The organism is Streptomyces sp. NPDC031049 (assembly GCF_055571015.1).
The window spans coordinates 166,529-224,199 of sequence record NZ_JBVIGC010000014.1 but is presented as its reverse complement, the minus strand read 5'-3'; the positions used below and the strand labels follow the sequence as shown (position 1 = coordinate 224,199).

Below are 57,671 nucleotides of genomic sequence, written 5' to 3'. Positions count from 1 at the left end.
GGCGGCGGCCCGGCTCCGTGCGTGAGCACCGTGGAGCCGCCCCTTCCTGCGAAGACGGTTGGGTGCCACGGACTCGGGCGAGTCCGGCAGGGCAACCGTGCGGAGCGGCTGGGCAAGCCGCGCAACCGGCCGTGCCCAGGGCCAAGACCCCGGGCACGCAGAGCTGACTCAGTGCTGTGGGCCGTAGATGATCCACAGCTCCGTGTTCAAGGGGCGTCCGGAGGGGGACATGACCTCGCCCTCCAGGACGTACCTTCTGCTGCTGTGCCTCTGCAGGAGTCCGCGTAGGGCGACGGATGCCTTGCGGACTCCGTTCTCCAAGCCGAGGGAGACCAACGCGCCGAGCTGGCCACCGGGACGCAGGAAGCCGTGGGCATGAACAAGGTGAGCGGCGGCAAGGTCGCGCCGGAACGGCGGGTACATGATCACCGCGTCGTACCGGGGCTGCTGGGGCAGGGTCAGGAAGTCGGCGGTGATGACATGGCGGCCGAGACCGGCTTCCTTGATGTCCCGTGCGCGGTAATGTTCCAGCTCGATGCAGTCCACGGCGCATCCGCGGTCAGTGGCTTCGGCGGCGAGGTTGCCGTGTCCGGCTGAAGGCTCAAGGACCGTCCAGCCGGGCTGAAGGTCAAGCTCGTCGCACATCTGCTCCGCGATGGCCGGCGGGCAGGGCGCCTCACCGCGGTAGGGCCGCGGCGCCGTCTTCTTGTTGACGATCATGTTGTCGATCAGCGGCTGGGCCTGTCCGAAGGGAAACAGATCGGCGAAAACGAAGGCCTGTCGCCGGTGGCTGAAGAGTGCGCCTGCGGCGGTGAGGGCCCGGGCGGTTCGCTCTCCCAGCCCGGGGCGGGCTGGATCCACGTCCAGGGGCAGGCGCACGGTGACTCCCTCGCAGGTAGCACGGGCGAGGACTTCACGTACGTCGTGGGCTACTTGCATGCTGCTTCTCCTCGAGGTGGCGTGTGGTTGTCCGGACCGTGCGGAGGGCGGAGGCAAGCGGCGCAACTGCAAACTGCAATGGCTCGCAGGGCGTTGGTGAGGGACGCGCAGGCCCCGGTCTGCCATATGGAAGGGCAGGCCGGGGCTGGAGTGGGGCGGGCGCCGGGGACGCCGGGTCAGCCGATGAAGACCGGTGGTCCGTCGGGGAACATCGCGCGGTACTCCTGACGCGCCTGGTGCTCCTCGGTGATGGCGGCGTCGCTGGGCTCGAGGCCGACTGCTGCCGCGGCCTCGCGGGCCACGGCGAACCGGCCTTGCAGGACGGCCAGCGGGGTGTGAGGAGGCCACGTGGCCGAGGGCCAAGCTCGCGCCCAGTCCTCGCCGTGCTCGTCGAGAGCTGCGGCGTAGGCGCCGAACTCTCGGAAGAGCAGCTCTCCCAGGATGTCGCGCTCGGCCTTTTTGGACATGGTCACTCCCCCGCTCTGTGGGCCGGGCTGGCCAGCGTGGGCGCCTCGATCCTGGGGCTGGCCGGAGTGTGGGGCAGGGAAAGCAGCCGCCGTGCCATGCGGGCGTCGCTGCGCAGTTGCCCGGCTGCCTGACGGCATGCCCCCTGCAAGTAGGCCGCGATCAGGTAAGCGGTCAGTCGCTCGGTGGGCTCTTGGTCCGGGACATGCGGCAGGTACAGGACGTTGGCCGGGGGCACGAGGCCGAGCCGGACGTACGCTTCGATGAGGTCCCAGCCGTTGGTTCTACCCGCGTGCTGCGCCTTGGTCCGGGCCAGCCCGTCTTCCATGCCGTCGTACAGGCCGCTGAGCAGCACCACCGGCAGGTGGGCGATGGCATCCGCCGCGCGGTCCAGGGCACCGTCGTCGGCGGGGTCGAAGAGGTCTTCGGGGAGCCCGAAGTACTCGTTCGCGACGGGGTCCTTGCCTCCGTGGGCGGTGTAGGCGGTACGCCAGTCGGTGACCCTCTCGGTTCCGGCCTGGACCTCGCAGGGGTCCGTGTGCTCGCCTGAGATGCGCACCTGGCCCAGCCAGCCCGGTCGCCGCAGTTTCCGTACGGGCGGGAGTCCTTCCTCGGGGCAGCCCTGCCAGGCCGCGCGGGCGACGGCGCCAGTGTTTCGCATCAGGCGGCCGACGCGGGCCGACGTGCCGGTGGTGGGGTGGCCAGCGGGGGTTTTCGTCATGAGTTCTCAGCTCCTCAAGGCGGCGACCCCGGGCGCGGGTAGCGGACCGGGGTGCCGTGAGCGGGCTACTGGGCCCAGCTCGGACGGCTGTCCGTACCGTGGGTGAGCCCGGGCCAAGGCACGCAACTGCTGCTCTCGCAGTGGCGGGAATGGCTGCGGCCCGATTGCCGGCGAGATGGCGGAATCGGGCCGAGAGTCCCATCGCCGCCTCCGCGTTCCAGAGCGACTGAGGTGCGGGGGTGCCTGGCCGGCTCAGTGTCGGGCGCTCCTCCCCTCGCATGCAGCCCCCGGTGGCGCACCGGTTTCGGATGCACCGCCAGGGAGCGTGGGTGGCAGACCTGCCGGACTGGCCGGGTTCTAGTCGAAGTGGGATTCGCGCCGGACCTCCTCCAGGTGAAGGTCGAAGACGATCTTCTGGGCGGGCTGAGTGTCCGGCTTGAGTGCGAGCAGGCCGCCGCAGGTGCACGCGAGGGCGCTGTGCGGGCCCTCGGGCGGCTCCAGGATGGGGCTGTGGCCCGGGAGGTAGTCCATCTCTCGTAGCGCGGTCGAGGTTGCGGTCAGGGTGCTGGTCATCGGGGTCTCATTTCGTGAGTTGCCGGTAGGCAGGGTGGTTGGGCGGGGCTAGCGGGTGAGAGCGAGGTACTGGTCGGCCGCGGCCGGCCCGAGGTGACGGCGTACGGCGTCGCCGCGGCGCCAGGTGATGGGCCCGTCGAGAGCGTCGAGCATGCGGGCTGCGGCGATGATGGCGTTCAGGGTGAAGTCCTGCTTGAAGCTGTGGCCGATTCGTCGTTCGAGCTCGGCGAAGGTCTTCGGGTGCCGGAGCTCAAGGGCGAAGCAGACGCGGGTGGCGAGGATGAGCCAGTCCGGTCCGGCAAGGACGCAGTAGACGCAGGACAGGCGCTCGAGCCCGGCGTCATAGATGGGGTGGTACTCCAGGCCGTTGCTGGCGATGTCCTGCCAGACCTCAAGCTCGGACAGCCCATGAATGATGTTCCAGGTCAGTACGAGCCGGTTGGCGCTCGTGGTGCGGGTGTCGAGCGCCAGGCGCGCTTTGAGGGCGCGCGAGGCGGATTCGGCCCCGCGGACTCCCATCACGTTGAGCACGATGGCCTGGCGGTCGAGGCCGAGCTCTCTCACCCAGGTGGTGATGACGGGACCGGTGGGGTCCCGCTTCAGCGCGGAGGTGCAGAGCCGGCGCTTGGCGTCGGGCCACATCTGGCGGTTCTCAACCATGCCCAGGAAGCCGCCGTCGGGGGTCACGAGAAGAAACGGGATCCCGTAGCGCTCGGCCTGGCGCCGGGCCAGTTCGGGAACCCCCGGCCACTCGGAGCCGAGATCGCAGTGCATGACGCGCACCTTGTGCAAACAGCCTGCGGTCTTGGCCGCAGCCACCGTGCGGTGCATCGCCACCAGGGAGTCCTTACCGGAGCTCGTCTGAATGACGATGACATCGGCGGCGCGGACCAGGTCGACGGGGTGGTCGGCCAGGCGGTCCAGGAGCACGGTGGTGGCGCGTCGCCGGATGCGTTGAGTCGGGTATCGGTTGAGCGCCCGCCGGTGCGCTTGGACCGTGGCCGCGGCGCGCTGCAGGCGGGCTTCGGTCTTGCCGACCTTCTGCTCGGCCTCCTGGTGCTCCTGGACGGTGGCGAGGAGTGCGGAGTACGCCGGGGAGGCACGGTCGACTCCGCCCATCGCGTGGATGCGGTCGTGCCAGTGGTGGAGCTGCGCCTGTGCGGCGCCGTGCTCGTCGTGTGCTTCCCGGACGGCGTGCTGGGCCGTGCGGTAGGCGTCCACGGCTTTGCCGGCGCGGCGGATCATGTCGATGGTGCGCAGGGCGTTCTTGGTGCTCATGCTGGGCTCCTTGGTGGTGGATGCGAGTGGTCGGTCGACGGCCGGGCCTGTTCGGCTCGGTCACGGGCGTTGCCGCCGGCTACGGATGGTGTGTGGGCAGGTGAGTGCCGGGCCGGTCGAAGAACACGACGGTGGCGTCCGGGTCGCGGTCGGCGCGGGTGGTCGCGAAGTGTGCGCGGACGGCGGCCGCAGCGTCGCCCGGGCCGTTGGCGATGACCTGGTAGGAGGTCAGGGCCGTCTCGTAGAGCGTGTTGTAGAGGGCGTCCGCGACGTGCGGGGCCTTCTGGGGCGAGGGGGTGGGGAGGACGTCGATGACCTTCACTCGCCATCCGTGGTCGGCGGCGAGGACGGTCCAGGAGTCCGGCTCGCGTTCGTATTTCCACCGGACGGCGCGTAGGAGCTCGTTGACGGGGGTGGTGTCGCGGTCGGTGAACTCGGTCCAGGGCCAGTGGAAGGCTCCGGGGCGGTAGTGGCCGTCCTGGTCCGGGAGGACCTCGGTGCGGCCGTGTGGCGTCACGATCACCACGGTGTCGCCCTCGAAGTGGGCCGGTGTGTTCCAGTGGCCCGCACGGTGCGCGTCTTGCGTGTCGGCGCAGATCTTCCGCATCACGGTGCGGGTGAAGCGCGGGGCGCAGTATCCGTCCCAGTGCTCGGGCCGGGTCTGGCAGTGGTAGGGGCCCGCGAGGCCTTCGAGGCTCACCTCGTTGCGGATCCACTGGGTGGTGGAGCCGTCGAACCAGTTCCGGATGGCTCGTGCGCAGCTGGCGCTGTCGTGCGCCATGTCGGCGAGGGTGGGGTTGGTGAGAGAGGACTCGCGGTTGTACAGGTCGTTGTCGGCGTAGCCGTCGAATTCCGGGCCGTACCGCATGGCGAGCCAGCCGCTATGGTGCGCGATGGGATGGTCCACCGAGGCGTCGTCCGTGATGGCGATGTACTGCTGATGTTCGGGCATGGGGCTGTCGGGCCCAATGGAGATGTAGCGGGCGGTGCAGCAGCCGCCGGTGTGCCGGAAGGCGGAGGGGATGGCGTAGGCGTCGAGGGCGGTTTTGAGTGCGACGTCGGCGCTGATGTCCTGTGTGGTGCCGCTCTGCGAGTCGAGTGCCTGCATGGCGGCTTTGCGAGCTTTCAGGAATCGGTGGTCCATCCCCGAGGATGTCGAGAGCATGACACTCCATGGCAGGGGGTGGCTGGATTGTTGGAAGGGCGGCGTGTCCGGCTGCCTTCGGTGCGACCTCGCTGAGGGAGCGGGGGCGACTACGGCGAAGGTAGGGGGCGCGGGGGTTAGCCGTGCAACCGCGACGGAGCGCCGTGTCGGGCCGCACGGAAGAGAGCAGCGGGCGGTGCTGCCTGCGCACTGAAATCGTCCGTGCGGCGCTTTGGGGCGGTGTGAGTGAACTGATCACTTCAGTGACCGTGGCGTCCCTTCCCCTTGGTGTCAGCGTTTGACGCGGTTGCGGATGGCGAGGACGGCCAGACCGAGCAGGACGGGTTCGACCAGCCGGGAGGTCATCTCGGTGGAGGTGCCCGTGGTGGTGAGGCCTTGGCCGGAGGAGCGGAAGATCACCGAGTTGATCACGACCCGCAGACTCCTCTCCAGCCGTTCCGCGGTGACGCGATCGGTCAGTGGACTGGTGGGGTTGGCTGGGTCGGGGGTATCGGTGGTGAGGATGATCTCCTGTCCGACGGCTGCCTGGCGGCCGAAGGTGGTCGGCTTCTGGACATCAGAGGGCAGGCCCCACAGCACCATTACCGCGATCGTGGCGGCCATGGCCGCCACCAGCCAGGTCAGAGCGCGGGTGGCACGCAGTCCGTACCCGGACAGGGCCCAGTAGGAGGTCAGCAGCGCTCGTTCCCCCCAGGGCCGGCCGGCGGTGCGCTACTGAAAGACGCACGGAAAGTACCGTGCGCTACTGAGAGCTTCACGGCGGGCCTTCCATGCAGCAGGGAGCAGGACGGTGAGCGTGGGGTCATGCGGCCGCCCGTGGGGTGTCGGGGCGGTGGAGTTCCGTGGTGAGGGTGCGCGCGAAGTCTGCCGCGGCCTCCTCTTGCCGCCGGGTCCCTTGTGCTGCGTCGATGGCGCGGATGAGCGCGGATCCCACGATCGTGACGTCGGCGATGCGGCTGACCGCCTGGGCCTGCGCGGGGGTGGAAACGCCGATGCCGACGCCGATCGGGAGGCGGGTGGCGGTCCGCAGGCGCTGTACGAACGCCGGCAATGCGTGGTGCAGGGGGCCGGTAGAACCAGTGACTCCCGCAACGGCGGGCGCGTAGAGCATGCCGCCGGCGGCGCTGCTGATGCGAGCGAGGCGGGCGTCGCTGGTTGATGGGGCGACGACGAATACGGTGTGCAGTCCGCGACGTTGGGCCGCGGTGAGCCAGCCGTCGGCCTCTTCGATCGGCAGGTCAGGAAGGATCACCCCGGCGGCTCCGGCCTGTGCCAGGTCATGGGCGGCGCGGTCGAGGCCGTACTTGAACAGGGTCGGGTAGTACGCCATGACGAGCACGCTCGCGGGTGAGGCGGTCAGGGAGTGGATGCTTTCCAGGAGGTGCTGGACGCGGAACCCTGCCGCGAGCGACTGGGCAGCGGCCTTTTGGATCACCGGGCCGTCGAGGCTGGGTTCGCTGTAGGGCCAGCCGAGCTCGATGACATCGGTGACTTCGGCGAGGCGGTGCAAGATCCGCAGGTTCTGGGCCTGGGTGGGGTAGCCGGCGGGCAGATAGGTGGCCAAGGCGGCGCGGTTGTCGGCACGGGCGTGAGCGAGCACCTGGTCGAAGCGGGCGGGCGCGTCGGGCACGCGTCCGGCCGGTGGCTGGCGTGTTCCGCGCCATATCGCGTTCATGGGGGGAGGCAAGCAGAGTGCGCGGGCCCGAGACGGCGATCAGGGGTGGGCGTTCCACCGCTCGGCTCCGGGTTTGGGGGTGCTGTTCCGCGCGGCGGAACAGCACCCCCAAACCCGGAAGGGCACGGTCAGTGGGGCATGCAGGGCTGCATCGCGTGGACGGCTCGGGTGATCAGGTCGAGCTGATCGGGCAGCGGGGCACGGACACCCCAGTCGCCCAGGTCGGCGAGTGCCTCGCCGACCAGCGGGATCAGGGTGGTGGTGTCCGCGTCCGCGGGAGACTGCTGGACGGCACTGACGTGAAGGGCGAGCATCAGCGGCCCGGCCACGTCGTCGACGCGCTTGGTGAGGGCGCGCAGGTGCTGGATCGCCTGCTGCCTGAGCGGGTGGGGCTGGTTGGTCATCGGGGTGGCCAGGGGGCTTCCCGCGGCGTGCAGCAGAAGCTGGCGACCGGTGTTCCAGCCGTGGTGCACGGCTCCGGGGCGCTGCAGGTCGGGGTGGCTACTGGCCGGCAAGACCGTGTGGGACGTCGGGATCTGGTCGATGCGGGTGATGGCAGACATGCTTCCTCGCTATCGGTGCCGCCGGTCGGTCCGGCAGGCGCGCCAGGGGACGCTACGAAGCGCCCGCCCTAGCCGGTCAACCGCCACGTCCGGCGGGGCGCGACATTCAGGTCCACGGCGTCGGGCACGGTGGGGGTGATGTCGATGCGCCGCTTCAGTGAGAGGAGGCCTGCTGCGGCGAGGGTGCCCAGGGCGAGACTCGTTGCCCACATGAGCTCCAGTCCGCCGGCATCTAGGGCGGCGGAGCTGATGAGGGGGGCGATCAGAGCGGAGATGCCCAACGTGGTCGCCCAGATGCCGGTGTAGCGGCCGCGGGCATCGGCGGGTGCGAGGCGTTCGACCACCGTCATGATGCTGCTGAAGAACAGCACCTCGCCCAGGGTCCAGACGGCGGCGGCGAAGCCGTAGCCGATGAGGGACTGCCGAGCGCCGAGGTTTCCGCCCATGCCCAGGCCGAGGGTGATCGCGCCGGTGGCGCACACCACCAGGGGGGCACGGCGGTCGATCCAGGGTTGCAGAAGTGGCTGGAAGGCGACGACGCCGATCGCGTTGATGAGGCTGATGATCCCGTAGGCCGAGGGTTTCAGCCCGTCGTGGTCCATGGCCACGGGCAGTCCGAACAAGACCTGCTGGTACGAGCAGAGATACAGGAGCGTGAGGCCGGTCAGGACGAGGAACCGCCCGTCGCGGAGCAGGGCCTGGTAGCCCGTGGCCGGGGAGTCGAGGCGTTTGCGGGGTGTTGTCGGGCGTGGGCCTGTTCCGATCCTGCGGATCAGCACGGTGACCGCGAAGGCCAGGTTGGAGGAGGCGGCGACGTAGAAGAGCGCGGTCATGTGCCGGTCGGAGATGGCCGTTCCGACAGAGCCGGCCACGCCGGCGCCGATGTTGGAGGCCCAGTAGAGGCGGGCGTACGCCCGTCCTCGGGCGGCCTCGGGCACCAGGTCGGCGACGAGCGCCAGGACGGCCGGGCGGGGTGCGTCGAAGAGGAGGCCGACGGCGAACGCGGCGGCGGTCAGTGCGGGGAGCGTGTGCAGGGCGGGGAGAAGGAGGTAGATCGTGGTTACGGCGGACAGGGTCACCAGGAGGGTCCGGCGTCGGCCGATGCGGTCGGCGAGCCATCCCGCGATGGCGGGGCCGATGGCCCAGCCCGCCCCGAAGGCGGCACTGACCTGGGCTGCGTCCGATGCGCTGAAGTGCTGCTGGCGCACCAGGTACAGGGAGAGGAACGGCACGACGACGCAGCCGCTGCGGCAGATGGTGAAGCCGGCCACCAGCGTCCAGTAGGCGGCGGGCTGGTAGAGCGGAGCAGGTCGGGGCTGGGGGGAGGGGCGGTTGTCACGGGCCACCGCTGCTCCTTGGCCTTGAGGGAATTGTGGACGGGTGACAGGCGCAGGTGTGCGCTTCGTCTGCCGTGCGGCGTGGCTGGGCGGGCTCGATCTGAGGATGCGGTGGTCGGGAAGGGATCGGGGCGGGCGGCTGCGCGTGGCCTCACCTGGTGGGAGATGATCTTCATGCCGGTTCCGTGGCACGGGCGGTGCCGGGGTACACAGCCGGGTCGCACCGTGATCCGGCTGTACGAGGCGCGGGGGTCGGTCACGTCAGCGGTCCGGTGGCTGTGTCCCGCGGGGCGGGACGCGGGGTCAGATCGCAAGCCCAGGAGGTGGGACGTTCGCCTCTGGAGAGCCTGTCCGGTGCGCGGCGCGGTGAGGGTGGTGCGGAACTCGGCCGACCCGCGATAGAGATCGGATCCCGCTGATGGACCTGCTGGAGAAGTGCCGTGCCTATACCCGGGCTGATGAGGCACGCGATGTTGGGCTCTATCCGTTCTACCCGGCCTTTCAGGGGCCGTCCGAGGGCGGTCAGGCGGTGCTGGACGGCGCCGAGGTCTGCATGCTCGGCAGCACCAACTACCGTGCGCTGAATGTGAATGCGCAGGTGATCGGTGCCGCGCAGGACGCGATCGCCCTGTACGGGACGTCCGCGACCGGATCCCGGCTGCTGAACGGGAACCTGGATCTGCATGAGAATCTCGAGGCGGACCTCGCCGACTTCTTCGGCTATGAGGCGGCCCTCATCTTCAGCACGGGCTACATGACCAACTTGGGTGTCGTGTCCGCCCTGGCCGGGCGCGGCGACCAGGTGCTCCTGGATGAGAAGGCCCATGCCTCGCTGATCGATGGTGCCCGGTTGGCGGCAGCCTCCGGCGCGGTGGTGCGCCGGTTCGCGCACAACGACCCCGATGATCTGGCCCGTCAGTTGGCGGCCGTGCCGACGGCCTCTTCTTTGGTGGCTACGGAAGGGGTGTTCGCGATGGAAGGCGGCCCCGCCCCGGTGGCCGACCTCGTTTCGGTGTGCGAGGAGTTCGGGGCCACCTTGCTGGTCGACGACGCCGACGGAGTGGGAGTGTTCGGGCGGAGCCGCGGGGTGGTCGAACAGTCCGGCATGCGGGGCCGGGTGCCGTTGATGACCCTGACGTTCGGCAAGGCGTTGGCGTCGCAGGGCGGCGCGGTGCTGGCCGACGCCAAGACGATCGACTTCCTGCGGCACACCTCGCGGCCGCAGATCTTCTCGGCCGGGCTGAGTCCGGCCGACACCGCGGCTGCGCACGCGGCGCTGCGAGAGGTCCGCCGGCGCGCGGACGCGGAGCCGGACGCGCTCGCGGCGGCCGAGTACCTGCGCCGGGCCCTGGACGCGCTCGGCTACGACGTGGCCGGCAGCGCCAGCCCGGTCATCCCGGTGAGGTTCCCCGACCAGCTCTCGATGCTGTCGGCGCAGCGCCTCCTGGTCGAGCACGGGGTGTACACCAACGCCGTGCTGCCGCCCGCCGGCGAGGGCCACCAGCTGAGGATCGCCTGTACGGACGCGCACACCCTCGACGTGCTGGAATCGGCGATCGGCGTCTTCGCCTCGCTGCGCGAGGACCTCCTCCCCCGCTACCGCCGGGCGGCCTGACCGTGCCGGCCGCCGTGGTCACCGGGGCCAGCCGCGGCGGCTACGACCTGGTGCTCGCCGCCCGGGACGGCGCGGCCCTCGTAAAGGACTCCGCCCGGTCGCGGCCCCGACGGGAACCACGACTGGCGGTTCGCCCAACTCTGCCGAGGTCCGCGACCGCGAGATCTCACCCAGAAAGGTAGGAGAGCATGGCACTTCCCGCCCTCACCAATGACGAGCGCGACGCCGCGCGTCAGAAGGCCATCCTCGCCCGGCAGGCACGCAGCGCCGTGCGGGCGAGCCTCAAGGCCGGGACCTTGACGCTCGCCCAGGTACTCGACCGGGCGGACAGCGTGGTCGGCCGCATGCCGGTGCGGCAGCTTTTGACCGCACTGCCCGGCATCGGCCTGGTCCGCGCCACCCGGTCGATGAACGCGCTGGGCATCCCCGAGGGGCGCCGTGTCCAGGGCCTGGGGCCCGCCCAGCGGGCCAAGCTCCTGGAGGAGTTCCCCAGCCCCGCATAGCGCGCCTGCCCGGCGACCGGCACCGCTGCCCCGGTCTCGGTCAGCTGTCTGCGGGGAGCTTGCCGACGGCGGTCTTGATGTGGCGGTCCACCAGGGCGGGGGCGCCCACCAGCGTTACCGCGACATTGCCCTTGCGGACTGCCATGGTCTTGAACACCTGCGCTCCGGAGGGCAGTTTCATCGTCGAGGTGTAGGCGAACTGTTCGTCGCCCAGCTCCGGGGTGACGGACTTGGAAACCTTCACCTCGATGGGGGTGGTGCCCGACGTCATCGTGTAGGTCGGGCATGACGTGTAGGCGCCGAACAGCTCCCGCAACTTGCTGGAGAGCACCGAGGGGCGGTCGCTGTGCACTTCCTCGCCCAGCGTGGCGTCCCGGTCGTAGGTGAAGCTTGCCTCCGCCTTTGCGGCGAACATGTTCTCCTCGCCGTCCTGGCCCAGCTTCTCCAGGGCAGGGCAGCCCTGGACCGAGATGTCGTCGAACTTCTCGCTCCCGGGCTCCTCCTGGACCTGGGCGTATCCGGACCCGAGGTCTGCCTCGGTGAGCAGCAGGGGCCGCAGGGCGCCTGCTGCGAGCGGCTTCGCGTCACCGTCGCTTCCTCCGCCGCTGCTGCACCCCGCGATCAGTACGCCGCACACCGCGGTGCCCAGCGCCCACCGTCGCCTCCCGGACGTTGAGATGCGCATCACTTGGCTCAACTCCCTCCCCGATTGCCGGGACATGACATTACTGCCTCATGCCGATCACCTCCCCCCGGCCCACACGTGTCGCGGTCGCGCTGCGCCGGGCAAGCTGGTACTGGTTCCGGGGAAGGCGTCCTGCGGCCCGGAGCGCCCCGCGCTTGGTGAACAGCATCTGGGCGGCGGCCCGCAGCATAGTGTCGGCGGCCGCCAATGAGCGGTGTCGGCGAGCTGGCCGGCTGCACGCCGGTGGTCTGTACGCCCGTCGCGGCGCTCGTCAGCGCGGCCATTGCCCCCATCCAGTGCGCGGCCACGATCGCCGGATCCGGGCTGAACGTCCTCAGCACGGCTTGCAGATCTTCGGCCAGCACGCGCATGACCGTCGGGGCGTGACCCGGGAAGAGGCTCCGTGTCCGCGCTGGTGGAAGGTGGGGACGCGGATCCGGTCGTCGGTGGAAAGGTGCCGAAGCAACGTCGTTCCACACGGCGGCGGAGGCTTACCAGTCGTGCGCCACTACCACCGTCACCTCGGGTGGGGCGCTCGGCTTTCGCCGGTAGACGGCCAGGCGCGCACCGTCCGGTCTCGTCAGGTGGAGGTGCTCTGCCTGCTCGTTCAGGTCCATCGGGCTACTCGACGGGAACCGTGAGGTCGACGGTGGAGCTGTGAATGGCCGGCCGGGCCGCGCCGAGTGTCTTCATGATCTTGAGCATGCGCACGTTGTCCGAGCCGGTCATGACGGTCATCAAGGAGCAGCCAAAGGTGCGGGCCTGCGCGCGGGCGTACTGCGCCAGCATGGTGCCCAGGCCCCGGTTCTGCCAGGGATCCTCGATCATGATGCCGAGTTCGGCGGTGTCGGGCTCGGTCGTGCGGACCAGGCTGGTGGTCGCGATGACCTGCTGCGGTTCATCCTCCGGGTGGGTGACCCAGGTGAGGCTGCGGTCGGGGCGGGTCAGATGGTGGAACTCGGCGAGGCGCAGTGAGCGCCGGGCGGCCTGGTAGCGGGCGAAGCGCGTCGCGAGCGAGCAGCGGTCGTGCAACGCGTTCACCGCGTCGAAGTCGTCCAGAGTCGCGGGGCGGGTGATGGTTCGGGTCCCGGTGTGCGGCAAGACGGGCAGATGAGGTGCGGTGGTCATCGGGGCAGAGGTGGGCACAGAAGTCCTCGGCTTGCAGACGGGGAAGCGGGGGCTTCAGACACGGTGCTGGACTGCCGCAACCGCCGGTAGCCCCCGCAGGGGCTACTGACCGGGGTCCGGCACCGCCAGTTGCGGCCTCGTGCCCCGTGGCGGGAATCTCGGCCCATCGCAAGGGAGCCAGTCTTGCGTTGCCGCCCAGGGCGGGAGGCTGTCGTCGATGACGAAGTTGAAGCGAAGGACTGGGAAGGGCGACCGGGCGCTGTGCAACCACACGGAGCCGTTCGGGAAGGGAGCCCACAACCCGCTCGCCCACGCGAAGCTTCGCGTTCGGCTGCTCGGGGATGCTGCGCGGGACGGCGGAGCGGCCTGCGGCTCCCAGTTGCTCAAGGGCATCGGCCAGGGCACGGGGGTCGTGCCGGTTATAGTGCGGCCCAGGAGATGCCTGGCATGCTCTACCCGGATGTCCGCCAGTGCCTCGTTCACGGCGCTGTGCATGGTGAGCCCCCTTCTGGGATGTACGCGAGCAGCCGCCATCCTCTCGCTCAGGGTGTCTCGTGGTGCAGCGGGGGTCCTCCACCGTTAGCAGCCGGGCGGGGTCCTCCGGGGACCTGGCCGTGCATGGGTGCCGTCTGCGCCGGTGGGGCTGGGCGTTGCGCCGGTGACGGGTCCCTGCGCGTGAGCAGGGATGCGGGGAGTTCGCCGGTGAAGAACGCGGGAGAGCACATGCTCGGGACTCCTTGTCGGTGGGCTATGCGGAGAGGCGTGCTGACCATATTTCGGCAGCGGCACTGCGCAATCGGGCGGTGCACTGCGGATAATCCGTGCCGGAGACAAGGATGTGTCCGCTGCGCTGCAGAGGGCCCACTGGGTGCTCGGCCGGATACGGTCGGAAGGTTGCGTAGGGGGTGATGTGGGGGTACATCCCCGCGCGCGGCGGCAGCAGGGCGGCGCTTTCGGAGCCCTGGAGGAAACGTACGGCGGTCGCCCCCAGGCGGCTCTCGTCGGCGTGCAGGACCCGGCCGCGGGCGTGGTGGCCTGCCTGGGAGACGAGGTCAATCCCCGTCACCTGCTGGATCAGCATGCCGAGCAGAGGGTCGGTGAGATGGGTTGCGACACTGATGACGCGTGGCCCGGTAGAGGTGATCCGCATGCGGATCTGGGCCGGTCCCGAGCAGTGTCCCAGAGCGGCCAGCGCTCGGCTTGCAGTGTCCTCAACGGCCGGCGCGCAGACGTCATCGGCGTCGACGACCACTTCCACCGGGACCAGTGCAGGTTCGGCCTGCGGGTCGAAGGTTGCGTGGGAGATCGCGACGACCCTGGGGCCGGTCGGGAAGTCGGCGGTGTACGCGGTTGCCTCGATGCCGGCGAGCAGAGGCTCGATGACCGTGCCGGTGCCGTGCCAGGCGGCGGCGGTGGCCGCCGAAAAGGCTTCGGCCAGTTCGGACAGACCTCTCACCTGGCGTGCTGCGTACCGCACGCGTGGCGCGGCGGGCTTGCAGACCAGGGGGAATCCCACCTGGTGGGCTGCTTCCAGGGCCTGGTCGTAGGTGTCCGCGTGGAGGGCTCCGCTGTTGTCTACGCCTGCAGCGGTGAGCAGTTGCGCCGTGCGATGGCGCAGGGTGGTCGCTTCGATTGTCGCGGCGGACGCTGCAGGCAGGGCGAGCTCGCGGCGGAGCAGGTCGACAGTACGGGCCTGCGCGGGGTGGAAGGTGAGCGCGCCGGCAAGGGACCGGGTGCTAGCGAACCTCTGTACCGCGGTGAGCACTTCGGACGGATTCAGGAGGTTGGCGGTCCGTGCCTCGGCAAGGAGAGGCTGCTGCCAGGTCGGCTGCTCCGCATCGACGAGAAGCAGCGGCCCCACCGCGCCAAGGCGTTGCATGGCGTACTCCCACTCCGCCTGCGGCCCGCTGCCCAGGACGAGGAGGTGCCCGACGGGGCCGTCGTCCTGGTAGGGCGCATGGGTGTTCACGAGCAGTGCTCCAGAAGGTAGGAAGTGGTGCGCTCGCTGGCGGTGCCAGAGGGTGTTGTCACTCTCGCCGGACGCTCGGGCTGGGGCAACGGCTCCTCGCGCCGGTTCCCTGGCTACGGTCGACATGCGGCTCGTCGTGTCGCGCAGCGGGACGTGAACCGAATTTCTGATTGCTACTGGCGGGACGCGGTCCATCCCGTGGGAGATGGCGGTATTTACGCAGGTCACTCCAGGTATCAGCGGGACACTGGCCCATGGGGTGGCACTCGGCACCACTAGGCGGTACTCCCCCGTCCCCTGCGCAGCGCGCGGTCACGCGTCTCTGCGAAAGCGGCCGTGACCTGCTGCTTTGAAGCCACAGTGTGGGCAACTCCCGAGGCGGGACGCGTGTTTGAGGACCTCGTGGAAGACCCTCTTCCAGGAAGAGGTGGTTCCTCCACAAGACCGGATCTGCACGGTAGAGATGTGGTTGACGGGCCCCGTGAGGCGGGATCAAGCCCGCTCGTGCCGACCAGGAGGGACTGCCAGTGATCGACACCGAGCTTGTCGAGGCCGCCGGCACGGTGGATGACGGCATGACCGCCCACGCCCGGGTCTATCTCGTACTCCAGACCTTGAACAGCATGGGCCCCGGACTGCACCCGCTGCGGCGCATCATCGACGAGTCCGGAGTCACCAAGTCGACGGTCCATCGCATCCTGCGCGCCGGCGTTGAGGCCAAGCACCTGATCTACCGCGCACCGGGCCGTTACGGCATCGCCACCGACGTGGCCAACCACCGCCCGGATGCGAGCGTTCACCTGAATCTGCCGCATGACAGCGCCCTCGACCGTGAGACCACCGTGCTGCAGCGGCAGACCGCCCAGGTCGCGATGGCGTTCAGCGCCGTCCTGATCGACGACACTCCCGGGCGGCTGATGCTCGACCACACCTACGGGCGCCGCAGGGACTTCCAGGCGGCGTTCAACCACGCCGATGTCGACACCAAGGTGGCCTTGCGGTACGCGCCGCTCACCGCAGACGCGGCCGGGCTGGCGATCCTCTCGCACCTCGACGGCGCTCCGCAGAGCCACCTGATGCGGGAGATACGCTCCGAGGGGTACGTGCTGACCCAGTCGCCGCTGCCGGACTGGAAGATGCTCGGTGTGCCGTTGTGGCGCGGCTCGACCGTGTACGGCTCGCTCGTCGTCATGGGGTTGCGCCCGCAGATGGAACGCAACCGGCGCGAATACGCCGCGGCCGCGCTGGCCTGCGCCGCACGGCTGAGCGCACGCTGCGAGCTGGGCAGCGGTGCCATGCGTCTGGCGAGCTGACGCTCATGGACTGCGCCCGCGACCGCACCGGCCCACACCGGAGCTGTGGCGGTCGTCACCGATCACCAGGCGCGGCCGTGCAGCCTCAGCCAGTCAGCAGGGCTTGCCGCCGTCGCAGAAAAGCGCGCTCAGTCATCGTCCGCGGCGTTCCCGACCCACGCAAGCGGCGTCCCTTCCCCGCGCACCAATGCGGATCCTCTGACTCGTGCCCCGCGTCCAGGACACAGGCGCGCCCCACCGGCCAGGTGTGCCGGTACAGCCCCGCTGAAGAACGTGGTCGCCGTCCCGGAGCGCCTGCTGGTGTAATCCTGCAGGGCCCCATACCGAGGGCACAGCTGCAGCCCGAGCCGGATCTCCTCGCCCAGACGACGGACTTCCGGGTCGGCCAGCAGAACCAGAACGGTGGTCTGCGCCACCCTGTCCGTCAGGCCGCGATCGGCACCTGCGGGCCATGGCTCGAGTAGTACTCCTCCATGATGCTCGCCGCCTCAGTCCGGATCCTGCGGAGACACTCCCGTAGGTGACCATCCTCGCCTACCCGGTTGTGTCCGGCGGCCCGGTCCTCCGCGTCCGTTGCCGAAGACCCTGGACGGCTCCGAGCATGCAGCCTCCAGGCCCGCTGCGTGCTCCGAGCAAAGGCGGGAGTGGTACCCCGTACGCGGCCCGCTGGAGGGCTGTCTTCACCGAAAACGAGTTGGCCCAGGAGGCCGCTCGCTGCGCGTACGCGGTCTTTGACCAGCTCGAAGAGCCCAGCCTCGATATCCCGACGTCGCGCCGCTGCTCGGGTTCCCGATACCGGTTCAGATGTGTGAGCCCGCCGACTATGTCAGCGTGCCCGGCCTGCTTGTTAGGCAGGCTGCCTGGCCGCTTCCGGCGTCAACCGCTCGCCGAGGTCGATGAGCACAAGGGTGAGGCGCGTGAACCCGAGACGCTGGAGTGATCGGGGGGTCTCTTCGACCAGCCGACATCCTTGGCGGCCGACACCCGGCTCAGGGTGGCGCAGTTCGCGGACCGCGCCCTCGTGGTGAACCAGGTCGGCGCCGGTGCCCAAGACCCAGTTCGGCATGTCGGTGAGGTAGGCGTCGCGGAGCGCTGCATGGCGGTACACATCGCGGCGGATGGCCTGGAGCCCGTTGTCCTCGCTGTGCCGCTCGAGGCTGGACGACAACTGGGCGAGCATGGCGAGTTGCCACTTGATGTGGTCTATGAGGATGGCCGGGGCGTCCGGGTGGAAGAGTCCGAACCTCAGGAAGTTGCGCGTGGGCATCGCGGTGGGGTGCGCCCGCACTCTGCTGAACAGGTCCCGGAAGGCCTTGTTCGCCATCTTCACGTCCCACGCCTGGTCGATGACGAACGAGGGCAGTGAGAGCGCGTCCATCACGACGGTGTAGTCGCCCAAGAAGGCGGCGACGGCGGGGTCTTCCGACTCGGGGCGGTGGAGCGCGGCGCGTAGGTCGGGCTGCGGTGCGCGACCGACCGCGTAGAGGAACAGCAGGGTGGTTTGGTACTCCGTCATCTCGAGGGCTTCCGCCAAAGCATAGAGCTTCTCGTCCTTCCACTCCTTGACCCGGCCCCGCTCCCAGTCGCCATAGGCCCGACCGCTGATGCCCAGGCGGTGGGCGATGTCCTCCTGGCTCCGCTTGAGGTGCTCGCGGCGCCCTTTGAGGAAGTCGTGCAGCCTTCTGGCCTGAATCTCTGAGGCCAGGTTCCCTGCGGTCTCCTCCCGGCCGGCGCGAGGTTGAACGTCGGCTTTCATAACAATTCCCCCTTGTCGATGCGGCTCTGTCCCTGTCCGCGGTTGGGGCCCCCGGGGATGCAGGCGTGAACGGAGCCCGTTCCTTGTGCAGTCGAGGGCTGTTCGGTACCTAGTCCGTCTCGGCACGAGGTGGTCGGCGTGCTGACGATGTCCGGAGCCCGGGTTCCCGTACCGATCATGAGCATTGTCGGCTGGGACGGCCCCGTGCTCGAGAAGACTCGGGTGGTGGTCGGCTCATGCACCATTTGCAAGGGACGTGAGCGTACGGGGCCTGGCCGCTCATCACCGCGAAGCCGCATGCTCACGCCTAGCACTGGTTTCGTCCGGTCGTTACGGTGTGTGTTCATAGGCGGGTCCCGGTTGCGGGCGCGTCGGGTCGCGCGGTAGGGCGGATTACGTCCAGTTGCCGTAGAGGGCGGCGATAGTGAAACCGGGGCCAAAGGCTGCGAGTGCGCCGGGAGCGCCGGGGGCTGGTTGGTTGTCGTGGGTGCGTCGCAGTACGTCGAGCACGGCAGCGCCGCCTAGGTTCCCGTTCTCGGCGAGAGAGGCGTGGGAGTGGCGGCCATCCTTATCGGCGTTGAGGCCGACACCGGTGACGACCTCGTCAATAATGCGAGGCCCGCCGGGGTGAATCGCTGCCCATTCGAGCGGGCGCTCGTCGAGCCAATCGACTAGATGTGGCAGGGCGTCGGAGGCGGCGCCAGCGGCTGCCTTGGTGGACGCGAAGTGCAGTCCTTCCTCGTCGATGACGCCCCAGTATCGGTCGAGGCTGTTCGGCATCACCAGCTCGAACGGATCAAGAGCGACGAAGCCCGGCGGGAGGCCCTCGGTGGTCGACTTTGTCACGCCGGTAACAACGCACGCGGCCGCAGAGTCTCCGAAGAGGGCGCGATACATCATCGACTGCGGCGTGCTCTCCGACTGATGGTAGATCGTAGAAAGGGTTTCCGCGGCAACGACGAGCACGCGGGAACCGGGCCGGGCGGTCGTGTAATCGAGGGCGCGGATGAGGGCTTGGGCGCCGCCGGAGCAGGCGAGGGTGGCGAGGGGCATGCGGGACACGTCGGGGCGCAGGCCAAGGCGCTCGACGAGGTGCACGTCCAAGTTCGGTACGGAGAAGCTCGTGGTGTGGCTGGTCGCGATGGCGTCAATGTCAGCCGCATTGAGGCCGACGGTGGCCATGGCTTCACGTGCAGCGTGTTCGCCGAGGTCGAGTGCGTCGTTGAATGCCACTTCGGTCCGCCGGCCGACGCCGCTCGGCGCGGTCACTTCCTCCAGCGGCCGGGTCCACCAGCGCTGTTGGACCCCGGTGTTGTCTATGAGACGCCGCCAGATCGCGGCCCGGGGGTGGTCTCGGGCCGGGTCGTCCGGATGGCGATAGACGGTTCGGATGTGCTCATGCAGGGCGGCGGTGGTGATGCGATGACGAGCGAGCCTCACGACGGGTCTGCCTATGTGCGCAGGCACCGAGCCTCCATGCTTGGTTGCGGATCGATGGTGGGGTCTACCTGCAGACTTCAACGTTGGGCGCCGCCGACGCCGGAACGGACGGGTGAAATCTGCCCTGGCCGCTTTTGAGTGTGGATGCTGAGTCATCTCGGGTACTCGGCGTGACGGAAACGGGCTGGCCGAGCTGCCGGGGTGGACGCAATTGCGGCCCAAGCCGCGGCATCATTCACCAGTGACCGGGTTCGCGAGAAGGCTGTCGGCTACGTGGGCGAAGCACTCGCCCGGCGAGTAGGCGGCCTTCCCCCGGGTGACGATCACCAGCGCCCACTCTGCGTGCCGGCGGGACAGGCGCGGGCCTACAAGACGGGCCGGTTCGTCCGCCGGCGGCCTCGGCGAGAGTGTCGAGGGCTTGCTGGACCTCCGTGCAGCCACCAGGACTCCCCGCGCTGCGAGGCGGAGCCTTGGGGAGGTGCTCGGGGGATCAGCGAAGCGCCCACCCTCCGCCGCTCATGGGTGCCTCGTCCGATGCCGAGCAGTACGTCGACCTTGGCCGGGGAGAAGCCTCCGCCAGCGGCGTGGCCTCCTTGGAGGGCTCGACGGAACAGGCCGTAGTCGGCAGGGACCAGCTCGGCTCGGCGTCGTTCCAGCAACGTTCTGAGTGCCTTCTTCCATGAGTAATTCACTGCCACTCTCCTCCGGTTGGACCTGTGGGTGGGGTTCATGATGGCCCATTTCTCGACGTCATTTGCCTGCGAGATTTGCAGGGAAATGGTCGGTACTCGTCCCGCGCCGGTTCGGCTTGCCACAGGGCCAGGCGATGCCACTGGCTCTTGTGCCGTCGGTGAGCAGGTGGCGGCCACCCAGGTAGGCAGGGTCGGCTCCGCCCTCCACGCGCGACCGACCAACCCGCCTGGGTCCATCGACCGAACTGCTGTGAGATGCAACAGTTGTGGCTACGGTGAGATCCCGCGCACCTGATGCGGCTCGTGCTGCGGACAGGTAGCCGGAGCGTCACCGGGTGTCGTGTGAGGCCCGGCCCATCTGACGGCCCTCCCGTCCCGTCTACGGGCGTGCGGGATGCCGAAGGGGGTGGCCAATGGCCGGCAGACGTCTCTCTCTGGTTTCCGCACTGTTTGGACTTGCACTGGAAGGAGCAAAGCGTCATGGATGTTCATCCCACACCGGTGCCACCGCCGGGGTGCCCCGCTCATGACTCTGGCGGCAGGGTGCCGCTGTACGGTCCAGATTTCGCAGCCGATCCGCAGGCGTACTACGACTACCTTCGCCATTTCGGTCCTACGGCACCCGTGGAACTCGCACCGGGTGTCGCGGCCACCCTCGTCACGGACTACACGGCGGCCCTGGAGCTGCTGCGCGATCCGGCATTCCGCAAGGACGCCCGTCAGTGGCGGGACCTTCACAATGGCAAGGTCCCCGAGGGCAGCCCGGTCGTGCCGCTGCTTGCGTACCGGCCGAACTGCATGTTCGCCGACGGTGCCGAGCACCAGCGGCTACGACTGGCGGTGACCGAGAGCATGATGCGCATCGACTTCCGCCGACTGGCCCAGTGCACCGAGCAGGTCTCCGCGTATCTCATAGCGCAGTTCAGCGCCCGTGGCTCCGCCGATCTGATGGCCGACTACGCCAGGCAGCTCCCGCTGTTCGTCTTCAACGAACTGTTCGGCTGTCCTGCGGAGATCGGTGACCGGGTGCTGTTCGGCATCGCCGGAATGTTCGACGGAGTCAATGCCGCCGAGTCGGCGCAACTGCTGCACGGCGCGGTCGGTGAGCTCGTGGCCCTCAAGCGAGAGCGACCTGGCGACGACGTCACTTCATGGCTGATGGAGCACGAGGCCGCCCTGACCGACGAGGAGATGGTCCATCAGCTCTCACTACTTCTGGGGGCGGGGGCTGAGCCTTTGCGAAACTTGATCGGCAACACTTTGCACCGCATCCTCACCCACGATCGGGGCGCCTACCAGGATGTTCACAATGCCGTCAACGACACGTTGTGGAAGAACCCGCCGATTGCGAACTTTGCCGCGCACTATCCGGCGGACGACCGTATGTATGCCGGCCAGCGGGTGACGGCGGGCCAGCTGATGATGGTTAGCTTCGCTGCCGCGAATATGGGCATGGTGCAGTCAGAGGGCAACCATGCGGCCAACCGGGCCTCGCTGGCGTGGAGCGCTGGCCCACACGCGTGCCCTTCGCAGAGGCCGGCGACCGGCATCACCGTCACCGCCATCGACAACCTGCTCGGCCAGCTCCCAGACATCGAACTCGCCGTGCCGGCGAGCCTGCTGACCTGGCGCCCCGGTCCATTCCACCGCGCTCTGAACGCGCTCCCCGTCCGCTTCAGCGCAGTCCAGGCCAAGGGCCGGCCTACAGCGCCTGTCCCTCCACAGCACGCGATGGCCCACGTTGAGCACAGCGCAGAGAACCGCAGGGCGGGCGGCGCTGGGAAGTGGTCCCAGTTCCTGGCCTGGCTGAGGAAGTGACCGCACACCCCGTGCCCTCTGCACGGCGGCCCGCACAACGTAATCTGCCATCCAGGCACGACCGTTGCCCTGAATCCCACCCCGGTCCCCCGGGACCGTGCTTCCAGGAGTAAGTAAGCCGTCATGGACGCCAACACCCCCGACGCGGTGCCCCCGCCCGGATGCCCCGCCCACCCCGACGGACGGATACCGCTGTACGGGCCCGACTTCGCGGCCGACCCGCACGCCTACTACGACTTTGCGAGGGCATACGGCCCCACCGCACCCGTTGAACTCGCCCCAGGTGTCGACGCCTCCCTCGTCACTGACTACGCGACAGCACTGCGCCTACTCCAGGACAACGGCACCTTCCGAAAGGACGCACGCCGCTGGCGAGACTTCAACGAAGGTCTGATCCCGCTGGACAGTCCCGTCGTTCCTTTGCTCGCCTACCGTCCCAACGCCATGTTCAGCGACGGCGCTGAGCACCTGCGGCTCCGCCAGGCGATCACCGACACCATGGCCCGCATCGATACCGGCCGGCTGGCCCGAAGCACCGACCAGGTCTCGGACTACCTGATCTCCCAGTTCGGCTCCCGCGGCTCCGCCGACCTGATGGCCGACTACGCCAGACAGCTCCCGCTGTTCGTCTTCAACGAGCTGTTCGGCTGCCCCGCCGACATCGGCGACCGCATCCTGTTCGGCATCTCCGGCATGTTCGACGGTGTCAACGCGGAACGGGCCGCCGAGGTGCTCTTCGGAGCGGTTGGTGAGCTCGTGGGCCTTAAGCGCAGCCGGCCCGGCGACGACGTCACCTCGTGGCTGATGCAGCACGAGACCAAGTTGAGCGATGAGGAGATGGTGTATCAGCTCTCACTTCTCCTAGGCGCGGGCGCCGATCCGCTGCGTAACCTGATCGGCAACACCCTGCACCGCATCCTCCTCCACGACGAGTACGCCCGCCAGGGAGGACTGATCGACGAAGCGATGGAGGACACACTGTGGGAGAACCCTCCGGTGCCCAATCTGGCACCACACTATCCCGCCTCTGACGTGGAGTTCGCCGGGCAGAAGTTCCAGGCAGGGGACCTCATCATGGTGAGTTTCGCCGCTGCGAACAATAGCCCGAGCCTGGCCGCCGCCCGGCAGTCCGGCAGTAACCGGTCCCACCTGGCCTGGAGCGCAGGCCCGCACGCCTGTCCCTCGAAGGACCCCGCCCGTCAGATCACCATGGCCGCCGTCGAGAACCTCCTCAACCGGATCCCCGACCTTCAAGCCGCCGTGCCCGAAGACAGCCTGACGTGGCGCCCCGGTCCCTTCACTCGCGGCCTCACCGCGCTCCCGGTCCGCTTCACCCCACTCGCAGCCCCCGAACGGGTACCTGCCCAGGGCCAGACTCCCGCAGGCGAACGCGCCCATCAGTCCGGCACCGCGCGTAAGGCGACGAGCACCGGCCGGTGGAGCCAGTTCCTCAACTGGCTCACGAGGTGACGCGCGCGCCGAATCTCCGCCAGTCGCTGCCCACGTAGCGGACCGAACCCGCCGGCGCGGCCGCGGGAAGGGGCAGCGCACTGTGCAGCCCCTAGGACAACCCACCCTCGCTACCCTCTGGAAGCTGCCCGACCTCAACAGGCGGGCAGTTTCCTGCATCTTTCGGAGGCGCACCATGATCCGCCAGGAAACTGCCTGGGTTCTCTTCGCTGCTGGCCTGATCTTCCTCGTATCGCTGATCCTCGGGGTGTGGAAATGGCAACAGTCGATATCGTCCACAGATGGAACAGCACACCGCTACGTCAACGTGGCCCATAGTGCCGGACTGATGTACAGCTTCGCGGCAGCGGCCATCGTGGCGCCGCTCGTCCAGTTCTCCGGCTGGCCATCCGCAGTGAACGCCACCGCCGCCGCAGCGATCATCGCAATGTTCATCCTGACGATCTCGAACTATGTGCGGCTTGCAATCGAGGGCCGAACCGACAACCAGATGCGCGACCGGAGACCCAGCCTGCGCGGTGTACGCGAGGCCCTGATCATCGGTGAGATCGGCGGCACCGCAGTCCTGCTGGCTGGCTTCGCCGTAGCCGAGCTGTAGGCAAGCAGAGCGATACCCACGAAGCCAGCCGCGGTGAGACACAAAAGCACACGCATCAGGACAGTCGCATCACCGGCTGAGCCCAGGGATCACGCCCGACCAGTCCCCGCTCGCGCTACAGAGGGCGAAGGGCCGACCGCGGCGGGGTGCACAGTGGGCCCCTGCCGCATTCAGGTGACCGCAGCGTCAGGCCGTGCCTGTTTCCCTTTCCAGACGGGTCGCGAGGGCGAGGTAGCGCGCGCGCCGGGGTACCGGGACCATGCCCCGGACTCGGATATACCACATCTCGGCGAGGCGACGGGATTGACGGCCGGCTGGTTCGAGGGCACTGCCCACGACGCAGTTCCCGACGACCGAGGAGACGAGGGCGTCGGCGACGGAGCCGACGTCGATGTCGGGGTGCACATCGGACTGCCGCAATGCGTTCAGCAGCCGGGCCGCGGCGACCTCCCGCCACTCGGTGAAGGGATGCGGCAACGGAGGTCGGACCAGTGCTCCCGCTGCGGCCAGCCGCATCCCGGCCCGTAGCACAGGCCCCTCCTCGTAGACCCGGGTCATGCCGAACATGAGGCGCATCAACTCCTCCAGCGAGGAGTAGCCACGCCCGTCCAGGGCCTTCGCCAGCCGACGGAAGGTGCAGGACTGCATCTCCAGGATGGCGTGCGCGAGGTCTTCCTTCGCCGCGAAGTGGAAGTACAGGGACCCCTTGGATACCCCAGCGTGGGCGACGATCTCGCTCAGGCTGGTCGACTCGTAGCCGCGGCGGTCGAACAGGTCGGCCGCCGCACCGACGATGGTCGCGCGGGTCCGCTCGGCGCGTAGTTGCCTCGCCATCGGCTGGACTCCCCCGGACTGAAACTCAACAGACCGTGTGCCTGCTCTTCCCGCTTCGCAACGATAACTCACGGACTGGTTTGGGCCGTCGGGGGCCACGGCCCACTGGCGGCTCACGGAGTGGTCGAGAGTTCCGGTGTGGGCCAAGCTCCACTGTGGAGTACTCAACGAACTCTGGCAGGCCGGCGGGGAGGAGCCCGGCTCGACAGGTCGCACGCAGCCGGGCTGCCACCGGGCTCGGAGCACGACCAGGGCCCGACCACACGCTCACGTGGCGGGCGGCCGCGTACGCGGGGTGCTCGCCACGGGGGCCCGTAAGAGCAGCTGGCAGCTGGCTGAATGGGCCGGTTACCCGGTGCCGTCACAAGTGGCTCGTATGGGCGGCGGGCTTACTGGCCGCTCTGCACCTGGCGTGAAGATCATCGTCATGGTGATGAACCGACTGGAGCTCAGCGGTGATGAGGTCGCCAGACTCACCCAGCCGATGCCGTGCTCGGGGTGGTTAAAGGGGCGGCATGTACCGTCTGGGTGAACGAATACGGGCCCGAAGTCCCGGTAGTACGGTCCAGTGACAGGATCTGCGAGGACACGCTGGACGATGTCCGCGATTCGTTCGTCATCCGGATAGGCGGCGCGCGCTGCCCACAGCTGGGGGACGATGAAGGGGGCCCAAGCACTGTCCCAGTCGGGAAGCAGACGCCGCGCTGCGGGGTCGAGCAGCATGTACTCCATCGTGTTCGCGGGGTGCGCCTGCTCGGGAAAGAGCCGCGGGAAGTGGGAGTTGAAAGCGACGACGTCCCAGCGGTGATTCGTGATGTAGACGGCGTGCGGAACGCTGTCGATGACCTGCTGCCACGTGCCGTCGAGCTCTTCGTTCTGCTCCGGATTGATGGGGTGTGGGGGGTCATGGCGCCATGTCATGCGCCACAGCCACACCCACTCGTGTGAGTTGAGTTTGAACAGCTCGCCAACGCCCCGCAGGACGTGTTCGGGGGCGTTATTGTAACGGCCGTTCTCAAGCCGCTCGTAGGTTCCGCGGCCGAAGCCGAGGATGTCGTCGACCTGGGTCTGGGAGAGGCCCCCGCCGGCGGGGCGGCGCCCCTGGGGCGCAAGGCGAGTGAAGCCGTAGTCAGCAGGATTCAGCATGGCTCGGCGGCGTTGCAACACCGTTCGGAGTGCCCCCTTCAATGCATTCTGCTTCATTTTGTCCTCCTCTCCCGTTCATGACATGAACGCGGTCCATCATGTCTCACCACCGGCGTCATGGAAAACGGCAGGCCAATACGTGGCGGGATATGCCAGTTGGCGTTGCCTGCCCAGTGATGCTCGTAAGGCCCTGAGGTGCAAGAGCCCTCCGTGTGCAGCCTAAACGGAATGCGATTCACCGCTGGGCACCAGGCCGCAAATACAAGGGGGACCACCGGTTTTGTGCGGCACCTGACGAGCTCGTGCACGGGAGGCGGTGAAATCTCGAGTTTCTGGTCGTCGAACGTGGTCGTGTCCTGGGGAACGCGTCTCCCGGCAGCGATCCTCAGTGATCGGAGGACCACGGACATGTCGGCAGGAAGGGTCGCTGAACTCGTCGCAGGGCTGAGCCGATTACGGCAGTATGACACCAGGCGAAGCCTGGGTCCCGGCCGCGGGGAGCGTGCCGTGGGCGCAGGTGCGAAACGCTGGCTGGTGTTCGTCGCCCGGCTCCTGGCCACGCTCGTGCACCTCCGGCATGCCACCAGACACGACATGCTCGCCTGCTGGTTCGGTATCGCCCCCTACGCCATCACCCGGGCGTTCGGAGAGATACGGCCCTTGCTCGCCGAGCGAAGTGCGCCGTCAGGCCGGGCAGGCCGCGGGGCGGCTGCGGATCCTGAAATCATCGACCACCTCGGTGCCGACGGGAAGACCCGGATCATCGACGGCACCGGGATTCGGGTCTGCCGATCGGCCGCCGGGGACGGGCTGTCGCTCGGCGGCTACGGGGCCTACGCCGGCGATGTCTGGTTCCAGGCCAACCAACGGCCATCACGGCATGGAATCAGCCTTCGCACGAGGCGTCACCGTCTGGGGCAGTGCGTCGCTATACTGGTCGTAGGGTGCGGCGCTGCCTGCGCCGCGCCGCACCCTGACACGGCCGGGCGTCTTCCAACTGGTCTCCCAGACTGGCCGATGGGAGCACGAGGGCTTCACCCCGGACGACGTCGCCCCTCAGCGGGTGTGTCTTCCCCATGCGGCAGCCAGTTGGCGATCTCCGCCAGCAGGGCCTGCACCTTTCCACCCCGTCGCCATCGCGAAGATCAGCGGCCTGGACGACTCAACCGTGGGCCGTATCTTGCAGAGCGGTATCTACACCGGACACTTCGTGCATTCGATACGCGGGCGATACGACCTCGGCTCGGCGGCCGCCGACCTCGGCTTCGCCGCACTGAGCAACAACGACTCGCTCTGCGGCAACGAGGCCAAGGAGACCCCGCACCCCCTGCGCCATGCCGCCAACGGGTGCCTTGTCTTCTTGTACCTCAGGGCGCCCTTTGGGATCGCGGGCCGCCAGTGCCTGGGCATGGCGGTCGGCGACTCCGACCTCGAAGAGCTCGGCATGACGCACCGCGACGTCCTCTCCGTCGCCCGCTCGCTGCGTACCGGAACCACCGGCCGCACGATCCTGGCCTACCTCAGCCGCGGACATACAGCAGCGTGTCGCCGCCGAAGCCATTCCCAACGAAGCCGGCCCCGAGGCCTTTTGCGACCCGAAGCAGTTCCTCGCCTCCCTCGCGGAGATCCCTGACGTTGGCCATGGACTGGGCTTCCAGGACTGCATGAACGAGCGGAACTCCTGCGCCGCTCCGATCATCCACCATGACACGATCACGGGAGCCGTTCTCCTGCTGAAGCCCTGCACCGGCATGCCCGAGGCGCCGGGGATCGGTGATCGACGCGACCGTCCGGGCCGGCAGCGCGCTCGGCGGGTGGACCACCGAACCCTGATCCCCGGCCGCTGCGGCACCTGCGGTGGCGGGCAAAGGCGGCGGGCACGGTTCCAGGGGGCTGGGCCGTGCCCGGTACCCACCGGATCCCCCTGCTCCGGCCGTTCAGCCGCCTCCAGACCATGGGTAGTCCCCGGGACAGCTGCCGGGTTGACCGACTCTCGCCTCGAGGGCCGCGGCGGTGCGCAAAGATGGGGGCCGTTGCCCGCGCCTCCCAGGACGTACCCGCCCCGTCATGACCCACGGCTTCCCCACCGCGCCCTTCGTCGCCGCCGAGGACGCGCTGATCGCACACCTGCGCCAGCATGCCGAGCTCGCGGGCGGCGCATACGCTGCCACCCGCGGGTGGCACTACCCGACTGCGTTCCACCTGCTGCTTGATCTGGGGCGACGCTTCGCGCTCGCGCCCCGACCGGCCGACCTGGCCACGATGCCCGCACGGCTCTGCTACAGCAATGCCGCCCGGTACGCCCTGGAGCATCAGGACCAGGGCGTGGTCTATGTCGAGGGGTTCGCCCAGACCCACGTCGGACTCCCTTACTACCTGCCGCACGCGTGGGTTGCCCGGCCGGACGGAACCGCGCTCGATCCTACCTGGGACGACGGGCCCGGCCGGGCGTACGTCGGTGTCGCGGTGGCCGACCCCCGGCTGTGGCCCGTTGACGGAGGGGGGTTGCTCCAGGACCACGAGCGGATGCTCCCCCTGCTCCGAGCGGGGCTGCCTCCTGCGGCGTTGGCCGACCTGGGCCGCCCCCTGGAATGCGAAAGCCGCTGACCCCGTCGGACGTCCCGTCACAAGTTTGCCCTCCAGTCCTGCAGCGTCCCCGACCGCCCCTGACGGTGGGCCAGTTAGAACCGGGCGTCAGCGGGTCGGGGCGCCGCGATCCGGGCACCGCAGCCTCACGGCGGTGACGTCCGCCTGGCCGGCGCTCAGAGCGCTTACCGCGGCGGTGGCGGGAACGGGCTCTGCTGCGGGTGCCCGGAGGGATGTGCGTAGCCGTGCTGCGGGGGCTGGGCCGGGAAAGCGTGGCGGGCCGGGCCGGCGGGGGCCGCGGCGGGCGGGGGCGTTCTGCGGGTGGTGAAGCCCTCGGCGACGAGGGCGCACAGCTGCAGGTAGGCGTCGCGAGTCTTGGGCCGCATCAGGTCCAGGTCCACCTCGGCGCCAACCGCCAGGTGCTCGTCGAAGGGAACCGAGACGACCCCGCGGCACCGGGATGAGAAGTGCGCGACGATGTCCTCCGCCTTGATCATCCGGCCCTTCTCGCGTACGCCGGAGACCACCGTGAGCCCCCTGCTGACCAGGTTGGCGTAGCCGTGGGCGTTGAGCCAGTCCAGAGTGGTGCTGGCACTGGAGGCGCCGTCGACCGACGGGGTGGCGACGACGATCAGTTGGTCGGCGAGGTCCAGGACGCCGCGCATGGCGCTGTGAAGCAGGCCGGTACCGGAGTCGGTGAGGATGATCGGGTACTGGCGGCCCAGTACGTCGACGGCGCGGCGGTAGTCGGCGTCGTTGAAGGTGGTGGAGATGGCCGGGTCGACGTCGTTGGCGAGGATCTCGAGGCCGGAGGGGGCCTGCGAGGTGAAGGCGCGGATGTCCATGTAGGTGTGCAGGGTGGGGATCGCCTGCACCAGGCCGCGGATGGTCGCGCCGGTCTCGCGCCGCACTCGGCGCCCGAGGGTGCCGGCGTCCGGGTTGGCGTCGATGGCCAGCACCTTGTCCTGGCGCTCGCTGGCGAGCGTCGCCCCGAGGGCTGTGGTCACGGTGGTCTTGCCGACGCCGCCCTTGAGGCTGATCACGGCGATCCGGTAGCAGGAGTGGACCGGTGTGCGGATGAGCTCGAGTTTGCGCTGCAGCTCTGTGTCCTCGCGCGCGCCGCCGATGCGGAAGCGGGCCGGGCGGGTTCCGGGGCGGGTGCTGCGCGGCTTGGGCGGGGCACCGCGCAGGAGCCGTTCGGAGGACAGCTCGGTCGCGGCGCTGCGCCCCAGGGGAGCGTGCGCCGTCCCGGGGGGTGCCGACGACGGCGGCGCGTGGGGGGCCAGGGGGGCCGCTTGTGCGGTGCCCGGCGTCGCGGCCGGCACGGCGGCGTGCTGGGGCGGCCAGGCCGCCCCAGCTGAAGCGGGGCCGCCGGTGGGGATCGCCGTTCCTTCGGGGTTGGCAGGGGCGGGATAAGCAACAGCAGCAGGGCATCCGTGTCCGGCCTGCGCAGGAAGCGGCCCGGGTTGGAACGGGGCCGCGGGAGGCGGGCCCGGAATGGCCGGGGGCGGTGAGGGTGCGGCCTGCACCGGTGCCGGCTGCTGGACGGGCCAGGGTGCGGGCGCCGTCGGCACGGATTCCTGCGGGTGTGGAGCGGGTGGGTGGGGCGCGGACGGCGCAGGGGTGGGGGCGGGGTCGTGGGCGGCGGCCTGGCCGTACCAGGCCGGGCTCGTGTAGGCGGCGACGAAAGGCCCGTGATCGGGAGCAGCGTCGTCGCCGGTGATCAGCTGGCTCTGTGCGCTCGGGACCCAGCCCGCGTCTTTCCCTGCTGGCTGGCTGTGCATGCTTGCTGGCCTCCTGATCTGAGCAACCACCGGATGGACGGCACTGTTCGCGTCGTCGAGCCTGGATCTGATGCGGGACCAGGAGGTGAGCGGCATCGCGGAGCCGGCGCTCCCGTCGGCCCTCTCGGCCGCGGCTGCTCGCTCACGTCCGCCTGCTGCGACGTCTCCCCTTCTGGGCGGTTGGTTCGGTGCGGTCATGGCCAGCCTGCCCGAGGAATGACGGGTTGTCCGCGTGCCAGCGCGCTTCTTCCCTTCGGGGGGAACACCAGTTAAGAGCAGCTCCCGCGTGCTGCCACTGAAGAGACCAGGCGACCGTCGCGTCCGACGTGCGTGCGTAAGTGGCTGGGGCGGTGCCTCACGGCCGGCACGCCGAGGTCCAGCACAGGGAGGTACGCGATGGAGTGGATGCGGCGGCGCCGCAGGCTGGACTGCACCCGGGCATCCCCCGGATCGAGCTGCTGTGCGCGCCCTCGGTTTTGGCGTCGCTGCTCACGCGGTGCGCGCATCGCTACGGCACCGCGCACTTCGCCGACAGAATGCAACAACCGGCCGTCGCCGGGCTCGTGCGCGTGGAACTGTCCGGTTTGGAGCTCGCGGAGTTGATGGATGTGGCGGCTCGCCCGGGCCGCTGGTGGAGCCGGGAAGATCCTCCCGGCCGGGCGCTCTGCCGCACCGCCTATCGGGCTGCCGCCCCCAGCGTCAACCAGCTGGGTCCGAGCCATGCCGACACCGCGATCCCGGCGATCGCTCTTACCGCAGGCGCCCGCCGACTAGAACCCACCTAACCGGATTCTTCCGCTGTCTATGCTCATATTGCATCGTCCAGCGGGACTTGGTGGATTGCAGACCGCCAGCATGCGGGCGCGAGTGCCTGGAGAGCTGCATAGGCCTACACCAGTGAGAGGCCGTTTTGCCCCGTATGACTGGTTCTGTCGACGGGCATATCTCCAGATCACGCGGCGGAACGACGACTATATATCGACATTCTGTTCCGCCGGGGAACGTGAATGTTTCCACACACCTGACACAGAGCAGCGGGAGCGAATGCCCCGAAACCCACCCCTTCCCTCGCAAGATCCAGTTCCCCTTTCACGATCCGTCACAGGAAGAGGGTCTTCCGGAAGAGGGTGTTCCTGGCCATCCCCCTGTGCGCCCAGGTAGAGGTCTTGCAGGCGGACCAACAGCACCAGCTGCCACTACTGAAAGGCAGATTTGGCGCACCGGGGAGGAATTGTGGACATCGGCTCACGTAGTTCGCATCAGCGTAGGGAGCGCGATCGCACGAACGCGGTACTCCATGCCCTGCTCCAGCTCGGCCCCGGACCGCACAAGTCGAGCGAGATCGCTGCCCGGACGACCATGGACGAGGAGGAAGTGCGGCGGCGGCTGCTCCAACTCTTCAAAGCGAAAGTCTGCTTCCGGCCGCGCTTCGGCTACTGGGAGCTGCGCCCCACTCCCGCCGCCGCAACCGGCTCTCCGGGTCTCGTACACCCCAGCACCTCTCCCTTGCTCGACGCCGCCCTCCTCCTTCAGGATCTGCACAGCCGCACCGAGCAGGCCGTACTCCTGCACACCTACTCCCCCATCACCGGCGAACGCCTGTGCGTCGGCGCCGCCGGAGCTCACGACGTGCGCCTGCGCCGCGAACTGGCCTCCGCTCCCCGGGCCGTGGACCGACTGCGCCGGGCGCCCCTCGACTCCGACGCCCCGGGCTTGGTCATGCTCGCCAACCTTGCCGGCCATGACGTCCCCCTGCGCGAGGACCTGCGGCAGATTCGGTCCACACAGGTCGCACTCACCAAGGCGCCCCTGCCCGGCTGGTTCCTCGTCTCCGTACCGGTCCGCCGCCTGCCCGGCGCCCCGGCCATCCCCGGTGCCGAGCCCTGCGTGGTCGCCGCCGTCAGCATCCTGGCCCCCAGTCACGCGCACGGCGATCCGCTGGTCGCCTACTGGCGGCTGATGCGCAACGCCGTCCAAGCGGCCATCGGGTCCAGCGTCGTCATCTCTCAACCGCGATTCGCAGCCGCCCAGGCCGCGTGACCCCGCCCCGGGCCACAGGCTCCCCACAAGCGGCACATCGGCCCCTTCGACGCCCGCACAGCGGCCCGCACTGCCGGGCGCGCACGCACGTGGGCCTCGAAGCAGGCGCCAACCAGACAAGGAGGACGACATGCCAGTCAGGAACGGCAGACCCCCGAATGGGGGGCATCCGATGACCTAGCTCTTTGCGGCCTCGGTGCTGGCTGTCCAACACCCGGGCCCGGCCTCGCGCCTGATGCGGTGTGCCACCACCTCTTCAGCCGCCAGCCCATCGTCATCGCCCGACCTGCCAGTCGAGCGAGTCCCGGCTTCTCCGTTCCGGAGAAGCCGGGCGAAATCACTCCCACTCCGGAGCTCGCGCCCCTGCCAGGGCGCCTCGACGTTCCACAACGACACCGGGAACGGATCGCATTCATGATGCAGCAGACGGCTGCCGCTTGTCACCCACCCCTGCCGGAATCATCCGGTTATGACCTCTGCTCGTGCCTGCTTCTCCTCCCTCCGCAGAACGGTTTGCGGGGCGCTGCCGCAGCACCTCCTCCACGTGCGAGGGCCAGCTCCATCGCCGCCTCAAGGACCTCTGCAGGAGCGCTGTAGTCATGAACAGCGCGATAGACCTGCTCTCCGCAGCCACCACGCTCCCGGTACCTGCAGCCCGCCGCTCCCCCACTCTGAGCATGGCCGCGCTCACGCCCCAGCGCGCCCACCTGACGCACCGGCAGACCAAGCCCTCCACGACCACCCGCACTCGCGCGCAGCCGCCGCGGACCGGGCTCCTCGCCCCGCTCCCACCTCTCTCCGTACGGATGCACAAACTCCTCGTCCTCGGCGACCAAGAGGCCGCGTACGCGACGGGCAACCTCCAGCGCGGAGGTAAGAACACCGCCGCGTCCGACCACGCCTGGGCCATCACCCGCGCCATCGCCGCCGACGCCGTCCGCGCGGGATGGAACCGCGCCTCATTCGTCCAAGTCATGCTCGACGGCCCCTACAAGGCCGGCCAGCACGCCCGCACCCTCCAGCACCGCCGCGGCTACGACAAGGCCGCCGCATGGCTTCAGCGGGCCTGGGACGGCGCCCAGCAGTACGTCCACTCCACCGACCCACTCACCACCCGCCAGGACTTCCACGCCGCCCTGGCCGCCTTCCGCTCCCGCATCGAATGCACCCCATGGAAGGGCATCGCCGGCAAGACCGACCTGCGCAACCTCATCGCCCGCATGGACATCTGCTCCCAGGCAGGCAGCTGGGACCACACCGTCTCCGAACGCGACCTCGCCGAGAGAATGGGCTGCAGCCGGACCACCGCCCACAACTCCAATCAACGCCTCCTCGCCACCAAGATGCTGCGCCAGCTCGATAAGGGCTCCCCCACCGAAGGCGCCCGCTGGATGCTCATCTCCCGCCTGCCCTCCACGACGTCTCACCACTGGTCCACCCCCAAAGGGCCGAAGGCTGGGGGGGCCATGAGTGGCCCAGCCGCGAGACAGGCGGACACCAACGCCAACCTCGACTCGAGGGCAGCAAGCCGGCTGATGACCCTTGACGCCTTCGCCCACCACGGACTCGGCGGCAGCGGACTCGCCATCCTCGCCTCCCTCGCCGAGCAAGACGGACAAAGCCTCACCGAGCTCCAGGCCAGCGCCTCCCTATCCCGCCCGACCGCCTACCGACAGCTCGGCAAGCTCAAGAACCTCGGCCTCGTCCGCCACGAAGGGGAGCTCTACCACCTCTCCCCCTCAGCCCTGGAAGGCACCGGAGAGCCGACGCAGCACTGCACCGACCCCGTGACCAGCTGGACCGAGACCGCCGAGCGCCTGGGCACCGCCGGCACAGCAGAACGACGCCGCCGACACCACGAGGCCCAACGAGCCCACTGGCGCCTCGAACAAATACGCATCGCCGAGCGCCGCCGCGCCGCACAGCAGCCCCCCCTCCCCCACCCTGCCGTGGCTCTGCCTCAGTACGTGCGTGCCGACGGCTGCGCCATCGACCCCACCACCGGGGAGGTCGTTGCAGGGCTATACGTCGCCACGGACGGACATTGGATTTGGGCGTAGACGCAGCGGTGGACTCGCCGAGGGCAGCCGGACGCAGCACCTTCCCCGAGGAGCGGTGCCAGCGTTACCTCACGCGCGAGACTGGCCCCACCTTGAATCGAGTACCGCGATCTTCCCTCGTCGCGTGGCGCCGCGCTCCTTCGGGTCGGAAGCTAGGCCTTGAACGCCCTCGCCGAACTGTCTCGCCTTCCGCATCCTATGCCTCGCCATCGCCGGGCACGCCTGGCACGGTGCAGTCGTCGCCGAAAGCCGGGGCCTGGTCCCCTCGGGGAGAGGACCAGGCCCCGGCTGGCGAATGCCTTCGCCTTGGAGCCGGTGGCTCGGAGCTGGTCACACGAGGTGGGCACCTCCTTTGTGGCTGCCGACCAAACCCACGGCGGCTACGAGGGTGCCACATCCATCCGATCGTGGATGTTCACGTCGGCTACTGGATATTCGTTGCCACGCTGCGCGCGAGGAATTCTTCGAAGGCGTCCTGCTCCTGGGTCATGCCGTCAAGGAGGTCCGAGACCGCCACACTCACAATCTCGAAGGGCTGGACCTTCACGGACGGCATAGTCCGCAGCAGAGTCATCAGCCGTGTCAGGAGCGCGTCCCCAGACTCGGTTAGAGGGCAGATGGTGCGGCTGTGCCGCAGCTGGGACGCGTACTCGTCATCGGCGATGTAGTTCCGATAGGCGATGGCCCGGTCCGCCAAGGCGAAGACGACATCCTTCTCGTCCTCGATGCGCTCGGCGTCAGCCTCCGCGGGGTTGAGCGCGGAGAGTGCCCCCTGCAGCGCAGTGTCGACATAGTGTCCCGCGATAAGCCGGGGCGTCGGCATGCGCGGCGTGACTCGAGCCATGACCGCGGTGTCGATGGCGATCTGAGTGGCGGTTCGCTCAAACGTAAGGCCGTACAGCTGAATGTTCCGCGGCTTCGAATCGGTCTTCTTCACCACCGCGTACGTGTTCAGAAGCGAGGCATAACGCGGGGCCTTCTCGAACAGTTCCCGCATGCTCTGTTCGCGATTCTCTTGCCGTTGGTCAGCCGTGAAGGGCTTCGAGGTGTTGCGGCGCGGTCGTCGCGCCGGCAGACCGGTGGACGACCCCCAACTGGCAACGGCATGCGTCGACTCTCGACGCGCCACGGCGACCGACGTCGGGGGCGGCGCGACGGGCGGAGCTGCTTCCGGAGCTGACTGGCTCGGGCTGGGCTCGGGAACCGGAGGCAGGGTGGTTGGGCCAGCATCCTCGGGCGCGCTTGTCTTCGGTGGCTCGCTGCGACCATCAGCCTCCGTCGGAGTTGCGAGAAGGGTGTTGGCAGGGATCTCAGTGCGGGCCGGGGGGGCAGTTGGCGCCTCGAGTTCCTGCTCAGCGGGAGTTCGAGGCCCGGCTTCCTCGACGGGCTGATGAGGCACCAGCGGAGGCTCTGACTCGACCGGGCTCTCGACACCCGGGGAGGACGCTGCAGGTCCCGCCCCGAAGATGTCTGCGGGCAGACCCTCTGCCTGCTCTTCGTCGTCGGCGGCGTCGCCGAAGCCGCCGAAGTCGAGGTCGGGCATCTTCAGATTGGATGCTCCCTTGCCTTGCGCCGCGGAGCCTCCTCGCGACCTTCCCGACCCCGAGCCCTTCTTGGCCGGATTCTTGCTGGGCCCGCTGCTCATGCGGTGGCCTCCTTCAGCTGCTGATTACGGGCACGGACCCTGGTGATTACGGCACGAGCCATGGCTGCGTGGTCGTTTGCGAGCTCGATGGCCCGCTTAGCGTCAATGAGGCGTCCGTTCTCATCCCTGGGCCGCTCGGCGACCTCTCCTGTGAGCGGGTCAATCCACTGACCGGCGGCCGCCATGGCGAACTCGTGGGCGAGCATGCCAGAGTTGCGAGCCTCTTTAGCTAGTACACGGCCTTCGCGAACATAGTCCTCGAGGATGACATCGGGTGAGACGTTGTGCCGCTGAAGAGCCATGCGGAGCTTCTGCCAGACGATGGTCAGGTCGCTGGTGGGCTTCCCCTGGACCTTCCTGAAGCCCAGGAAGCACATGGCCGCCACGCCGAGTTCAGGGTTGGTCTTACGGGTACTCTTGGCCAGCACAGCGAGGTTCGCAAGACCACTGACGGACGCGTTGTCTGAGTCCATCAAGGGGGCGGTGAGGTGCGTCGCTGCGGCTAGGCCGAGTTGCTGCAGACTGCGATCGCCGGGCGAGAAGTCGATGACGATCCAGCGGTACAGATGGCTGATCTGAGCCAACAGGAGAGCAAGCAAGAGGTGCGCAGCCCGCCCGTGCGTGGCAACAAGTGCCCCAAGTGCATCGGTGATCCTCGCATTGTTGGCGCCGGCAGGCACAACATGCAGGAACTGGCGGTCAGTCTTAATGACGTGGAGGGGAGCGTCATTGGTGACAGCACTTGCCAGTCCCGCACCCTTGTCGTTGAACTTAGACCGAGCCAGACCGAAGTCGTGAGAGAGACCATCCCCTTGAAGGTCAAGCTCAAGATGCAGGACTGGCAGAGCCTTCTTCCCCTGCTTCGCAAGCTTCTCCTGCTCTGCAGCGAGCATGCCTGCCATGTTTGCGGAGAGAGTCGTCTTCCCCTGCCCTCCCTTTCCGATGGTGACACCGATGACGTTCCGGAGGTAGGGGCGAATCTGGCGCACCACCTCGGCCAGCATTTCATCGTGCTCATCTTCGTAATGGGCCGGGAAGCGGCGCACTACCTCCAGACGACTCTTCAAGTCCGTGAAGCTCACGAGCTCCAGTAGGTCATCAAGCGTCTTCTGTACGGGTGCGTCCAAGGACTCGTCCAAGGCTCCTCCACTGATCTCTGATGCGTCAGGGTGCACACGTCGGTGCTCGTGAAGAAAGCGTCCTAATCGTGCATGTACCCCTTCGGTTGCATCGCGCACGGTACACGCAGACCGTCGTGCGTGTCACGCACCGTCAGACGGTCGGTGTCGCAGCTCCCTCGGCGTGGGACCTCCACGCTGGACTTCCCGGACCACTCGGCCCGCCTCCTCGCCGACCTCCCCCTTCGCCAGTGGGTCGGTGCATAGGTTTCGTGTTGGGTGAATGTGTAAGTGAATAAAGATTGTGATTCTGTGAAACCGCAGGTCAGAGTGGGTGTCACCTCGAACACGACCTGCCGGAGCTGGGCTGGCGCACTGGTATCAACCCCCACGACGGGCCACCGTGGGCCTGGAACCGCACCCGCTGATCGCGCATCTGGCCCGTCACAAAGGCACAATCTTTATTCACTTACACATACACCGGCTCTCGAACATGCTGCTCTGCATAACCGACTGCCGCACATTCCCGTTCCCGGGGTGGCCGTCCTCGATCGTCTGCGCGCTGGAACCCGGCCGCAACTCGTGGACCGCGCCGCTGGACGCGTTGCGTCTGGCGCCGGGGGACGACACCGCCACCGTCACCGCCCGGCAGTTGCGCAACCTTGTCGAGCGGCTGGTCACCGCAGGTCAGTGGCAGACCGGAGACCCGGACATCCTCGTCATCGCGGACGTCGGATACGACGCGCCCCGCCTCGCCTTCCTGCTGAAGAATCTGCCGGTGCAAGTGGTGGCCCGGATGCGCTCGGACCGCGTCCTGCGTCGGCCGGCCCCACCGCGGCAGCCTCGTACCAGGGGCCGGCCGCCCCGGCACGGTGGCGAGTTCGTCTTCGGGCAGCCCAACACCTGGGGCACTCCGGACACCGAAACTCTCACCGGCACACGCCTCTACGGCACCGCCCGAGCACGCTCGTGGGACCGGCTCCACCCCAAACTGACCCACCGCTCTTCCTGGGCCGCAGCCGACGGCACTCTCCCGATCGTCGAGGGGACCGTGATCCGCCTGGACATCGACCACCTGCCCAGTGGAGCCACTCCGAAGCCGGTCTGGCTGTGGTGGTCGGGCTTCGACGCAGACGCATCGGACGTCGACCGCCTCCGGCAGGCGTACCTGCGGCGTTTCGACATCGAGCACACCTTCCGTCTGTTCAAGCAGACCCTCGGCTGGACCCGCCCGAAGATCCGAACCCCCGAAGCGGTGGACCGCTGGACCTGGCTGATCCTCGCCGCCTACACCCAGTTGTGACTGGCCCGGCCACTGGCGGCCGACCGGCGCCGTCCGTGGGAAAAGCCCGTCACCTCAGACAGGCTGACCCCGGCACGAGTCCGCCGCGACTTTCGGCACATCCGCCCCAAGGCCGTCTGCCCGGCCCGGGCACCAAAACCCGCTCATCCCGGACCCGGACGACCACCGGGCCGGAAGAACACCTTGTATTTCTCGAGGTCGAAGCCGGGTGGGCGCCCGCCCGCGCTGCCACGGCGGCGCCGATGTCCGGCCTAGTCCCGCTTCTCCGGGATGGTGTGCGGGACCTGCCGTCGGCGCAGGTACTCGCGGATCTCACGTGAGGAGTACGCCCGGTCGGCAAGGACGTAGACGGGCCGGGTGCGTGGGCGGCCGCTGCCAGGGCGGGGCACGCGGATGCGGTTCATCACCTCGGCGAACAGCGGCGCGTCGCCTCGTTGACCGGCAGTGACGTTCGTCAAGGAGTACTGGACAGTTCCTGCCGAGCTCAAGCGCAAGCGTTCCAAGCGCTGATAGCGAGGCCGTGCAGGCGCACGAGGGGGGAACCCGCCGAGGGCTGGTCCCCCCTCTCGTCGCATCGACAGTGGTAGGTGGACCACGGTGCATGTGTCTATGGGTCGCATCCGGGCCCGGGTGTACTCGTCCCGGCAGGCCAAACGCCGCTTGGGGGGAGCGCTGTACATCGCGGGCAGCTCCGGCCTGTCGGGGGCACTGGGAGCTGCTCCCGCCTTGACCGGATGACTCCGCTGGCAAACGGCTCCGGTTTCGGGGTACAGTGTTCACGAATCTTAGACGCAGCGAGGCCCCACCTTCGGGTGGGGCCTCGCTGTTTCTTGACCTGCTACCGGCGTCCCCGGCGGCGCGCTGCGCTTAGGTCAGCCACACCTGGTGCTGTCGGGACCTTGCCGTGCTTCCGCTCCAGCGTACGGAGCCGGACCTCCTCCTCGTGCCTTGCGAGGGCTCTGTCGTACCGCTCCTGGTAGTCCTCGACGTCGAGCCAGTCTTCTTCGGCCATGCCGTCGATGGCTGCCTTGTGCTCCGCAGGCGTACGGAAGCCGCTGAGCATAGGGTTGAGCTGGTAGAGGCCCTTGGTCTTCCGGAAGACCATGCGGGCGAGCCCCAGGTGAAGCAGTCCGCGGCCGGCCTGCGAGCGATGTACCTTCAGCGCTTCGGCGATCTCCACCTCGGTGGTCTGACATAGACCGCCGGGCCTCTGCTCGCCTAGCAGGTGGTGTAGTACCCGGTAGGCGATGCCCGGCATGCTCGGGGTGTACGCGAAGACGTTGAAGGAGCCCCAGGTGAGTTCCGCCGGGGCCTCATCAACCATGGGTGCCTCTGCCATCAACACTGCCCTCCGGGGGACTCAGATTCGGACTGCTTGGCCGCTCCTCGACGACGAGGAAGCTCCGGATCGGGCCGAGCCAGCTGCTTGAAGGCTTCAGGAACATCCGGGTCGTCCAGAAGATCCGCCAGAATACTCAGCTGGTCGACCCTCACACGGACCTTCTCCGTCCGGGCCCCACTTCGTTGTCGCACCGGTCGCTCAAACGTCTGGGTGCCGCCTCGCAGCGTGGCCGCGGGTTGGAGTTGATAGTGCCCTCGCTTAGGCATGTGAACCAAACCGAGTGCGGTGAGCTTGGAGATGGACCGTGAGACTTGGCTCTGATCACGTCTTTTACGTAGGTCTTCCCACATCTGCTCAGAAATGCCCTGAGCGATCTCTTTCTGGGTGACGCATGCAAGACCGCCCGGCTCCTGGCTCCCGATCAAGAACAGGAGGACGCAGAGGCTGACGTTGTCGTCGTAGAAGTAGGCGGAAGCCCAGCGCATGAAGGCGAGCGAATCCATCGCGAACCCGCCGCCGATGAAGCCATCGCTTGTGACGGGCGGCTCGACGTGAGCCCGATGGCCATCGGGAAGCTCAACGACGTTCGGACGAGGCGCAAGACTCCCCGGCTGCCGATAGGGACTGGCTCGGCCACCCGGCTTCTTGCGGGGGACTGGAGATGGCCCGAGGGACCCGTTAACGTCCGGGCCTCGGGCGGAACTTGCCGACATGGCGAAGCGCACTCCTCAAGATCGAATCTTAGACAGAGAGCACCCTACTGATTGCGCACATACTGCGCAACGACGCGCCGTATGTGCGCGTTGGCGTGTCGAGTATGAGCTGCAGAGCATGGAACGCATGGCCGGAGGCTGACCTGCTGCACCCTCACAGTGTGTGCCTGCTGGAACTTTCCATTCCGCGCCCGTGGACCTCGGAAGGCCAGGGCCGCGCCCCATGTCCGGCGGGCAAACGTGCGTACGAGCCGACCCGAGCCTCGCGTGACCCGCCGGCCTCCTCTGGAATCACCTGCCCATGGTTCAGTCGTTAGCGCTGCCACGACAGCAGCTGTGGCGAGCTCGCGCATCGAAGCGCGCAACATTGCGCGTACACCGCGCAATCGTCATGGGTGGACAAGGTGCTCGCTTCATACTGAGACGCCAGTAGTATGAGTTGGACGTCATGATCGTTTTGCTTGCTGGGCGCTCTGACCTGCAGCAACGGGCATCCGTCTAACCTCTAGAGCGTGCGCGCGCGTGATATCTCACCTTCCACCACAATGCAAGCACCACAGCGGACCGTTCATCGCTTCGCTTGTCGCACCACGCCCACAAGTTCCGAACCACTAACCAGCCTCGCCTTTGCAGCCAATCTCTACCCCGTCCTGAACCAGTACCACCCCGTCATCAACCCCCTGAGGGCAGCAGTTGCAGGCGTCCTGGGGTGGGTTCAGTGACCCAGTCCGGCCGTTGGGCCCGTTCCTGTCCCGCTTGCCCAGGGAGGGCGCCCAGCGCCCGAGCGGTGCGTCGGCGACGTTAGGAGCCGGCGCAGGGCATGCGGGGTGGGCTGGTCCAGGCCGCCAAGGGCCTGGCGCTGGGGGTCTGGGGGGCGAGTAGGCCCCCAGGAGGGGGTGCAGGGGGCAACGCCCCCTGCCGGGGTCGGGGGCAGCGCCCCCCGCCATGCGGGTCCAGGGGCCGCTCGCCCCTGGCGGGGTCCAGGGGCAGCGCCCCTGGGATCTGTACGGTCCGCAGGTAGCCCGCCAAGAGACGTGCTGATATCGAACTTTCTGCTGCTGTCGGTCAACCACCTCCAGTCCGCAGTGCGGAACACAGCAACAGCTCCCTCCTTCATCGGTCCCGCTCGACGGGATAGCCCAGCTCAGACCCGTTTTGGGCCTCTCTCACCACCAAGCATCGGTTGCTGGCAGCGTAGGAGGAGCCTCTCTTAGCCCTTGATCGTTCTGCGCTGCCCACCGGACGTGGGGAGTGTGGACGTGAATCAGTACGGGCGGCGCGCGCAGCAGCACTGGCAGGAGTTCCGGCCCGGGCACATCGCGGAGATCGATGATCCCGAGGCGTTCTTCACTGAGCTAGGCGCCGATGTCCAGGACGAGGTGCGGATTCGCTGGACCGCTGAGCGCCTGAACGCGCCCCGCGTGACGGGGGAGTCCTTCCTCGAACGGGCTGGCCGTCTGCAGCAGATCCGCCACGATGCCGAGCGCGAGGTGCTGTGCGAGCTCGTGCTCCTGCCCGCCGAGGACGACGTCGACCTGGCGGATGACCCACACCTCAGCAGCTCCGAGGTGGCCGAGGAGCAGTGGCGTGAGCAACACCTTCACGACCTGCTGGCCGGCCGGAAGCAGCCGGGGGACTTCAGCGCCGCGGAGCGTGAACGGCTTCGTGCGGGTGCTGTTCCTCGCCTGCTGGAGCTGACCGGGCTCTCGGATGAAGCCCTGGTCCGTCAGGGGTTGCTCTAGATGGCCGCCCAGGAGGAGTTCCGCCCCGAGGACCAGAACGATCTGGCTCCGGCATCGCCGATGCCACGGCTGGAGGCGAACCTGGCCGCGCTGCGGGTCCTGCGCCAGCTCCAGAGCGAAGAACGGAAAGCGACCGACGAAGAGCGTCGAGTGCTGGCGCGGTGGTCGTCGTGGGGCGCGCTGCCGAATGTGTTCGACCCGTCACGAGAGCGGACCAAGGCCCGTCGTGAGAAGTACGAGGCGGCGCAGGCTGAGCTGCGGGAGCTGCTGAGCGAGGCGGAGTACTCGGCGGCGCGGCGGACGACGCTGAACGCGCACTACACCGACGCAGCGTACGTGCGGATCATCTGGCGGGCGTTGCGGGCGCTCGGGTTCAAGGGCGGCCGGGTGCTGGAGCCGGGCTCCGGGATCGGCACGTTCATCGGGATGGCCCCCGAGGGGGCCGAGATGACCGGCGTCGAGCTCGACCCGGTTACCGCGGCGATCAGCCAGGCCCTGTATCCGCAGGCGCGGATCCTCAACGAGGGCTTTGAGAAGTCGCGGGTCAGGCCCGGCGAGTACGACGCGGCGATTGGCAACGTGCCGTTCCACTCCGCCCGGCTCAACGACCCCCGGCACAATCCCGGCAACTTCCCCATGCACGACCACTTCATCATCAAGGCCCTTGAAGGGGTGCGGGTCGGGGGAGTGGCCGCGTTCATCACCTCCACCGGCACCCTCGACAAGTCGTCCAAGGCCGCCCGAGCGGAGATGGGCGAACTCGCGGACCTGGTGTGCGCGATCCGGCTGCCCAACGGCGCGCACGCCGCGGCCGCCGGCACCGACGTAGCGACCGACCTGCTGGTCTTCCGCCGCAAGGCGCCCTCCCACAAGAAGCAGGGCGCGGCCTTCACGAAGACCGAAGAGGTCAAGGCCGCCGACGACAAGCGGATGGACGTCAACGAGTACTTCCAGGCCCATCCGCGCAACGTGCTGGGCACCCTGGTGCCCGGGCGGGCTCGGGGCGGCAAGCACCGCCCCGAGGTCCTCGCCGGTAGCAGCGACACCGCCGCGCGCCTGGACAGGGAACTGCAGCGGGAGATCGCGGCCGCCGTCGAGGCCGGTCTGGGGATGACCGAGAACCCGGCCCGGCGCGAGGAGGAGGTCCAGGGCCCCGACGCGCGGGAGCTGTTCGACGAGAACGCCGAACGGTTCGACGGGCGGATCATCGTGCTGCCCGACGGCAGCTTCTGGTCGGCGCGGCTGGAGGACAGCGAACCGCACCCCTGCCCCAAGACCCAGCGGGACGAGCTGCGGGCCCTGCTGCTGATACGTGACGCGGTCTCCGATCTCCTGGACGCCGAGACCTCGCCGGATGCCGATGACGCCTGGCTGACCTTCCTGCGCTCGACCCTGAACGCGCACTACGAGGCGTACGTCGAGAAGTACGGGCCGGTCAGCCGGTTCGACCGGGTGGAGCGCACTCGCAAGCTCACTTGGGACGACGTCCCCGAGGAGCTCTCCGAACAGCTGATGGACGCGGCCCTGGAGGTGACGGGCCGGCTCGGCTCGAAGCAGCAGGCCGCCATCGACAACCTCGGCGACGGAGTGATGACCGACGCCGACCTGGAGGTCCTGCTCGGCTGGAACGCCGCCAAGGCCCCGGCCGCGCTGCGCGAACTGCTGGCCGAAGTGCAGGCGGTGCGCGACGAGCTGCGCGACGCCGGAAAGCTCAAGGTCTGGGCGCGGGTCCCGCCGCCGCAGGGCGGCTTCGCCGACGACCCGCACGCCCCGCTGGTGTACGCGCTTGAGGAGTTCGACGAGGAAACCGGCACCGCCCGCAAGTCCGAGATCTTCACGCAGCGCGTCGCAGCCCCTCGCGCACTGCCCGAGCGGGCGGAGACGCCCGAAGAGGCCGCCGCTATCAGCCTCGACCTGCACGGCCAGATACGCCTCGACGTCGTAGCCCGGCTGCTCGAGCTGGACGGTGAGCAGGCCGCGCGGGATGCGCTGTTCGGGGTGGTGTTTGAGGAGCCCCACACCGGGCGCCTGGTGCCGGCCGCCGAGTACCTGTCGGGCAACGTCCGGCTCAAGCTCTCCCAGGCCCAGGACGCAGCCGCCGTCGATCAGCGGTTCGTCGCGAACGTCGCGGCGCTCACCGAAGTACAGCCCGAGGACGTTCCGCCGGGGGAGATCCGCGTCAAGCTCGGCGCCCCCTGGGTGGACGCCTCCTACGTCCAGGAGTTCCTGCGCGGCCTGCTGCGCGACGAGTCGATCAAGGTGGAGCGCGCCGCCGGCTCCACCTGGACGGTCGACTGCCACAGCGAGAACGACGTCATGATGACCGCGGTCTGGGGCACCCAGGAGATGAACGCGGTCCAGATCGTGCGGGCCCTGCTCAACCAGCGGCCCATCCGGGTCGATGCCTCCTGGCCCGAAGAGGCCACCGCCGCGGAGAAAGCAGCAGCCCGGGCCGAGGCGATGACCGCGACGACGGTCGCCAACAAGTACGCGGAGAAGATCAACGAGGAGTTCCGCACCTGGCTGTGGAAAGACGAGGAGCGCGCCGAGCACCTCGCCAACCTGTACAACACCCGCTTCAACTCCTTCGTCCTGCGCAACTACGACGACGCCCCGAAGCTGTCCTTCCCGGGCCTGTCCACCGAGTTCACCCCCCGCCCCCATCAGCAGGCCGCCGTCTCCCGGATCCTCAACGAACCCTCGGCGCTGCTCGCCCACGAGGTCGGCGCCGGCAAGACGCTCGAGATGTCCATGGGCGCCATGGAACTGCGCCGCCTCGGCCTCGCGCGCAAGCCCGCGATCGTCGTCCCCAACCACATGGCCGAGCAGTGGACGAGGGAGTTCCTGCAGGCCTACCCCGGTGCGAAGGTGCTGACCGCCTCCACCAAGGACCTATCCACCCGCCGCAAGCGCAAGCGGTTCGCAGCCAAGGCCGCCACCGGCGACTGGGACGCGATCATCATGACGTACGGCGTCATGAAGGCGATCCCGCTCTCCGCGGCCGAGCACGAGAACTACATCGCCAACCAGCTCGCCGACTTCGAACGCGACCTCAAGCGCCGCCGCGACCGGCTCATCGCCGAGGGCAAGGACCCCGAAGCCGACGACACCGTCAAGGCGGTCGAGACCAAGAAGCTCGTCCGCGAACAGGCCCTGCGCGCCCGGATGCGCTCCATCCGCGAAGGCGGCCTGTCGTGGGAGCAGCTCGGCATCGACTACCTGTTCGTCGACGAGATCCACAACTTCAAGAACCTGTACAACCCGTCCAACAACGCCGGGCTGTCGATCGCCGGGTCGATCCGTGCGACCGACCTTCACATGAAGCTCGAGTACATGCGGGCCAAGTACGGCGCCCGCGTGATCACCGGAGCGTCCGCGACCCCGGTGGTCAACTCCATTGCCGAGGCGTACGTGTGGATGAAGCTGCTGCGCCCCGACATCCTCGAAGCCGAAGGCCTGGAGAACTTCGACGACTGGGTCGCCAACCACGCCGAGATCGACACCAAGATCGAGATCGCCCCCGAGGGCGGCCTGCAGACCAAGTCCCGGTTCGCGCGCTTCACCAACATGCCCGAACTGCTGACGGCCTGGTGGGTGCCCACCGACGTCAAGACCGCCGAAGACCTCGGGCTACCGGTCCCCGACGAGTACAAGGGCGGCCCGCAGATCATCAGCTGCCCGCCCACCAGCGTGAACGCCGAGATCGCCGAGGAGGCCCGCAGCCGGGCACGCGCGATCCGCTCACGCTCGGTGGACCCCAGCGAAGACAACATGCTCAAACTGGCCAGCTGGATGAGGCAGGCAGCCCTCGACCCGCGGCTGATCGGCTACGCCCTCGAAGACGGCGAGCAGACGAAGATCTCGATCGCCGCTGAGAAGATCGCCGAGCTGTACTTCAAGCACAAGGACGACGTCTACCAGGGCCCCAAGGACGCGGCACCCGACGAACTCCCCGGCTCGCTGCAGCTGGTCTTCGCCGACCTGGGCACCCCCTCCAAGGACGCCCTCAAGCAGGGCAAATGGACCGTCTACGACGGGCTGTTCATGGAGCTCGCCGCCCGCGGCGTGCCCACCGACGGCATCCGCTTCATGCAGGAAGCCAAGAGCGACCGGGAGAAGGCCGCCCTCTTCCGCGACGCCCGCAACGGCAAGATCTCCGTCCTCATCGGCAGCACCGAGACCATGGGAACCGGGACAAATGTGCAGCGGCGTGCGATCGCCGTGCACCACCTGGACTGCCCCTGGCGCCCCGTCGACCTGCACCAGCGCACCGGCCGCGTCGTACGGCAGAAGAACCTCAACTACGACCTCCAGCGCGAGGTCCACGTCTACAACTACGTCACCGAGAACAGCTTCGACGCCTATGTGTGGCAGCTCGTCCTGGGTAAGGCCAAGTTCATCCAGCAGCTGATGAGCGGCAAGCTCACCGACCGCACCATCGAAGACATCGCGATGGACCTCAACGAGTACATGGTCGAGGCCGTCGCCATGGGCGCCGGCGACCCGCGCCTGCAGGAAGTCGGAACCCTCCAGAACGAGATCCTCGGCATGGAGGCCGAGAAGCACGCCCACAACGCCGCCCAGTACGGCCTGCGGCACACCATCGACACCGAGACCCTGCGTGCCGAGCAGCTTGAGGCCAGCATCTCCTGGCTCACCACCGTCCTCGGCGACGCCACCACGCCCGGCACCCGCCGCTCCACCCGCGACACCGACTTCTCCATGACCGTTGTGGAGCGCACCGGCACCAGGCGTACCTACACCAAGCGCAAGGAAGCGGCAGCCGCTCTGCAATTCCGGCTCGTCGACACCTTCGACGAGCTGCGCGGCCAGCGCAACCACCCGCCACTGGAGGTCGCCGAGCTCGGCGGCGTGCCCATCTTCGCCCGCATGGACTTCCTCGACCTCAAACTCGACTTCGGCGCGGGCAAGGACATCACCGTAGTCCGCAAGAAGCTCACCGACGATCCAGCCTCCGTCTCCGGCACCATCCAGTCCCTCGAACACCGCCTGGCCCACCTCGAAGACGACCTCGCCCTCGCCCAGGAACAGCACGCTCACGCCCTCGCCGAGGTCGCCAACGCCCAGTCCTACCTCGGCACCGTCTACCACGACGACGACAACCTCGTTCAGGCCAAGGCGAAGCTGGCCGCCCTGATGGCCGAGCTGGAAACCGAGGCCCCCGTCCAGAGCAACGGCCCCGCCGGAGGCGTGCCCAGCTACGCGGGCGGCGCCCAGGACGGGGCTGCCATGGCCCGCGCCGGCGGGGGAGGCGGAGGGGGTGGACACTCCCGCAGCCGCTCCGGCGCAGGCAGCGGCGGCACCGGTGCCTCCGCCGACGGCCCCACGGCAGCCGACGAGGAACAGGAGGACTTCCCGCACTACACCGACCGCCTCGCCACATGGATCGCTGAGCGGCTGATGGCCGAAGCCCTGCGCGCAGTCGTCGAATCCCACCCCGACGCGGCCAGCAGCCCCGGTGCCCGCAAACTCACCAAGGCCCTCGCCCAGCTGCACGAGGAGAGCCGGAGCCTGCGCGAGAAGCGCCTGGCCGGCGAGGTGCTGGCGCCGGCCGCAGCGATCGTGCCGCCCGAGCTGTGGCGCACCGCCATTGAGGACGCCACCAAGGCACTCGGCAGGAACAACCCCATGGCCACCGACCTCAAGCGGCTCGGCCGCCTGGCCGCCCTGCATGAACAGCGCTGGACCGCCACCCTGGACAGCCCTGCCGCGCTGGCCCAGTGGGAGGACTCCGACGAACCCCGCCCGGACCAGTCCGGCGCAGAGGACGGCCGTGAGTACGTCCGCCTCGACGACCTGGGCCTGTCCGCCAAGTACACCGTGGGCACCGAAACCCTCGCCGCCCACGGCCTGCTGCGCCTCCTCATGCAGGACAGCCCCGTCCTGCACGCCGTCACCAGCCAAGGGCGCCAGCTCATCGCCCGCCGCCGCGACAGCTCCCGCCTCGAAGCCGTCTCCAACGACGCCCGCCTCACCGGCCTGGCCCGGCGCGCCGCACCCTCCGCCCCCGAAGCCCCCAAAGCCGCAGAGACTCCCGCGGCCCGGAACCCGGCCGAAGACCCCAAGCAGACACCCACGACCAGCACTTCACCCGCGACCGTCACGCCGGCGGCCGACGAGCCTGCACCCGCCCCGGCCGGCACCGGCATGCCCACCGCGGCAGCTCCGCAGCCGCCCGCCGCAGTACCGCCGCCGGCAACGGTGCCCGTCTTCGCCACTCAGCGGGAATGGAACCAGGCCTTCGCCGAGGTGGAAGCCGCCGAGATCGCGCTCAGCCGCGCCGCCGAACAAACCTGGGACCGCGACAGCATCCCCCGGGCCTTCACCCAGCTACGCCACGACCTGTTCGAGGCGGTCGCCGCCCACGAGGTCCGCGACGGCCACGACACCGAAGCCGCCCTCACCAACTCGCTGAAGCAGGCCGAGCAGCTCCTGCGCTCCCTCAAGGGCCGTGACCACGCCACCATGCAGACGCCCTTGAGCGACTTCACCCGCCTCGCCCGCACCTTCCTCGACCGGCACCGCGCCACCCTGGCCCAGCACGCGGGAGAAAACGACCTGGCCCGCACCATCGAGGACCAAGCACGCACCCGGTTCGAACAGTTCATGGCCACCCGGAGCCAGGACAACCAGCCCCTCGGCCAGGCCATCCGCGACGGCGACGACGACACCGTCCGCGCCCCGGCCCCGGCCGACCCCACCGCCAACGGCACCCCCGCACCCCAGGCCCCGGCATCCACCCCCGCCCCTGCCCCTGCGGGGGAGCTCGCAGGCGAGTCCGTGCAGGACACGACCACGAGCGACGACTTTTCCCCCCAGGACCGCTGGATCCTCGGCGAAGACCGCCCCGCCCCGTACGCCACGGACAACGAACACGACTCCGCCGCCACCGCACGCGAGGCCCTGCACGCGCTGTACGGCCAATGGCGGGAAGACTTCGCACAGGAGCTGCCCGCCGAGCCGGCCGAAGAGCTCGGCCTGGCCATCGCGGAGTTCGCCGAGTCCTGGGAACACGCTCAGCAAACTCCCGCCGAGGACTGGGGCCTGCAGCTCCAGGCCTACACCCGGGCCCAGCTGGCTGCCGATGCGCTGGCCGCGCACCCGGACTTCGCACCCACCGACCGCCGCGCCACCGGTCGGCTGCGCCACCTCGCGCGCACCGCGGCCCTCCACGTCGACCGCCTCGCCCACACCCCGCCGCCCGAGCCCGACGAGACCTGGCTGCGCGAGACCGCCCGGCGTTTCGAGGCTCCCTATGCGAGCGCGGCCGAGGTCCAGCAAGCCCTCGACACTCTCGCCGAGGCCGCCGCCCAGAGCACCACACCTAATGGACTCGAGCGCACCGAGGCGCAGGTCGCCCTCGGGAAGGCACGGGTGGCCGCCGCACAAATCCCGGGCGGCGCCGCCGCGCACCTGCAGGCCATGTACGGCCTCGCCCGGGCCACCGGGCTGGTGGACCTGAGCAATGCGAGAGGCAAACTCCCCGCCCACCTGGGGCGTCTCGCCCGGACGGTGCTCACCGATCCGGACCTGGCCGACACCCTCCTCGCCCCCAGCCCGCGCCCCCTTGAGGTCGCCTCCCGCGACCTCGACCCGGCAGTGCCGTACGCGCACACCGACGGCCGCCTCGACCGCGAGGGGCTGGAGCGCTCACACGGCGCGATCGTCAGCTCCGCCCGCCGGGTCCACGCCCAGAGCCGGCCGAAGAAGTCGGCCACCGAACGGCGCCTGTCGCGGTTCCTTGAGGAGATCGACCAGCGCCCGCTGAACACCCCCGAAGGCCGGATCGACCCGGCATGGCCGCACCTGCTGGACGCGGCGGCACAGCTGGTCCGCCAGGTGACCCGCGAACACGAGGACGAGGGCTACCGCGCCCACATGGAGCGCGACTTCACCGACTTCGCCAGCGCGGCCGCCCGCCACGCCAAGTCCGTGCACGCCACCCTCATCGAGACCGACGGGCACCTCGACGCCGAACTCGAAACCCTCACCCAGCAGGCGCTGGCCGACCCCGAGCTGCTCGCCGCGATGGGGACCCCCGCCCACCCTCTCACCAGCAACGCACCCGTGGCGTACGCGCCAGCGCTCCTGGACTGGCTGAGTGAGCGCGCGGATCAGATGAGCCCACTGCTGCGCCACACCCTGCACGCCGACTTCACCCCGCGCGGCTTCACCGGCGCCTTCGCACGTCTGGCACACACGCTCGGCCAGCACGCCACCGGTACCCAGCCCGCCCGCACGGGCGGACGTCTGCCGATTCCTCCCCAGTGGCAGGAGCACGCCGAGCTGGTCGACCGGCTTCTGGATGCCGCCGCCACCGACCCGCACACCTTCGGGCTCGTGGTCAGCAACGAACCCGTCAACGACCTCGTCGTCGACCTCATCCGCGAATGGATACAAGATCAGGTCTACCAGCAGCTCGGCGACCTTGGGTCAGCGCAGGACGCGTCCCTGATCGACGCGTTCTTCGGTAACGACGGCGCGATAGACCTGCTGGCCGCGCATGTGACCGCGCAGACCGCGCAGACTGCACGGCTCGTCCTCCTGCCCGACCCCGACACCCTGTACGCCGTCCAGCGCGGCCGCGAAGTGTTCGTGTGCCGCGGCGAGGAGCTGCACCAGCGCCTCGGCTCCGACTCCGGCCTGCGGATCTCCTGGCAGGGAGAAGTCCCGTGGACCCTGTGGTCGCGCGGCGGCGGCCGCGCGGGCACCCTCCAGCCACTGCCCGCGCAGGACGACGCCGCCCGCTTCGTCTCCCTCGCTAAGGGCATGACCGCCCACGACGCCCGGGCGTTCCTCGCCAACCAGCCCCGTGACTGGCCCGGCCTGGACGACCTCGACAACGACACCTTCGACGCGCTGATCACCTATGCGGCCACCGCCCCGCAGCCTGCGGCCGTGCAGGCGCCGGGCACAGGCATACTCGTGCGTGCCGACCAGGCGGGGGAGTGGGCCCTGGAAGTCCTCCACCCCACCCCTTTCCAGGCGGGCCCGGACGCCGTCGAGGCCGCCGACCGTCTCCTGTCCGACCTCGGGCAGTGGCTGTCCGAGCACCGTGCGTTGCTCGATGACGTCACGCCGTGGCACACCCAGGCCACCGAGGACGCCCTGGCCGAGGCCGCCGCGAGCTTGCCCGAACCGGGTGGCAACGGCGGACCCGCAGAGCACTGGCGGGCCGTGTCCGAGGCCCACCAACACCTGCTGCTCCTGCGCGGCGAACTGACCGACAACGGCGGGGCCCGCCCGCTGCACCAGGCCCTCACCCAGCTCACCACCCTGCTGCGGCACAGCGACAACTACCTGGCCCGCGCCGCCGCCCGCGGCATGCCCGACGTCAGCCGGGCATCCCTGCGCAAGGCCGCCGGGAAGACCACTTACACCAGCCCCTTGGAAGCGGTCGCCGCCCTGGCCGGCCTGCAGGCCGCCTGGCGCGAGTGGGCCGAGGAGGTCGGCCCGCTCGACCAGCTTCCCTCGGCGGAGCGGCACTCCGTCATCGCGCTGTCCGCCCTGCTGAACCCGCCGAGGCCCGGCGCCACCCCGAACGGCTGGGTGTCCCTGCTGGACCAGGTGGTCGACATCACGCGGCTGCGGGCGCAGGAGGTCTCCGACCGCATGCTCGGCTGGCAGGCCCTGGACAGTGTGGCGACGGAGATGTGGCGGCGCTGGGCGGCCACAGTGGTCAACAAGCCCGACCTGGCCGCGGACGCCGCGCGCCAGAGCGGCATCCTGCACCTGACGAGGCCGAAGCTGGACCCGGCCAACCCCTTCACCAGCTACGAGGACTTCGCCGCCCGGCACGCTTACCTCATCCGGCTCGCCCAGCGGGTGACCGATTCCGGGGCGCTGACGCCGGACGAGTCGGCCAGTGAGCGGACCCTGCTCCGGCTCCTGGAGCACCTGAGCGACGAGCACGGCGACCTGACCGCGGGCGTCTCCCCGGTCCTGCCCGCCCTGTGCCACCAGATAGGCGAGCTGGCCCGGCAGGTCTGGCACGAGCAGTCCGACGAGGGCCAGTTCGGCCACGGCGACCTGCTGATGACCTTGAACAGCACCGCGTACCGGCACGCCGACCGCATCCAGAGCCTCGTCGACGAAGCCGATCCGCAACTCCAGCAGGAAATCGCCGCGCTCACGGCGCAGGCCCGCGCCGACGAGCAGCTGCTGCCCACCGTCCACTTCCACGCCTCGTCGTCTGCCGAGGTGCCCCAGGCACCGGCGCTGTGGGCGTGGCTGGAACAGCGCGAGCAGGACATGTCACCCCGCCTGCGGCGGGCCCTGCACAGCGACGTCGGACCGATGGGCGATTTCGTTGGCCTCTTCGGCACCATGTGGCGCGCCCTGCTCGAGGCCGTTCCCGCGGACGCGCCGACGCAGTTGGGCCCGCTGCCCGCCGCCGGCACCGACCTTCCCGGCCAGTGGCAGCCGTGGGCCGAGCAGGTGGCCGCGCTCGCGGACGCGGCCAGCGGCGACATCGACCTGCGCCTGCGCCTCACCGGCAGCCTGGGCGACGACCCCGATGACCTGATCAGCAGCTTCACCGAGGCACACCTCGCCGCCCACCAGGACCTCCTGCCCGCCCGCCTGCTCAGGCTGTACTTCGGCCGAGACGACGCGCCCACCACCGCCGCTGAACACCTGCACACCTACCTGGTCCGCGAAGTCACGGCCCGCCTGAACAACGCGACGGCCCCCACCGCTCCTGTCCCTGGGGTCCCGGTCCCGGCAGCCGCCTTGGCCGCCTGGCACCTCGACGATCCGCAGGGCATGGGGGACACCGAGGACCCCTACCCCGACCAGGCCGCCGTCCGCACCGGCGCCCTGCAACTCGTCGCCGCGCTCGGGGAGTTCACCCGCACCTGGAGCGGACACCAGTACATGAGCGAGAAGGCCCTCAAGGAGATCGCCGACGAAGCGGCCACCGCGCTCTGGCAGGACGCGACCGCCGAGCAGATTGGCACCCGTCCCGAGGCCGCGCACTGGTGCCGCACGCTCGTCGAGCTCGCCCACGCCTTCCAGCAACGCCTCGAAGACGACGGCAGCCACGAGTCCAGCATCAGCGCGCTGGCCTCGGCCGCCTACGACCACGCCGCCCGCATGCACGTCACCACCGAAACCCTGTCCGCCGCGGGGGAGGAGGCCTGGCCGAGCGGCGCCGAGGACGGCGAGCAGCAGCGCGCCCGCGCCCTCGCCCAGTCCATCGCCGAGCACTTTCCCCCCTCCGAGCTGATGCGCACCGCTGGCTCCCCGACCTGGGACGAGACGGTCACCTACACCGCGGCGGAGCTGTACGCGCTCGCCCTGCGCGCCGGTGGCGAGACCCCGGTCTGGGACAACGGCGTCCTCACCGTCACCGGGAGCGACAGCGAGCCGCGGATCTTCACTCCGGTGGGCGAGACGGCCGGCGACACCATGCGGCTGGCCCTGCGCCGCCCCATCGGCGCCTCGCTGGAAGAGCGAGCCCAGGCCTTCGAGGCCACCCTGACCGAGCCGATCACCATCGCAGCAGAACTCGACGAGGCCGGCGCGGCGCTTCACGCGCTGCACAAGGACGCGGTGCGTCACCTGCGCACCGTCCTCACGGACAACGAGCAGATCACCGCCTTCGACCAGGCTCTGCCCTTCATCGGCGGCGCGGGCAACTGGCACCACCAGGCGGCCCAGGCCAAGGAGTTGTCGAAGACTGCTGCCCAGACGCTCCATGCCGTCGAAGAGGTGATCGGACGGCACAGCAGGCACCACACGGCACAGCCCGCCCACGACGCCCTGCGCCTCGTCCGGCAGGCCGCGGACCGGCTCGCCGACCACCTGGTGCCGGGCCGCATCAGCACCACCGGCGAGACCTACCCGGCCCTCGACATGCAGCAGGACCAGGAACGCATCACCGCGCTCGCCTACCTACTTGACCACCTGCCCTTCGACGACAACCTGCCGGCCGAGGCGGGCCGGGACCTTGAGGCGGCCCTCCGCCTGCGGGACGGACACCGTGACGTCGGCGGACTCGCCGGAGAGCTCCACCGCCACCAGAAGGTCGCGGACGCCGCCAAGACCCTGCTCAACAACAGCGGCCCCCAGCGCGGCTTCTTCGCGCTGGCGCTGCACAACCTGGCGCGCCATCACGTCGACCGGCTCGGCCGCCACCTGCTCACCCTTCCCGCCGACGGCGCCGCCACCCATGACGTACCCGCACCCGACACACCGTCCGCGGAGCTGGCGCCCGTCCCGCAGGGCGCGCGGGCCTACGCCGGTGCCGCGGAGGGGCTTGCCGCGCAGGAGGACCTCCTGGAGCTGGTGCGCGCCGCGGTGCTGGAGGGCCAGCGGCCCCTGACCATGGGCCATGCGCCCATCGTGCTGGCCGCACTGATGCAGGCCCGCGATCACGGCATCGTCTACAGCGACCACCGGGCACTGGCCGCGTTCGCCGAACAGGTACGAGGCCAGGCACACCTGCAACGCCTCGACAAGATCGACGACGGGAGCAGGCTCGAGGCCGCGGCCCAGGCCGCCTCCGCGCACGCCGGGAACCTCGCCGCCACCGAGCGGGACGCCGATCCGCGCCTGCACCTCGCGCTGCTCGAACTGCGCCGCCGGGCCGAAAACGATGCCGAGCTCGCCGCCCACGCCGAACCCGGCGCCGAGCCCCAGGCCGCCCGGCAGGCCGTGGCCGCATGGCTGTACGGCACCGAGTGGCAGCACGACCTACCCGCCGAGCAGATCACCCTGCTCACCAACGTCATCACCCGCAGCGGGGGAGACGTCCTGGGCGACGGGCCGCTCGCCGCCTGGTGGCAGACGCTCCAGGCCACCCGCCCGGCCGCCGTCACCGCGGCACTACGGAGCGAGTTCCCCGGCGGCATGGTGCGCCGGTCGATCACCGCGTTCCGCAACCGGCGCGCCCCGCTGCTGGACCAGATCGAACAGGTCCTCGCGTTGGACGCGGTCCGCGAGAAGCTCGCCAGCCCGCACACCGACGACCTCGGCGCGGCGGCGCTGCGCTGCCCGGCGCGCATCCTCGCCCGCGATGAGAAGCTGGAGAGGCGCGCAGACGCCTACCGGGCCACCCTGGACGTGGCGCGGGCCGCCCGCTACCTCGCCGAGCGCGCCGCTCACCACAAGCTCCCGGACGCCGACCAGGCGGTCATCGCCGCCCTGGCGGCATCCGCACAGGAGCTGGCAGCCGACTGGATCGCCTCCGCCGACGAGCCCCGGCTCTTCCCCGACGGCGCGCAGGCCCCGCTGTGCCTGCCCTCCCCGGCCACCGCGCCCACCGGCACCGTCACGGCGGCCGAGCGCGCAATCGCCCAGGTTTTGGACGACAGCGGGCTGGTTCCCGCCGCCCGGGGCGGCGGCGGATACACGCTGGTGCCGAACCTGGACGGCACCGTCGGCATCACCATGACGATGATGCGGTTCGAGGCACCCAATGAGCGCGACGCCCGCATCGGCAAGCTGCACGATCTGGGCTGGCAGCCCGTCACCGTCGCCGAGGACAACCCGCGCAGCGCCCATAGCGGCGAGGCCCGCCACGTCACCGTCAACCCACCCCGCGGCCTGGACGCCGAACGCCATCACCTCGCCACCGAAGTCCACGCCATCCTGGACGCCCACCGCCGGCGCGGCGACCGCACCGAAACCTTCCACGTACGCCCGGCTACCGAACAGGACTTCCCCGGCGCCGCTGCCACCACGGCCGTCATCGCGACCGGACGCATCACCCTCGACTCCGACCTCAAGCGCGCCGGATACACCACCGAACGCCTCGGCGAGCGCAGAGTGGTGGTGCGCTGGCCACAAGGCGCGGTGCCGATCGGACCGTACAGCCCCGCCCACACCACCCGGCCCGACGCAGTGCGCCTCGCCGCCGTCAACGCGGCCCTGCGGCCGCTGCACACACAGCTCATGAGCCTGTTGGCCGCCGCTCAGGACGCGCACCCAAGCCTGAACGGCCTCGACGCACTCAGGGACCTCAGCGCCGAACTAGACGCGCTCGACAAGGACTTCCCCCTGGCCAGCAACCCGCCGCACCTCCTCGACCAGTCGCCGCGCCGCCATGCACTGGAGCGCACCGTCGTCTACAGCCTGCTCGACCGGCTGAAGCGGGAGGGCGCACCCCACAACGAGACCCTCGACCGTGCCCTGGTCGAGGCGCACGGGCAGGGCGCCGACCGCTACGTCCACGAGCTCGCCGTAGCGCTGCAGCACCTGCTGCACGAGTACGCCAGCGGCCGGGACGACTGGGCCCGCACACAACTCGCCAACCCCCGCCCCACCTGGGAAGAAGACCAGCGCAGCCGCGACAACGAACCCACCCCAACCCCCGCGGCCACCCAGACAAACGCCCAGGCCGCCCAGCCGACGGCCGGCCCCGCGCCGTCCAGCGATCCGGCGCGCGCCGAGCGCGACACAGTCCCCGAGGGCGACCAGCACAGTGCCCTCCCTCCGGCCGGGCGTGACCCCGTGACCCGCGAAGCCGGGGACACGATCCGTCCCTACTCGAGCGCGAAGGAGTGGCGCGACCACCTCGCCGAAGTCCCGGTGTCGCCGCTGCACTGGGACGCGGACCACGACCTGGCCGAAGCCTTCCGAGCGGCCGACCCGGTCGCACACGCACTGCTGTTCACCACCGGGTTGAACGACCTTGCCCTGCATCCGGGCGAAGTACCGGCCCCGCCAGAGGTCACCGTCCCCTACGCGTTCCAGCTCGCCGACGCCGCCGACGCCCTCGATGCGTTCCTCACCGACCAGGGCGCATCCGAACACCCCCGGCAACGGGCCAGGGCATGGGCAGCCGTGATGCGACAGAGCGCACAACGACTGCAGCAGACCGCAGCGGGCGGCCACTGGCAGTACCTGTCCGCCTCCCTGCCCCATGGAGTCCCGCCCGGTGCCCGGGAACGCAACGCCCGCCGTACGCAGCGCACCGCACGCTCACACGAGTTCACCGCAGACCCCTGGCGCCTGTATGCCCCCGTGAGTGGCACCGACGCCGGGCCCTGGGAGGGCCACGACGTCACGCACACCGCGAGGTCACTGATCGCGGCCGGGGCCCTGGCCTACACCGACACCGACGGCGCGGTCGTCATCGACATCCCGGCCCATCCGGTCGCGGTACGCACGCACCGGCTGGTCTTCACCCCCCTGGATCCTCAGGCCACCCTGGACCACCTGGCGACGCTGTCGCGGTTCGCTGCCCGCGCGGACAGCGCCCGCTTCGAACTCATCGACGACCTCCTCGACCACCTTCGCTCCGACAGCCCGGAGCTGGCCGAACCCGGCCAGAGCGCCCTCTCTCCCCACCGGGCCGCACACCTGAGGGAGATCGCCGACTCCAGCCGCCTGGCCCTCACCCTCAGCGGGAACCTCGCCGTCTACCAGCACCCCGACGACCAGCAGTGGCACGTGGCCCTGCCCGGCCCCATGGCCGACCTTCCCGGGGCCCCGGCCCTGGCCGACAAGCGCACCGCGCTGCGGTTCGCCGCCCGTGTCGAGGCCGTCCTCGCCGGCCCCTCCGAGACCCCCTTCCCGTTCACCTCCCCCCTGGCCGGACACGTCGCCCGCCTGTGGCGCACCGACTCCGGTGACACCGTCGAAGAGGCGGTCCACGCAATAGCGGTCGAAGACCGGCATCTGCCAGCCG

At 69.3% G+C, this 57,671-nt stretch carries 36 protein-coding genes and 4 pseudogenes (1 of these 40 cut by a window edge); 16 read left to right on the top strand and 24 right to left on the bottom strand.

Translation table 11 applies throughout. The features are described 5' to 3' along the window. Window positions 1–168: 168 nt before the first annotated feature. From ACZ45Q_RS23990 to ACZ45Q_RS23945, 10 genes are all read right to left on the bottom strand, one after another. Window positions 169–879, bottom strand: coding sequence for an SAM-dependent methyltransferase (locus ACZ45Q_RS23990; RefSeq protein ID WP_468264792.1), 711 nt, complete (start codon window positions 877–879; stop codon window positions 169–171). Window positions 880–1,115: 236 nt separating this feature from the next. Then, a complete protein-coding gene (locus ACZ45Q_RS23985; protein WP_468264790.1) occupies window positions 1,116–1,406 on the bottom strand; it encodes a hypothetical protein in 291 nt (96 codons plus the stop codon). Window positions 1,407–1,408: 2 nt separating this feature from the next. Further along, on the bottom strand, window positions 1,409–2,125 hold the full coding sequence (locus ACZ45Q_RS23980) for a hypothetical protein (RefSeq protein ID WP_468264788.1): 717 nt from the start codon (window positions 2,123–2,125) through the stop codon (window positions 1,409–1,411). Between the two features lie 357 nt (window positions 2,126–2,482). Then, window positions 2,483–2,698 (bottom strand): hypothetical protein, encoded by a 216-nt coding sequence (locus ACZ45Q_RS23975; RefSeq protein WP_468264786.1) that lies wholly within the window; start codon window positions 2,696–2,698, stop codon window positions 2,483–2,485. Between the two features lie 48 nt (window positions 2,699–2,746). Continuing rightward, the gene (locus tag ACZ45Q_RS23970) at window positions 2,747–3,976 is read right to left on the bottom strand and encodes a phosphoadenosine phosphosulfate reductase domain-containing protein (RefSeq protein WP_468264784.1); all 1,230 of its coding nucleotides are present in this window, start codon (window positions 3,974–3,976) and stop codon (window positions 2,747–2,749) included. 79 nt (window positions 3,977–4,055) lie between these two features. Then, window positions 4,056–5,084 carry a hypothetical protein gene (locus ACZ45Q_RS23965; protein ID WP_468264782.1) on the bottom strand — a complete coding sequence of 343 codons (1,029 nt, stop codon included), beginning with the start codon at window positions 5,082–5,084 and terminating at the stop codon, window positions 4,056–4,058. A gap of 327 nt (window positions 5,085–5,411) precedes the next feature. Continuing rightward, window positions 5,412–5,744: a hypothetical protein gene (locus tag ACZ45Q_RS23960; protein WP_468264780.1), complete on the bottom strand. Its 333-nt coding sequence runs from the start codon at window positions 5,742–5,744 to the stop codon at window positions 5,412–5,414. A 199-nt stretch (window positions 5,745–5,943) separates the two neighbouring features. Then, entirely contained in the window at window positions 5,944–6,816 is an 873-nt protein-coding gene (gene trpA / locus ACZ45Q_RS23955; RefSeq protein ID WP_468264778.1) for a tryptophan synthase subunit alpha, read from the bottom strand. Between the two features lie 128 nt (window positions 6,817–6,944). Then, window positions 6,945–7,379, bottom strand: a complete 435-nt coding sequence (locus ACZ45Q_RS23950) for a hypothetical protein (protein WP_468264776.1) — start codon at window positions 7,377–7,379, stop codon at window positions 6,945–6,947. Between the two features lie 68 nt (window positions 7,380–7,447). Then, window positions 7,448–8,725 carry an MFS transporter gene (locus tag ACZ45Q_RS23945; RefSeq protein WP_468264774.1) on the bottom strand — a complete coding sequence of 426 codons (1,278 nt, stop codon included), beginning with the start codon at window positions 8,723–8,725 and terminating at the stop codon, window positions 7,448–7,450. A gap of 409 nt (window positions 8,726–9,134) precedes the next feature. Between ACZ45Q_RS23945 and ACZ45Q_RS23940 the strand changes: the two genes are divergently transcribed. Next, window positions 9,135–10,331 (top strand): aminotransferase class I/II-fold pyridoxal phosphate-dependent enzyme, encoded by a 1,197-nt coding sequence (locus ACZ45Q_RS23940; protein WP_468264772.1) that lies wholly within the window; start codon window positions 9,135–9,137, stop codon window positions 10,329–10,331. 188 nt (window positions 10,332–10,519) lie between these two features. Then, window positions 10,520–10,834 carry an integration host factor, actinobacterial type gene (gene mihF / locus ACZ45Q_RS23935; protein ID WP_468264770.1) on the top strand — a complete coding sequence of 105 codons (315 nt, stop codon included), beginning with the start codon at window positions 10,520–10,522 and terminating at the stop codon, window positions 10,832–10,834. A gap of 40 nt (window positions 10,835–10,874) precedes the next feature. On the opposite strand, the gene ACZ45Q_RS23930 is transcribed toward mihF, so the two are convergent. Further along, on the bottom strand, window positions 10,875–11,519 hold the full coding sequence (locus ACZ45Q_RS23930) for a hypothetical protein (protein WP_468264768.1): 645 nt from the start codon (window positions 11,517–11,519) through the stop codon (window positions 10,875–10,877). A 207-nt stretch (window positions 11,520–11,726) separates the two neighbouring features. On the opposite strand from ACZ45Q_RS23930, the gene ACZ45Q_RS23925 reads away from it, so the two are divergent. Continuing rightward, entirely contained in the window at window positions 11,727–11,906 is a 180-nt protein-coding gene (locus tag ACZ45Q_RS23925; RefSeq protein WP_468264766.1) for a hypothetical protein, read from the top strand. Window positions 11,907–12,140: 234 nt separating this feature from the next. On the opposite strand, the gene ACZ45Q_RS23920 is transcribed toward ACZ45Q_RS23925, so the two are convergent. Next, complete coding sequence (locus ACZ45Q_RS23920; protein ID WP_468264764.1) at window positions 12,141–12,647, bottom strand: GNAT family N-acetyltransferase; 507 nt, start codon at window positions 12,645–12,647, stop codon at window positions 12,141–12,143. Between the two features lie 748 nt (window positions 12,648–13,395). Continuing rightward, complete coding sequence (locus tag ACZ45Q_RS23915) at window positions 13,396–14,616, bottom strand: ATP-grasp domain-containing protein (protein WP_468264762.1); 1,221 nt, start codon at window positions 14,614–14,616, stop codon at window positions 13,396–13,398. 527 nt (window positions 14,617–15,143) lie between these two features. On the opposite strand from ACZ45Q_RS23915, the gene ACZ45Q_RS23910 reads away from it, so the two are divergent. After that, window positions 15,144–15,929, top strand: a complete 786-nt coding sequence (locus ACZ45Q_RS23910; RefSeq protein ID WP_468264760.1) for a helix-turn-helix domain-containing protein — start codon at window positions 15,144–15,146, stop codon at window positions 15,927–15,929. 847 nt (window positions 15,930–16,776) lie between these two features. Here ACZ45Q_RS23910 and ACZ45Q_RS23905 read toward each other — a convergent pair. Then, entirely contained in the window at window positions 16,777–17,685 is a 909-nt protein-coding gene (locus ACZ45Q_RS23905; protein WP_468264758.1) for an MmyB family transcriptional regulator, read from the bottom strand. 393 nt (window positions 17,686–18,078) lie between these two features. Continuing rightward, window positions 18,079–19,125: a PhlD gene (locus tag ACZ45Q_RS23900; RefSeq protein WP_468264756.1), complete on the bottom strand. Its 1,047-nt coding sequence runs from the start codon at window positions 19,123–19,125 to the stop codon at window positions 18,079–18,081. Window positions 19,126–20,297: 1,172 nt separating this feature from the next. Here ACZ45Q_RS23900 and ACZ45Q_RS23895 point away from each other — a divergent pair. The 3 genes from ACZ45Q_RS23895 to ACZ45Q_RS23885 all read left to right on the top strand — a co-directional run bounded on the left by ACZ45Q_RS23895 (window position 20,298) and on the right by ACZ45Q_RS23885 (window position 23,703). Next, window positions 20,298–21,635 (top strand): cytochrome P450 family protein, encoded by a 1,338-nt coding sequence (locus tag ACZ45Q_RS23895; protein ID WP_468264754.1) that lies wholly within the window; start codon window positions 20,298–20,300, stop codon window positions 21,633–21,635. A 123-nt stretch (window positions 21,636–21,758) separates the two neighbouring features. Then, window positions 21,759–23,105 (top strand): cytochrome P450, encoded by a 1,347-nt coding sequence (locus ACZ45Q_RS23890; RefSeq protein ID WP_468264752.1) that lies wholly within the window; start codon window positions 21,759–21,761, stop codon window positions 23,103–23,105. Between the two features lie 175 nt (window positions 23,106–23,280). Next, complete coding sequence (locus ACZ45Q_RS23885) at window positions 23,281–23,703, top strand: hypothetical protein (protein ID WP_468264750.1); 423 nt, start codon at window positions 23,281–23,283, stop codon at window positions 23,701–23,703. Between the two features lie 186 nt (window positions 23,704–23,889). Here the strand turns inward: ACZ45Q_RS23885 and ACZ45Q_RS23880 are convergent, their stop codons facing one another. Continuing rightward, a complete protein-coding gene (locus tag ACZ45Q_RS23880; protein WP_468264748.1) occupies window positions 23,890–24,537 on the bottom strand; it encodes a ScbR family autoregulator-binding transcription factor in 648 nt (215 codons plus the stop codon). Window positions 24,538–24,616: 79 nt separating this feature from the next. Between ACZ45Q_RS23880 and ACZ45Q_RS23875 the strand changes: the two are divergent. Next, window positions 24,617–24,724 (top strand): annotated as a pseudogene (locus ACZ45Q_RS23875) (IS5/IS1182 family transposase); the annotation flags it as partial. 161 nt (window positions 24,725–24,885) lie between these two features. On the opposite strand, the gene ACZ45Q_RS23870 reads toward ACZ45Q_RS23875, so the two are convergent. Then, window positions 24,886–25,740 (bottom strand): helix-turn-helix transcriptional regulator, encoded by an 855-nt coding sequence (locus ACZ45Q_RS23870; protein ID WP_468264746.1) that lies wholly within the window; start codon window positions 25,738–25,740, stop codon window positions 24,886–24,888. A 171-nt stretch (window positions 25,741–25,911) separates the two neighbouring features. Here ACZ45Q_RS23870 and ACZ45Q_RS23865 point away from each other — a divergent pair. Next, window positions 25,912–26,349: pseudogene (locus ACZ45Q_RS23865) on the top strand (transposase family protein); the annotation flags it as partial. A gap of 854 nt (window positions 26,350–27,203) precedes the next feature. Here ACZ45Q_RS23865 and ACZ45Q_RS23860 read toward each other — a convergent pair. Then, on the bottom strand, window positions 27,204–27,506 hold the full coding sequence (locus ACZ45Q_RS23860) for a hypothetical protein (RefSeq protein ID WP_468264830.1): 303 nt from the start codon (window positions 27,504–27,506) through the stop codon (window positions 27,204–27,206). A gap of 244 nt (window positions 27,507–27,750) precedes the next feature. Between ACZ45Q_RS23860 and ACZ45Q_RS23855 the strand changes: the two genes are divergently transcribed. Beyond that, entirely contained in the window at window positions 27,751–28,290 is a 540-nt protein-coding gene (locus tag ACZ45Q_RS23855) for a hypothetical protein (RefSeq protein ID WP_468264744.1), read from the top strand. 170 nt (window positions 28,291–28,460) lie between these two features. Here the strand turns inward: ACZ45Q_RS23855 and ACZ45Q_RS23850 are convergent. Beyond that, window positions 28,461–29,894: pseudogene (locus tag ACZ45Q_RS23850) on the bottom strand (MinD/ParA family ATP-binding protein); the annotation flags it as partial. A 560-nt stretch (window positions 29,895–30,454) separates the two neighbouring features. On the opposite strand from ACZ45Q_RS23850, the gene ACZ45Q_RS23845 reads away from it, so the two are divergent. From ACZ45Q_RS23845 to ACZ45Q_RS23835, 3 genes are all read left to right on the top strand, one after another. Beyond that, window positions 30,455–30,838, top strand: coding sequence for a hypothetical protein (locus tag ACZ45Q_RS23845; protein ID WP_468264742.1), 384 nt, complete (start codon window positions 30,455–30,457; stop codon window positions 30,836–30,838). 574 nt (window positions 30,839–31,412) lie between these two features. Then, window positions 31,413–32,093 (top strand): hypothetical protein, encoded by a 681-nt coding sequence (locus ACZ45Q_RS23840; RefSeq protein WP_468264740.1) that lies wholly within the window; start codon window positions 31,413–31,415, stop codon window positions 32,091–32,093. Window positions 32,094–32,692: 599 nt separating this feature from the next. Next, on the top strand, window positions 32,693–34,153 hold the full coding sequence (locus ACZ45Q_RS23835) for a helix-turn-helix domain-containing protein (RefSeq protein WP_468264738.1): 1,461 nt from the start codon (window positions 32,693–32,695) through the stop codon (window positions 34,151–34,153). A gap of 424 nt (window positions 34,154–34,577) precedes the next feature. Here ACZ45Q_RS23835 and ACZ45Q_RS23830 read toward each other — a convergent pair whose 3' ends face one another. Next, the gene (locus ACZ45Q_RS23830) at window positions 34,578–35,798 is read right to left on the bottom strand and encodes a hypothetical protein (protein WP_468264736.1); all 1,221 of its coding nucleotides are present in this window, start codon (window positions 35,796–35,798) and stop codon (window positions 34,578–34,580) included. Then, window positions 35,795–36,937 (bottom strand): ParA family protein, encoded by a 1,143-nt coding sequence (locus tag ACZ45Q_RS23825; RefSeq protein ID WP_468264734.1) that lies wholly within the window; start codon window positions 36,935–36,937, stop codon window positions 35,795–35,797. The genes ACZ45Q_RS23830 and ACZ45Q_RS23825 overlap by 4 nt, the downstream gene beginning before the upstream one ends. A gap of 472 nt (window positions 36,938–37,409) precedes the next feature. Between ACZ45Q_RS23825 and ACZ45Q_RS23820 the strand changes: the two genes are divergently transcribed. After that, the gene (locus ACZ45Q_RS23820; protein WP_468264732.1) at window positions 37,410–38,219 is read left to right on the top strand and encodes a transposase; all 810 of its coding nucleotides are present in this window, start codon (window positions 37,410–37,412) and stop codon (window positions 38,217–38,219) included. 182 nt (window positions 38,220–38,401) lie between these two features. Here ACZ45Q_RS23820 and ACZ45Q_RS23815 read toward each other — a convergent pair. The 3 genes and pseudogenes from ACZ45Q_RS23815 to ACZ45Q_RS23805 form a co-directional block, all read right to left on the bottom strand. Next, window positions 38,402–38,671 (bottom strand): annotated as a pseudogene (locus tag ACZ45Q_RS23815) (transposase); the annotation flags it as partial. A gap of 386 nt (window positions 38,672–39,057) precedes the next feature. Further along, window positions 39,058–39,558, bottom strand: a complete 501-nt coding sequence (locus ACZ45Q_RS23810; protein ID WP_468264730.1) for a hypothetical protein — start codon at window positions 39,556–39,558, stop codon at window positions 39,058–39,060. Then, window positions 39,558–40,064: a hypothetical protein gene (locus tag ACZ45Q_RS23805; protein WP_468264728.1), complete on the bottom strand. Its 507-nt coding sequence runs from the start codon at window positions 40,062–40,064 to the stop codon at window positions 39,558–39,560. Before ACZ45Q_RS23805 ends, ACZ45Q_RS23810 begins: the two co-directional genes overlap by 1 nt. 1,469 nt (window positions 40,065–41,533) lie before the next feature. On the opposite strand from ACZ45Q_RS23805, the gene ACZ45Q_RS23800 reads away from it, so the two are divergent. Next, window positions 41,534–42,016: a hypothetical protein gene (locus ACZ45Q_RS23800; protein ID WP_468264726.1), complete on the top strand. Its 483-nt coding sequence runs from the start codon at window positions 41,534–41,536 to the stop codon at window positions 42,014–42,016. Beyond that, window positions 42,017–57,671: the 5' portion of a UvrD-helicase domain-containing protein gene (locus ACZ45Q_RS23795; protein ID WP_468264725.1), read on the top strand. It continues 15,182 nt past the right edge of the window; 15,655 of the gene's 30,837 nt are visible here — the first part of the coding sequence; it begins with the start codon at window positions 42,017–42,019; the stop codon falls past the right edge of the window.

What these genes read in the sequence shown, in the direction of transcription:
- ACZ45Q_RS23985 (WP_468264790.1), bottom strand. Translation starts at nt 1,406, where the DNA reads ATGTCCAAAAAGGCCGAGCGCGACATCCTGGGAGAGCTGCTCTTCCGA.
- ACZ45Q_RS23980 (WP_468264788.1), bottom strand. Translation starts at nt 2,125, where the DNA reads ATGACGAAAACCCCCGCTGGCCACCCCACCACCGGCACGTCGGCCCGC.
- ACZ45Q_RS23975 (WP_468264786.1), bottom strand. Translation starts at nt 2,698, where the DNA reads ATGACCAGCACCCTGACCGCAACCTCGACCGCGCTACGAGAGATGGAC.
- ACZ45Q_RS23970 (WP_468264784.1), bottom strand. Translation starts at nt 3,976, where the DNA reads ATGAGCACCAAGAACGCCCTGCGCACCATCGACATGATCCGCCGCGCC.
- ACZ45Q_RS23965 (WP_468264782.1), bottom strand. Translation starts at nt 5,084, where the DNA reads ATGCAGGCACTCGACTCGCAGAGCGGCACCACACAGGACATCAGCGCC.
- ACZ45Q_RS23960 (WP_468264780.1), bottom strand. Translation starts at nt 5,744, where the DNA reads ATGGCCGCCACGATCGCGGTAATGGTGCTGTGGGGCCTGCCCTCTGAT.
- trpA (WP_468264778.1), bottom strand. Translation starts at nt 6,816, where the DNA reads ATGAACGCGATATGGCGCGGAACACGCCAGCCACCGGCCGGACGCGTG.
- ACZ45Q_RS23950 (WP_468264776.1), bottom strand. Translation starts at nt 7,379, where the DNA reads ATGTCTGCCATCACCCGCATCGACCAGATCCCGACGTCCCACACGGTC.
- ACZ45Q_RS23940 (WP_468264772.1), top strand. Translation starts at nt 9,135, where the DNA reads ATGGACCTGCTGGAGAAGTGCCGTGCCTATACCCGGGCTGATGAGGCA.
- mihF (WP_468264770.1), top strand. Translation starts at nt 10,520, where the DNA reads ATGGCACTTCCCGCCCTCACCAATGACGAGCGCGACGCCGCGCGTCAG.
- ACZ45Q_RS23930 (WP_468264768.1), bottom strand. Translation starts at nt 11,519, where the DNA reads ATGCGCATCTCAACGTCCGGGAGGCGACGGTGGGCGCTGGGCACCGCG.
- ACZ45Q_RS23925 (WP_468264766.1), top strand. Translation starts at nt 11,727, where the DNA reads ATGAGCGGTGTCGGCGAGCTGGCCGGCTGCACGCCGGTGGTCTGTACG.
- ACZ45Q_RS23920 (WP_468264764.1), bottom strand. Translation starts at nt 12,647, where the DNA reads ATGACCACCGCACCTCATCTGCCCGTCTTGCCGCACACCGGGACCCGA.
- ACZ45Q_RS23905 (WP_468264758.1), bottom strand. Translation starts at nt 17,685, where the DNA reads ATGAAAGCCGACGTTCAACCTCGCGCCGGCCGGGAGGAGACCGCAGGG.
- ACZ45Q_RS23895 (WP_468264754.1), top strand. Translation starts at nt 20,298, where the DNA reads ATGGATGTTCATCCCACACCGGTGCCACCGCCGGGGTGCCCCGCTCAT.
- ACZ45Q_RS23890 (WP_468264752.1), top strand. Translation starts at nt 21,759, where the DNA reads ATGGACGCCAACACCCCCGACGCGGTGCCCCCGCCCGGATGCCCCGCC.
- ACZ45Q_RS23885 (WP_468264750.1), top strand. Translation starts at nt 23,281, where the DNA reads ATGATCCGCCAGGAAACTGCCTGGGTTCTCTTCGCTGCTGGCCTGATC.
- ACZ45Q_RS23880 (WP_468264748.1), bottom strand. Translation starts at nt 24,537, where the DNA reads ATGGCGAGGCAACTACGCGCCGAGCGGACCCGCGCGACCATCGTCGGT.
- ACZ45Q_RS23870 (WP_468264746.1), bottom strand. Translation starts at nt 25,740, where the DNA reads ATGAAGCAGAATGCATTGAAGGGGGCACTCCGAACGGTGTTGCAACGC.
- ACZ45Q_RS23855 (WP_468264744.1), top strand. Translation starts at nt 27,751, where the DNA reads ATGACCCACGGCTTCCCCACCGCGCCCTTCGTCGCCGCCGAGGACGCG.
- ACZ45Q_RS23840 (WP_468264740.1), top strand. Translation starts at nt 31,413, where the DNA reads ATGGACGAGGAGGAAGTGCGGCGGCGGCTGCTCCAACTCTTCAAAGCG.
- ACZ45Q_RS23835 (WP_468264738.1), top strand. Translation starts at nt 32,693, where the DNA reads ATGAACAGCGCGATAGACCTGCTCTCCGCAGCCACCACGCTCCCGGTA.
- ACZ45Q_RS23830 (WP_468264736.1), bottom strand. Translation starts at nt 35,798, where the DNA reads ATGAGCAGCGGGCCCAGCAAGAATCCGGCCAAGAAGGGCTCGGGGTCG.
- ACZ45Q_RS23820 (WP_468264732.1), top strand. Translation starts at nt 37,410, where the DNA reads ATGCTGCTCTGCATAACCGACTGCCGCACATTCCCGTTCCCGGGGTGG.
- ACZ45Q_RS23810 (WP_468264730.1), bottom strand. Translation starts at nt 39,558, where the DNA reads ATGGCAGAGGCACCCATGGTTGATGAGGCCCCGGCGGAACTCACCTGG.
- ACZ45Q_RS23805 (WP_468264728.1), bottom strand. Translation starts at nt 40,064, where the DNA reads ATGGATTCGCTCGCCTTCATGCGCTGGGCTTCCGCCTACTTCTACGAC.